The sequence below is a fragment of the Streptomyces sp. x-19 genome, from assembly GCF_046549115.1.
Classification (GTDB): Bacteria; Actinomycetota; Actinomycetes; order Streptomycetales; family Streptomycetaceae; genus Streptomyces; species Streptomyces albulus_C.
In genome coordinates, this window is the sequence record NZ_JAJPWK010000007.1 from 223,657 (window position 1) to 280,193 (window position 56,537).

Here is a 56,537-nt window from a genome sequence, read left to right on the forward strand (position 1 = left end):
TTGCAGGAGCGCGCCGGGGAAGTGCTGGACGACGGTCCGCGCCCGGTCCTGCTGGCCGGGGCCGTAGGCGACGAGGGTGGTGGCGTGCTGCTGGGAGCCGGCGGTGCCGGTGGCGAGGACGGTGAACCCGGCGGCCCGTAGTTCGGCGGCGGCGTGCGCGGCCAGCCCGGGCACGGTGGTGCCGTTGTGGACCGTGACGGCGATGCCGGTGCCGGGTGGGGCGGGGGGCGGCGGGGTGGCGGCCTTGCCGTCGTCCGGCGTGCCGGACCGTCCGGTGCCGCCGGTGCCCAGGTCGTCCACGGTGCGGTCGGCGCGCAGGGCGGCCCAGAGTTCGTCGGCGGCGGGGTGGACGACCGCGACCCGGGCGCCCTGGTACCGCCAGGGCAGGGTGCGGAACTTGGTGTCGTGCAGGTCGACGTCCTTCATCGACAGGGCGAAGGCCAGCAGCCGGTCCGCCGTGCCCAGCCCGGGGTCTACGGTCAGGGCCGCGGTGGCCGCCCGGGCCAGCGGGAGCAGCGCGGAGGGGTTCATGCCGCGGGCCCTGACCTTCTTGACGAGTGCGGCGGTGAACGCCTGCTGGCGTTTGATCCGGCCGATGTCGGAGCCGTCCCCCAGTCCGTGCCGGAGCCGGACGTAGTCCAGTGCCCGCTGGCCGGAGACGGTCTGCGGGCCGCGGGGGAAGACCAGCTTGCCGGGCGCTCCCAAGTGCGGGTTGAGGTCGCCCTCGTGGACGTCCTGGGGCAGGCAGACCGGCACCCCGCCGACCGCGGTGGTCAGCGCGGCGAAGCCGGCGAAGTCGACGACGACGGTGTGGTCCACCCGCAGCCCGGTGAGGGCTTCGACGGTGTTCTGGGTGCAGGCGGGGTTCCCCTTGGCGGTGCCGCCCACGGTGAACGCGGAGTTGAACATCGCGGCGGAGCGTGGTGGCGTCCACCGCCCGTCGGGCAGCCGGCACGGCGGGATCTCCACGAGGGTGTCGCGGGGGAAGGAGACCGCGAGCGCGTGCCGGCCGTCGCCGTGGACGTGCAGCAGGAACGCGGTGTCGGAGCGCCCCACGTCGCCCTCCCCGCCGCCGAGGCGGCGGTTCCCGCCGGCCCGCGAGTCGGAGCCGATGACCAGGACGTTGCTGCCGGCGCCGGCGGCGGGGCGGTCCCGGCTGAGGCCGTCCGCGCCGAAGGTGGTGATGTCCCCGTTGAGCTGGAGGTAGAGCCAGCCGGCGCCGGCGACCAGCAGGACCAGGAGCGCCAAGGTCGTCGCGGCGGTCATGCGCACCCCGCGCCGCGGCCCCCGGACGAGTCCCTCCCCGCCCCCCTTGCCGCCTCCGTGTGCGGCCCCTGCCGCGTGGCTGCGTGTCACGTGTACACCCTCGTCCGTGCTTTTTCCTGCCGGCAGACGGATCCCCCCTGCCCAGGGTTATACAGTTGCGCAATGTAGCAAGTGAAATTCCGGCCGGGTCCGCGCGACGACGGCCGCGAAGACCGACCGTGGTGACAACGAGAGAAGGGTGGCAGCGATGCTGCGCAATGGACTGGAACCCTGGCACCTGCTGATCGTGGCGCTCGTGGTGATTCTCCTCTTCGGCTCCAAGAAGTTGCCGGACACCGCCCGGGCACTGGGTAAGTCGCTGCGCATCCTCAAGAGCGAGACCAAGGCGATGAAGGAGGACGACGGCACGCCGCCGACCACCGCCTACGCCCCCGGCCCGGCGGAGCCCACGGAGTCCGCGCGCACCATCCACCCGGCGCCCGGCGCAGCCGCCACCGGCGGCGCGGCACCCGGCGGCATGGGCACCGAGCGACCGGCCGCCGCCCACGCGGAGCGGGAAGCCGGCCCGAACCCCGCACACTGACGTCGGCCGACCGGCGCAACGCACCGCACCCCGTCCACCGAGGACCGCCGCCCACCGTGGGACCGCTCCTCGCGGGCGACCCGTCGAGGACCGCCCACCGAGGGCCTACCCCGCTTCCGGGGCCCGACCCGCCGCGTACCTCACGGACTCACGCCGTCGAAGCCGTACCGCAGCGGCTCGCTCTTGACCTTCAGGTCGCGGCGGTAGATGTGCAGTGCCGCGACCTGGAGGCCGTCCGGGGCGCTCTCCACCCGGCAGGGACGGCTCACTTGGAGCACGCCCGGCCGGCCGGTCACCCGCAGTCGCACCCCGTCGGCGGGGCCACCGGTCAGCACCGCGACCTCCCACCGTTCCACCTCGACACCCACGCCCGTCACCGCGACCGATACCGCGTCCTTTTCGTCCATGAGCAACACTTTAGGGATTGCGCAATCAGGGAACCATCAAGGGGTGCGCCGCGTTGTCCGGACAGTGGCCGCAACACGCCACCGTCCGCGGGGCGCCGCCCGGCACCGGGCCGGACCGTCGGGCAATCTCGGCCCTCTATCCATCGGGGAATACACGTGCACCAGAACGACCGCTTACAGGCACCGGACACCACCGCATTCGAGCGCACCGTGGACCAGGCCCTGAACTCCCCGGAGGTCAGGTCGGCACTGTCGCGCACGGTCGGTGCCCTCAACGCCGAGCAGTTGCGCAGCGCGGCGTTCGACGCACGCGACGCACTGGCCGCCGCGGCGGCCGCCGAACATCGCGAACTCGTCCGCCTGCGCGGCGCCGCGGCCGACGGCACCCGGACGGTACCGCCCCCGCCGGCCGTCGGGACGACATCCCGCAGCGGTGGGGTGCTCCCCGCGCTGGGCGTGCTGGTGCCCGGACTGGCCGCCACCGCCGCGGCCGTCTTCCTGCTGTTCGGCTTCGGCCTGCACACCGTGGCGGCACCGTCCCGGCTCGCCGACGAACTGATCGCGGCCGGCTGGACGTCCGCCGGGGTCGCCGTCGTGGCGACGCTGACCGGGCTGGTCTGGATGCTGGTGGCGGCCTCCCGCAACCGGGCGGCGGCCGAGGCCCGGACGCCGGACGAGACCGATCCGGCGGTCGTGCGGGCGCACGAAGCCTGGCAACTGGCGCTGCTGGAGCGGGCGATCACGCCCTTCCTGCTCGGTCGGATCGACCGGGCGACGGGCGACGGGAGACCCGGTGGCCGGCCGGCGCTCCCCCGCCCGGCCACGGCCGGGGTGTCCGGCGGCGGCGAGCCCCGTCCGGCGCCGTCCGACGGCCCCGGCTACAGCTCACCGGACTTCGCCGGCCCCGACTTCAGCAGCCCGGACTTCGGCCGTCCGGGCTTCTCCGGGCCGACCGCACCCGGGTCGCCCTGACCCGTGCCGCCGGGCCTACCGGCGGCACCCGCGGCGACCGGCGGTGCACCCGCGCGCCCCGGCCCGCCGGCAGGCCGGGAACGGAACCGGGGACGCGCGGGCCGGGAGTCACAGATGCGCGGCGATGGCGGGCATCAGGTCCTCGAACGTGCGGCCCTGGGCGGGCGTGCCGATCGCGGCCATCTCCCAACCGCCGCCCGACCGGAAGACCTTGGCCATGATCTGGGCGGTGTGCGAACCGCCGCCGGAGAGGGAGTAACGGGCCAGCTCCTGGCCGGTGGCGTCGTCGAGCAGCCGGCAGAAGGCGTTCTCCACCTCCTCGAAGGTCTGCCCGGTGAAGGAGTTGACGGTGAAGACGATCTGGTCGATGTGGACCGGCACCCGTGCCAGGTCGACCTGGATCGACTCGTCGTCACCGCCCTGGCCGGCGCCGCCGACGAGGTTGTCGCCGGTGTGCCGCACCGAGCCGTCGTCGCTGACCAGGTGGTTGAAGAAGACGACGTCCACGGGCTGCTGGCCGGCGAAGAGCACGGCCGACGCGTCGAGGTCGATCTCGCGGGCGGTCAGCCGGGCCAGGAAGCCCTTGCGGCGCGCCGCCTGCCAGCCCAGCCCCATCCGGACCACGCTGAGCGCGCCGCCGTCCGACTTGCTCAGGCTGACCTTCTGGCCCTTGCTCAAATTCACACTCATCTGATTCCCCATGTGTCGGTCTCAACTGGAAACGGACGCGCCGGCACGGCAGTTCCGGCTTCCACCGACGAATCCACGATCCACCTCACAGTAGAAGCCGACATTCCGGGACGGAAATCGATATGGCCGCCGGTGCGGGCCCGCTTCAGTTCCGGGAATTGCCGAACAGCAACCGGTAGACCACGAGCAGGACCAGGGCGCCGGCGATGGCCGCGATCCAGGTCGCGAGGTCGAAGAAGTTGTGCGCGATCGGCCGGTGCAGGAGCTTCGCCGACAGCCAGCCGCCGATGAACGAACCGGCGATGCCGATGAGCGTGGTGCCCACCAGCCCGCCCGGATCGCGCCCGGGAAGAAGGAACTTGGCTATCGCCCCGGCCAGGAGCCCGAGCACGATCCAGCTGATGATGCCCACGGGACATCCTCTCCTTGGTCGTTGGGTAGGTGCGGTCCGAAAATCTACATCACTGTAGAAGTTGTCCGCGCCGGAACCGGCCGGGGCGGCCGGCGCAGCGTTTGCCGGGACGGCGGGCCGGCGGGACGCTGGGGACATGGCGTGCGCCGCACCCCCCGAGACGCTGACCGGGTGGGCCGTCGAGCGACCGGGGCCGATCGCCTCCGGGCCGCTGACACAGGTGCGCCGCCCCGTCCCCGAGCCCGGCCCCGGGGAACTCCTGGTGACGGTGGAGGCTTGCGGTGTCTGTCGTACGGATCTGCATCTCGCTGAGGGTGATCTTCCAGCGCACCGGCCGGCGACCGTACCGGGACACGAGATCGTGGGCCGGGTGGCTGCCGCGGGTGCGGCGGTGACGCGCTTCCGCACCGGCGACCGGGTCGGCGGGGCCTGGCTGCGGGCCACCTGCGGGGAGTGCCGGTACTGCCGGGCCGGCGCCGAGAACCTCTGCCCCGCCTCCCGGTACACCGGCTGGGACGCCGACGGCGGCTTCGCCGACCTCACCCTGCTCCCCGCCGACTACGCCTACCCGCTGCCGGAGTCCACGCCCGCGACGACGCTGGCACCCCTGCTGTGCGCCGGGATCATCGGCTACCGGGCGCTGCGGCGCTGCGCCCTGCCGCCGGGCGGACGGCTGGGCCTCTACGGCTTCGGCGGCTCGGCGCACCTCGCGGCACAGGTCGCGGTGGCCGAGGGGGCCCGGCTGCACGTGCTGACCCGGTCCGCGCGCGCCCGCGAGCTGGCGCGCTCGCTGGGCGCGGTGTCCACCGGCGGCGCCTACGACCGGCCGCCCGAACCGCTGGACTCGGCGATCCTGTTCGCGCCGGTCGGCGATCTGGTGCCGGTGGCGCTGGCGGCGCTGGACCGGTCGGGCACGCTCGCCGTCGCCGGCATCCACCTCACCGACATTCCGCCGCTCACCTACCAGGAACACCTCTTCTACGAGCGGAACCTGTGCAGCGTGACGGCCAACACCCGGGACGACGGGCAGGAGTTCCTCAGGACCGCGGCACGGATCGGGATCCGGGTCACCACCAGCCCGTACCCGCTCGGCCGGGCGCCCGAGGCCCTCGCCGACCTGGCCGGCGACCGCGTCCAGGGGGCGGCGGTGCTGGTGCCCGACCGGGAGTTCAGCGGGTCGTGAGGTAGGCCGCGACGAGTTCGGCCGGGGCCGCCTGCCGCCACGAGTCGAGCAGGATGTCGCGGAGTTCGTCCAGGTCGTCGAGGGCGGCGAGGCGCACCCGGACCCAGTTCGAGCCGGCCTCGTGCGGCGGCACCCAGAACTTCTCCGGCTCCGCCGCGATCAGCTCGCCGCGCTCGTGCATCGGGCACCGCACGGCGAACGAGGACTCGTCGTCGGGCACGGTGACGAACATCTTCCCGGCGACCCGGAAGGTGGGCATGCCCCACGCCTGCTTCTCCGCGGTCTGCGGGAGGGCGAGCGCGAGGCGGCGGACGTCGTCGGAGTCCGGCGCGGCAGCGGATCCGGAGGTGGTCGTGGTCACGTCACCAGGGTACGGCGCGGGGCCCGCCGCCATCGGCTCACCAGGGGGACGGGGCGTAGTCCTTGAGGAAGCAGCCGTGCAGGTCCTCGCCCTGTTCGCCGCGGACGATCGGGTCGTAGACCCGGGCCGCGCCGTCCACCAGGTCCAGCGGGGCGTGGAAGCCCTCGTCGGCCAGCCGCATCTTGTCCGGATGCGGACGCTCGTCCGTGATCCAGCCGGTGTCGACGGCGGTCATCAGGATGCCGTCGGTCTCCAGCATCTCGCGGGCGCTGGTGCGGGTGAGCATGTTGAGCGCGGCCTTGGCCATGTTGGTGTGCGGGTGTCCCGCGCCCTTGTACCCGCGGCTGAACTGGCCTTCCATCGCCGAGACGTTCACCACGTACTTGCGGCGGGCCGGGGACCCGGCGAGCGCCGGACGCAACTTGCTGACCAGCAGGAACGGTGCGGTCATGTTGCAGAGCTGGACCTCCAGGAGCTCCACCGGGTCGACCTCGTCCACCGTGTGGATCCAGCTGTTGGACGCGTGCAGGTCGGGCACCAGACCGCCGGCGTCGATCGCGGTGCCGGCCTCGATCCGGGCCGGCGAGGCGGAGCCGCTGGTCAGGGCGAGGGCGGTGAGGTCCGTTGCGGACAGCCCGGACGTGCCGTCGGGCGCCGCGGGCAGGGCGGGCGCACCGCTGCCGAAGTGGCCGAGGACGACGGCCGCGGGCAGCTCGCCGGCGGGCAGCGGCGCGGACTCGGCCTCGACCAGCTTGCGGTACGCCTCGGGCGAGCGGCGCACGGTCTGCGCGGCGTTGTTGATCAGGATGTCGAGCGGGCCCTCGGCGCGCACCGTCTCGGCGAGCGAGAGGACCTGGGACGGGTCGCGCAGGTCGATCCCGACGATCTTCAGTCGGTGCAGCCACTCCGCGCTGTCCGGCATCGCCGTGAAGCGCCGGATCGCGTCGTTCGGGAAGCGGGTGGTGATCGTGGTGTGGGCGCCGTCCCGCAGCAGCCGGAGCGCGATGTACATGCCGATCTTGGCGCGGCCACCGGTGAGCAGCGCGCGCCGCCCCGTGAGGTCCGTGCGGGCGTCCCGGCGGGCCCGGTTCTCCTGGGCGCAGGAGGGGCACAGCTGGTGGTAGAAGGCGTCGACCTCGACGTAGCGGGACTTGCAGACGTAGCAGGAGCGGGGCCGCTGCAGGATGCCGGCGACGTCCGTGCTCACCGAGCTGGCCAGGGCACGGCCCATGGTCTCGTCGTCGATCCGGTCGGCGGCCCCGGTGGCGGTGGCCTCGGTGACCGCCTTGTCGTGGGCGGTCTTGGCGAAGCGGCGTTCCTGCCGGCGGCGGCGCTTGACCTCGCGGAAGATCCCGGCAGTGGCCCGCCGTATGGTGATCGCGTCGGGGTGGTCCACCGGCAGGGCGTCCAGCTCCTCCAGGACGCTCAAGCAGATCGCCATCCGCTCCGCGTCGATTCCGGTGCGCTCGGCCCGGCCTTCTTCGGTCACCGTCATCGCCGCTGCCGCTTTCCTGGGATCGTTCGGTCTCTCCAGGCCGGCCGTGGGACCTCGGGATTGCCTGTTCGAGCTTCGGCGGAACTTTACGCCAGCGGCCAGCGACCACGCCAAACCGGCGGCGACGGCACCGGTCCCGCGGGCGGCAGCCGAGCGCGCCGGCCGTCGCCGATCCGGCCGTTCCGCTGTCGCCGCCGCCGGTGATCGGCACAATGAGGGACGTGCCGCACGACGCTGAACTCGCCCTCGCCGACGGGACGTCCATCCGCCTGGAACTCGCGCCGGCGCCGGACCCGACCCGGCCGGACGACCTGCCCGGCGCGGCCGCGGCGGAGGGCTTCCTGGGCGGAACGGCACCGGAGGCGGGCGCGGCCCACGGCGGCGGACGGGCCGCGGCGGAGGCGGTGGCGGCGCTGCGCACCGTCCTGCGCCCCCTGGGCCCGCTGCTCCAGGAGGTGCACGACGCGGTCACCGCCGCCGAGCGGCCCCCCGACGAGGTGTCGGTGCAGTTCGGCGTGCAGGTGGGCCAGGACCTCAAGCTCGGCGTCGTCGCCGGGAGCGGGCGGGCGTCGCTGACGATCACCGCGACCTGGCGGCCGCAGCCCACCGGCTGAGGGGCCGGCGCCGGCGGGCGGCGGCCCGACCGGGTCCGGCCCCGGTGTCCGGCGTCAGGGCCGTCCCAGCAGCTGGGCGCCGGCCGCGGAGTCGCCGCGGGCGGTGAAGTAGGCGGTGAACGCCGCGAGGAACTCCTCCTCGGTGATCTCCCCGTCGCCGTCGGCGTCGAGTTGGCGGAAACCGTGGTTGAGCTCGGCCGGATGGATGCGGGAGCTGCCGAACAGCACCCGGTACTCGTCGGCGCCCAGGCGGCCGCTGCCGTCGGTGTCCGCGGCGCGGAAGAGGGCCCGCAGTGCGGGGTGCAGGCCCTTGTCGAGGTACGCGGGGTCCTGGTCGACGCCGGCGAGCACGGCCGTGCTGAACTCCGCCAGCGACACCCGGTCGTCGCCGTCGGTGTCCATGGAGGTGCGGATCTGCTGCCACCAGGCGTCGAAGCCCGCGTACACCTCGGCCTCCCGGTCCTCGGACGGTTCCAGCTGCCAGCAGACGTTGTGCGCCATCGCCTGGAGGTCGGCGGCGGTCAGGTACCCGTCGCCGGTCTGGTCGAGCACCTGCCGGAAGAAGGTCTCGACGCGGGCCCGGCGCGTGGTGCCGCGGCCGGAGCGGCGGGGCCGCGGCGGCCGCCCGACCGGCACGGCGCCCCCGGCACCGGGCTCCTCGGCGGTGGCCCGCTCCGCCGTGCCGCCACCGCCCACCCCCGAGCGGTAGCGCAGGCGGTCGGGCAGCCGCGTCACGATGTGCCGCGCGCCGTGGTGCAGCGTCCAGGACAGGGCGGCGGCGCCACGGCTGCGGCGCAGGCCGAAGCGCTCGCGGAAGGCCGGCGGCAGGTCCGCGAGGGTCAGGGCGGTCAGCAGGCGGGCGATCACCGGGCGCAGCAGCGGCCAGGCGGGGCGCAGCCGCCCCAGGCGGCGCGGGGCCGGGGCCTGGCGCAGCATGTCGAAGAGCAGGTCGTGCGCGGCCCCGGTGTACTCCAGGCGTTCGCGGATGGTGCGTTCCACGTAGGCGGGCACGTCCGCGGCGGTCGCCGGGAAGAGTTCCGCGGGCAGCGCGAACGCGTCGCAGACGGAGCGGAACTCGGCGTACAGCTCTTCGCGTTGGGCCGGGTCCAGCGGTGCTCCGGACAGTTCCCCCATCGCGGTCATCGACTCGTACAGGGTGACCAGCACCCACACCCGGACCGCGGGCTCCAGTGCGGTGAAGCTGCGGCCGTCGGCGTCGGTGCCCTGGATGCGGCGGTGGGTCCGCTCCAGGCGGCCGATCTCCCGGTGCAGTCCCTCCCGGTCGGCGAAGAACAGCCGCTTGCCGCTGTCCATGGTGTGCTCCACCCGCCGCCAGGGATGCGCGCGGTAGGTGGAGAACTCCGCGAGGCCGGCGGCGACCGTCGGATCGGCGTTCTGGAGCACGAGCAGGCGCCAGGCGACCAGGGCGATCCGACGCTCGCCGAGGGTGCGGCGCAGCGGGCGGTCGGATCCGGGCAGGACGGTGGTCACGGGCTTCTCCCAACGGGCGGGGGCACGGCGGCAGTTCGACGGGCAGGTAAGGTGCCCGCTCAGCCGTAGGAGTAGCCTCCGTCGCCCGTTCCCCGACGGGGTTTCCGGCGCGGGACCACCCGTCCGGGCGATCTGTGGGCCCGGCAGGTTTGCCGCAGGCGGCCCGCGTCGGCGCGGTCGAGGCGTCCCGGCGCGCCGGCGGTCCCCGTCCGCCGGCCGGGTTCACCGGGGGTCGGGGCGGCGACGGTGTCGAAGAGCAGCTTCTTGAAGCCGGCCTCGTCGACGCGGCGCACCAGGGTGAGGTTGGCGGGCGGGGCGACCAGCCGTCGGTCGATGACCATCTGCCCGCGGGTCTCGTCGGCGAGCGAGACCTCGACGTGGGCCCGTTCCTGCTCGGTGACCAGGCCGGGGTCGAGGGCGACGGCCATGGCGACGGGGTCGGGCAGGTCGTAGCCGGCGAGTCCGGTCACGGTGCGGGCGAACTCCGCGACGGTGCGGTTGATGCGGTGGGCGAACGTCGCCATGGGGGTGCCGAGTTCGGCCAGCCGCTGCTGGTCGGCGGGGCTCATGACGGCGTCCTTGCGGGAGACGTCCCAGCCGATCCAGGTGACCTTGTCGGCGGTGGCGGCGCGGGTGACGATCCGGGCGGCTTCGGGGTCGGCCCAGACGTTGAACTCGGCGGTCGGCGAGACGTTGCCCGCCAGGTCGGGGGCGCCGGCCATGCAGTACACGTGCCGGTAGCGGGTGAACAGCTCCGGGTCGATCAGCAGGGCGGCGGCGATGTTGGTCAGCGGGGCGAGGGTGACCAGCGTCAACTCCCCGGGATGCCGGCGGGGATGGGAGAGCAGCGCCTCGACCGCGTGCCCGTCGCGGGGGGTGGCGCTGGGGTCGGGCAGGTCGTTGTCCCCCATCCCGTCCTCGCCGTGCACCTCCGTCGCGCCGGACGCCGCGCGCAGCATCGGCCCGCCGCAGCCCAGGTGGACGGGGACGTCGGTGCGGCCGGCGGTCTCCAGGGAGATCAGGGCGTTGCGGGCGGCGACGGTGACCGGCACGTTGCCGGCGACGGTCGTCACCGCCCGGACGTCCCCGAGTCCGCTGGCGGCGGCCAGCAGGAGGGCGACGGCGTCGTCGGAACCGGTGTCGGTGTCGATGATCAGCGGGAGTGCGGGCATGGCCGGGCCCTTTCGGCAGGTGGCGGTGCAGGGTCGGGCGGGCACCGCCAGGGTACGGCGGGCCGTGGCGTCGCGGGGTTCCTTCCGGGGGCGGCGGGGCGCCCCCGGCGGTCGCCGCGCGGCGCGTCGTGGGAGGGGGTCACGGGGTGGGGGCGAGGGCCGCGCCGAGCGCCGTCCGGTCGAGCTTGCCGTTGCGGTTGAGCGGCAGCGCATCGAGGGCGGTGAGGGAGGCGGGGACCATGTAGGCGGGGAGGCGGGCGCGCAGGGCGGTGCGCAGGCCGTCGGGGGTGGTGGTCGGGTCGTCGGTGGTGTAGGCGGCGGTGAGTTCGGTGCCGCCGGGTGTGGTGAGGGGCAGCACGGCCGCGTCGCGGATGCCGGGCAGGGCCCGCAGCGCGGCTTCCACTTCGCCGAGTTCGACGCGGTAGCCGTGCACCTGGACCTGCTGGTCGCCGCGGCCGAGGTGGACCAGGGGCGGCTGCGCGCCGGCCGGGCCGGGCAGGGGCTCGACGCGGTCGCCGGTGCGGTACCAGTGCGCGTCGGTGAGGGCGGTGGCCGGGTCGTGGGGCGAGCCGTCGGGGGCCAGGAAGCGGCCGGCGTTCTCGGTCGGGTCGAGGTAGCCGGGGAAGCGCTGCGGGCCGCGCATGCACAGTTCGCCGTCGTCGAGGCGGAGTTCGAGGCCGGGGTGGGGGGTGCCGATCGGGACGGTGGCGTTGCGGGTGGCGGGCCAGTCGGCGGGGTCGGCGGGGAGGCGGTAGGTGACGCAGGTGACGGTGAGCTCGGTGGGGCCGTAGGCGTTCTCCAGCGTGCTGGCGGGGGCGGCCCGGTGCCAGGCGGCGGCCTGCTGGAGGGTGAGCGGTTCGCCGCAGAACATGCTCTGCCGCAGGGTCGGCATGCTGTCGGGCTTCAGGGCGCGCAGGCGTTGGGCGAGGGAGACGAGCGAGGGGACGGAGTTCCAGTGGGTGAGGGCCCGCCGGTTGACGAACCGGACCGGTGCGAGGAGTTCGCCGCGGGTCGGCACGACGAGGGTGGCGCCGCTCCCCCAGGCGGTGAACATGTCGTGGACCGAGGGGTCGAAGGTCAGGTCGAAGGTCTGCGAGAAGCGGTCGCCGGGGCCGGCGGCGGTGCGCGCGACGACGTGCGCGAGGTAGGCGCAGACGTTCCGGTGGCGGACCGGGACGCCTTTGGGGACGCCGGTCGAGCCGGAGGTGAACAGGAGGTAGGCCAGGTCGTCGGGGTGGGCGGTGCGGGCGTCCGGGACGGTGGTCGCGGGCAGGGCCGCCAGGTCGTCGTCGGTGAGGGCGAGGGTCGGCACGCCGAGGGGCTCGGGGTGGTCGGCGGTGGTGTCGGCGAGCACCGCGTCCAGGTCGGCGGCCCGGGCGATGGCCGCGTTGCGTCCGGCGGGGAAGGTCGGGCCGAGCGGGACGACGGTGGCGCCCAGCCGCTGGACGGCGAGGTAGCCCGCGTAGGCCACGGCGGTGCGGGCGGCCAGCAGACCGATGCGGCGGGGCGGGCGCGCGCCGACGTGTTGCCGGAGGCGGGCGGCCAACGCGTCGACGCGGGCGGCGAGTTGGGCGTAGTCGAGGGTGGTGCCGGCGACTTCCAGGGCGGGGCGTTCGCCGTGCCGGTCGACGGCGGCGGCGAACCAGTCGTACAGGGTGCGGTGGCTGGCGGCGGGCGTGGTCATGCGGGCGGTCCGGCTTTCTCGACGGGGGCGTCGCGGTCGGTGTAGGCGCAGCTCAGCGGGTATGTGGAGCGGTCGCGGAGGGTGGTCCAGCGGTATCCGCCCCAGTGCCCTCGGCGGGCGCCCGGCGGGACCGGGATGGTCCAGGGGCGACCGGCCAGGCCCGCGCCGCTGGCCTTGACGCAGGCTTCCTGGGCGGTCCAGATCCAGGCGACCTCCTCCGCGGCGCGTTCCGGGGGGAGCGCGGCGAGCTGCCGGGCGTGGTCGGGCAGCAGCCGACGGGTCAGGGCGGGGCTGACGTGCGTGGCGGGGCGTTGCAGGTCCACGCCGAGGGCCCGGCCGACGGCGACTCCGGCGGCCATCCCGCCCTCGGTGTGCGAGACGCTGATGCCGATGCCGGGGTGGCCGTGCAGGGCGGGTTTGCCCCGTGGATCGGCGGTGATCTCGGCGTCGGCGAGGTCCGGGCGGACCGCGGTGAGCAGCTGCCGCAACAGGCCGCGCCCGGCGAGGAATTCACGGGCCCGCCATTCGGGCAGGGCGGCGGCCCGGCGCAGGTCGTCCGGGTGGCGACTGGCCGGGGCCGGGCCGGGGCGTCCCCGCGGGTCGCTGGTGGTGCTCAACCAGACCCGGTCGGCGATGCGGAGGGGGCGGGTCACGGCAGGGTGCCCGGCCGGACCAGGCCGTCGAGGGCGACCTCGGCGGTGTCCGCGACGGCGCCGAGGACGACCTCACCGGCGCCACCACCGATGTCGAACAGCGCCGCCTGGGCCCGGACCTCCTGGATGCCGCCGGTGGTGAAGCCCTCCGCGCCCCACAGTTGGCCGCAGGCGGCGAGGACGTGGTTGACGGTCGAGCCCGCGGCGGCCTTGAGGGCGGCGGCGGCCGTTGCGTCGTGGCGGAGGGCCACCGCGTCCGCGCAGTCCGCGGCCAGGGCGTGCAGTTCCCGCACCCGGACCAGGCAGGCCGCGAAGCGCTGCCGCACCGGGTCCAGGTCCCACAGTGTGCCGTCGCCGTGCGGGCGCCGGGTCAGGTGGCGGTGGGTGTCGGCCAGGACACGCCGGCACAGGGCGACGCCCCACTGCGCGCCGGCCAGGCGCTCGGTGGTGATGTGGCGGGCGAAGAGGGGCAGTCCGAAGCCGGTGCGGCCGACCAGGTGGTCGCGGTCGAGCCGGACGTCGTCGAGGGTGAGGTGCCCGGTGCCGGAGGGGGCGAACAGGGCCGAGTCGGCGGCCCGGGCGGTGACGCCGGGTGCGTCGGCGGGGACCAGGACCCAGGTGAAGTGGGTGAAGTGGCGGCCGGGCCGGTGCCGGGCCAGGACGAGGTGCCAGGCCGCGGTGGTGGTGTTGGCGATCCACCGTTTGGTGCCGGTGAGGGTCAGGCCGTCGTCGGCGATCCGGACCTCGGTGCGCAGGGCTGCGAGGTCGGTGCCGGTGGTGGCGTCGGTGGCCGCGAGGGTGACGGTGGCCCGACCGGACAGCACCTCGTCCAGGGCCTGCCGGGCGAGTGGCGTCCGGCCGGCCGCCAGGACCGGTAGGGCGGTGGCGAGTTGGACGCTGGCGGAGAGGGTGGCGGGGATGCTGAAGCGGGCGTCGACGGCGGTGAGCAGGTCGGCCAGGCCGTCGGGGTCGGTGCCCGCGGTGACGGTGCCGTCGCGGTAGGCGCGGGTGAGCAGGCCGGCGCGGCCGAGCGCGGCCCACACCTCGGCGCCGGTCGCGGTCGCCGGCAGCGCGTCGAGGGCGGCGTAGCGGGCGGCCGGTGGTGCCGGTGGGGTCACCTGGTCGGGTGTCGGCGGGCTCGCCGGCAAGGGCGGGCTGTCAGGCAAAGGTGACTCCCTGGTCGCGCAGGGCCAGGCGGCCGTCGGCGAGGTGCAGCCGGTCGTTGCTGTAGTTGAGGGCGGCCGAGCGCAGATCCCGCAGGGCCCGTTCCAGGCCGGTGGGCGAGTCCTGGAGGTAGCCGTGGCGCAGGCCGAGGGCGGTGACCAGGTCGTCGACCGCGGAGTGGCACTCCTCCGCTGCGGTGATCTTGAGCGCGTTGAGCTGGAGCTGCCGGGCCGGGACGGCGAGGTCGGCGCCGGACTCCAGGGTGCGCAGGCTCTGTTGGAGCAGGGCGTGGACGGTGTCCAGGCGCTGCCGGGCGCGGGAGATCCGGGTGAGCAGCAGTTCCGAGCCGAGGTCGAAGCGCTCGCGGCCGGCCGGGCTGCGCAGCAGCCGCAGGACGCGGGAGAGCGCGCCGGCGGCCGTGCCGAGCCAGGCCGCCGACCAGCCGAGGTGCGCCAGCGGGCCGAAGACCTGGGCGGCGATGTGGTGGAACCCGCCCTGTTCGCCGATGACGTGGTGGTCGGGGACCCGGCCGGTCAGCCGCAGGGCGACGCTGTGACTGGCCCGCATCCCCATCGGCTGCCAGTCGCCCGACGGGGTGCGGGTGAGCTGGTCGCGGTGGGCGTAGACCAGTGACACCTCGCTCGCGGTGGCGTCCGCGCCGGGGCTGCGCATGGTGATCAGGTAGCCGTCGGCGTGGCTGCCGCCGGTGACGATGGGCGCGAACCGGTCGATCGTCAACTGACCGTCGGCGTCGCTGAGTTGCGCCTCGGCGGTGAGCAGGTGGCCGCCCTTGCCGGCCTCGGTGGTGACGGAGGCCAGGTAGCACTCGCCGGCCGCGATCCGCGGGAGGAGTTCCTTGCGCAGCCGTTCGCCGGCGAACCGGACGACCGCCTGGACCTGCTGGCAGTGCATCGCGAAGATCATGCCGACGGACATGTCGACGCGCCCCAGCGCCTCCGCGGCCGTCACCAACTCCCGTGCGGTGCCGCCGAGTCCGCCGTGCTCGGACGGGACCAGGAGGCCGAGCAGGCCGGTGCTGCGGAGCGCGTCCAGGGCCTCGGTGGGGAACTCCGCGGCCCGGTCGGTGCGGGTCGCGTGCCGGGCGGCGACCTCCGCCGCCTCGGCCAGCCGGGCCGCGAGGTCGTTGCCGGTCATGCGGTGACCTCGCCGGACAACTGTGCGGCGATCGCCTGCCAGAGGCTGCCGGCGGTGGCGAAGGTGGTGTCGTTGAGGTCCTCGTCCGGCAGGGAGATCCCGAAGGTGTCCTCGATGGTGAAGAGCAGTTCGATGGCCTGCATGGAGTCGACGCCGAGCCGGCGCAGGTCGGTGTCCGGGGCGAGGTCGAGCGGTTCGGCGCCGGAGTGCTTGAGGAACGGGCGGAGCATGTCGGTGAAGCGGGCGTCCATGGGGCCTCTTCCAGGAAGGTGGGTGGTCAGCGGGCGATGCGACAGAGGTCGTCGACCCGGCGGAGGTTTTCGGGGATGAGTTCGTCCGCGTCGAGTTCGCGGTCCAGGGCGCTCTCCAGCCGTTCGATGATCTCGACCAGGCGGAACGAGCTGAACGCCGGGAAGGAGTCGAACGGGGCCCCGCCGAGCAGGTCGGCGACCGGAACGCCCAGCACGTCGGCGGCCACCGCGGCCACCCGGCGGCGCAGTTCGCCGTCGGCCGCGGGCGGCGCCGCGGGGTCGGGGACCGTCCCGAAGACCGTGCGGTCGGCGGTGAGGACGGCGCGCAGACGGTCGACGACACCCGGCGGTTCGGCGCGACCGCGGGCGACCCGGCGGTGGGCGAGGTAGGTCTGTTCCACGACCTTGTCCCAGGCGCGCAGGTGGTCGGCCTCGGGACCGGGCTGCGGCCCGTCGACGCGGCCGGCGAACAGCGCGCGGTAGGTGGCGTGCAGTTTGCGGGTGCGTGCCAACAACCAGGTTTCGACGGTGAGTTGTTCGATCGCCCGGGCCCGGTCCGGCCACTTCTCGTAGGTGTCCAGGTAGGCGTCGGCGGCGGTCGCGTCGCAGTCCGGGGCGGGCCGCAGGGCGGGCAGCGGCGGGAGGTCCGTCGGCGCCAGTTCGACGACGTCGGCCGTGGTGAGTCCGGCGAGGTCGGCCGCGGGCAGCACCCAGCGGCCGGGCGTGGCCGGTCCCCACTCGGTCTCGTTGCGGTATGCGTCGGTGACGTGCCAGCCGTCCGGGCCCGCGGCCAGCAGGAAGCTGTGCGGCATGTGGGCCCGCCCGTGGTAGGGCAGCCAGGGCAGTTCGTGGGCGTCCGCGACGACGTAGCGGACGCCGTCGTCGGGGGTCAGCGCGGCCAGCAGCCCCGCACCGGTCGACCGGGCGTGGTCGACGACCCGCAGGCCGACCAGGGCCGGGAGGGTGGCCAGTTGCTCGGCCAGCGGCGGGTCGACGGTGGGCAGACCGTCCTCGGCGCGCTCCCAGGAACGCAGGCCGAGGGGGGCGCCGAGCCGAAGGTGGGCGCCGGGACCGTGGTGGTGGTCGGCGAGCACCGCGAAGTTGACTTGGATGCAGTCCAGCAGGCCGGTGTGGACCGGGCCGAAGTCCAGGTGTGCCATGTCCGTTCCCCTTCCTTCGGTCACAGCCACCGCGGCAGTACGGGCAGCGTGGCGGTGGTGGTGTGCAGCCCGGTGCCGGTGGACCGGCCGGACAGCCAGGCGAGGGCGTCGGCGGGGCTGCCGGAGACGACCGGGCCGCCGGTGCCGTAGCGGGCCAGCTCCGCTCCCCCGTCGTCGCGCAGGGTGAACGGCGGGACGTCCGCCGCCTGGGCGTAGTAGCCGAGGACGTCGGCGAGGATAATGTCGCGGGCGCCGGTGGGGATGTCGGCGACGCGGTAGCCGAGGTCCAGGTCCACGTGGTGGAGTTCGAGTTCCCGCAGGCGGATCACCAACACCCGCTGCGGGGTGCAGAGTTCGCCGGTGAACGGCCGGACGGTGGCCTGCCAGGCGGGTTCCGGAAGTTCTTCGACGCTGCGCTGGAAGTGCGCCGCGGTCTCCCGCACGTCCGCGACCAGCGCGGCGGCGGAGCGGTGGGCGCCGGCCTCGATCTCCGCGTCGCGGGTGGCGCGGTCGGGGTACTGGAGGGTCTCCACTCCGGTGCGGGCCCAGGACAAGAGGCGCTCCAGGGCCGGTGCCTGGCGGGCCAGGTGGCTCAGGACGTGGCCGCGGGTCCAGCCGGTGAGCGTGGACGGGGCCGGGACGTCCGCGTCGGTGAGGTCGGCCAGGCCGGTCAGCAGCCGGTCGGCGGCGGCCGCGAGTTCCCGGAAGGACTCCGGGGTGGGGGGTATTTCCTTCATGGTGCGGTTCCCTTTCGGTGGTGCGCCCGGCCCGGCGGTCCGGCCGGTGCCGGGTCCGGTCGGCCGGGTCTGCGACGGGGCGGGGCGGGGCTAGTTGACGAGTCGGGCGAACCCCTTCGCGATCCGGTCGAGTTCGCCGGCGATGTGCGGCAGTCGGGTGGGGTCGTCGGCCGCCAGCGCCGCCGCCTGCTGCTCCTCGTCGCCGTAGAGGAGGCTGGTGGCGGCCTTGAAGCGGAGCGCCTGCGGGTCGTCGCCGAGCAGGTGGCCACCGAGGACGACGAGGCCGGACCCGTCGAGGAGGGCGCCGGCCAGGGACGCCGAGTCGGTGATGCCGCGGGCCGCCAGGCGGGCGCGCAGCGGCTCGAAGTCCGGGTAGACGTAGAAGCCGGCGGTGGGCGGGCGGCACACGGCGCCGGCGTCGACCGCGATCCGGTGCACGGCCCGGGCCACCGCACCGTGCAGCCGGGCCGCGGCCCGCACCCGGTCGGTGATCTCCGGCGGCTCGGCGTAGGCGTACGCGGCGACGTGCTGCATCGGGCCGGCGAGCGTGGACCACAGTTCGCTGGCGACGGTGATCACGCCGTCGCGCAGCCGCTCCCCGGTGTCGCCGGCCGGGAACCGCGCCACGCCGATCCGCCAGCCGCCCAGGCCGAGGGTCTTGGACAGGCCGCTGGTGACCACGGTGCGTTCGGGGGCCACCTCGGCCGGGCTGAGGAAGGGGGTGCGGTCGGGGTCGTGGACGATGTCGCGGTAGATCTCGTCGGCGACGACCACCAGGTCCTCCTCCCGTGCCAGTGCCCCGAGTTCGCGGACCAGCGCGGGCGGGGCGAGGGTGCCGGTGGGGTTGTCGGGGAGGGTGAGGATCAGCAGGCGCGGATCACCGCCGGCGGCGCGGGCCTCGCGCAGGACGGTGCGCAGCGCGTCGGGCGCCGGGACTCCGCCGCACTCCGCGGGGACCGGCACGCCGTAGACCCGTTTGCCGGCGTAGCGGGCTTGGGGCGCGTAGGTGTTCCAGGCCGGACTGGGCAGCAACACGTCCCCGGGCACGGTCAGTTGCAGGGCCATCAGCAGCGGCTTGCTGCCGGGGGCGACCACCACCTGGTCGGCGGTGGTGGGCTGCCGGCGGCGGGTGAAGTAGCCGGCCACCTCGGTGCGGACGTCCTCGGCGCCGGCCACCGGCCCGTAGGCGGCGCGGCTCGCACCGGCCGCCAACCGTGCCGCGAGCTGCGGCAGGACCGGCAGGCGGGCCTCGCCGAACGCCAGGTGGACCAGGGACTCGCCGCGGGCCCGGCGCCGGTCGACCAGTTGGTTCAGCGCGAGGTTCGGCGAGGGCGCGGGGGCGCTGGGGTGGGCGGGGGTCATGCCGGGCTCCCTTCGGTGCGGGACGTGGTCCCGCCGCGGACGGCCGCCGCGAGGTCGGCGGGGGTGGCGGGGTCCAGCTCCAGTTCGTCGAGCCAGGCGGCGGTGGCCGAGTAGCGGGCCCGGAACGGCCGGCCGACCAGGGACGGTTGCCGCGCCTGGAGCATCCGCAGTCGGAAGAACGCCCCCTCGGGGGTCTCCTCCACGCCGTCCACCACGACCTTGCCCGGGGTGGCCGACATGACCGGACCGCGGACCGTGCGGGCGAGGCCGGGCAGAGTGCGGTAGGCGTCGGCGAAGATCTCCGCGGCGCGGGCCAACGGCACCTTGAAGTACTCGTGCGGACCGGTGTCCCGCTCGACGAACTGGTAGTAGGGGACGGCGCCGGCCGCGAGTTCGGCGCGCCACAGCCGGCTCCACGTGTCGGCGTCGTCGTTGACGTGGGCGATCAGCGGGGCCTGGCAGTACACGACGGCGCCGGTGGCGCGGATGCGGCGGATGGCCTGTTGGGACAGGTCCGTCGCCAGTTCCCGCGGGTGGCTGAAGTGGGCCATCACCGCGAGCTGTCGACCGGAGTCCACCACCTGCTCGAAGAGGCGGAGCGCGTCGTCGGCGTCGGCGTCGGTGACGAAGCGCTGGGGCCAGTAGGCGACGGACTTGGTGCCGATCCGGACGGTGCGGACCGTCTCCACGTCCAGCAGCGGCTCCAGGTGGGTGCGCAGCCGGTCGGTGGACATCACCATCGGGTCGCCGCCGGTGACCAGCACGTCGTGGACCTCGGGGTGCGTGCGGAGGTGGTCGAGCAGACCGCTCGGGTCGGGCGCGGCGAACCGCAGGTCGGCGTCGCCGATGAACTGCGCCCAGCGGAAGCAGTAGGTGCAGTACGCGTGGCAGGTCTGTCCCTGGCCGGGGAAGTACAGCACGGTCTCGCGGTACTTGTGCTGGAGGCCGGGGATCGGGTCGCCGTCCTGGACGGGGACGTTGAGTTGCTGTTGGCCCGAGGGGTGCGGGTTGAGCCGGCCGCGGATCTCCTGGACGGCCTCGCGCAGCAGCAGTCGGTCGGCCGGGTCGGCGGAGAGCTTGCCGAGCCGGTCCTCGTCGTCGCCGGTGAGCATGCCGCGCTGCGGGAAGGTGAGCTGGAACATCGGGTCGCCGGGCACGTCGTCCCAGTCGATCAGCTGCTCCAGGACGTAGGAGTTGACGCGGAACGGCAGGACCAGGGAGATCCGGCGGACGGTCTCCCGCACCTCGTCGGGCAGCCCGTGGCGGTCGGCGATGGTGTCGATGTGGCGGGGCCCGTACGCGCGAAAGCGGGTGGTTTCCGGGGCACCGGCCGTCATCGGCGGGCACCCCCGGTCCGGCCCTGCTTGCGGTAGAGGTCGTCGCCGAGCACCAGGAAGTCGAGGTCCATGGCGCGGAAGGCGGTCAGCGCGTCGGCGGCGGTGTTGACGATGGGTTCGCCCTTGTCGTTGAAGGAGGTGTTGAGCAGCACCGGCGGGGCGCCGTGTCGGTCGAGGGCGTCGAGGACGGCGCCGACGGCCGGCGCTTCGTCGCCGTGCAGCACCTGCGGGCGGGTCGTGCCGTCGACGTGGACGACGCCGGGGGCGACCTGCCGGCCGAGTTCGGTGGCCTTGGCGGCGCCGAGCATGTACCGGCTCAGGTGCTCCTGCTGTTCCCAGAGCCGCTCGCCGTAGTCGCGTCGGGTGACGCCGGCGAAGGGGCGCCACTGTTCGCGGTTCTTGACGGTGTTGACCCGGGTGTTGACGTCGGCGGTGTTCGGCACCGCGATGATCGAGCGGCGGCACAGGGCGCGCGGCCCGACCTCGGCGCGGCCCTGTGCGACCGCGCCGATCTGCCCGTCGAGGAGCAGGGCGGTGAGGGCGTCGGTGTCGAGGTCGGTGCGGAGGAGGTCGGAGGTGTCCAGCGCCGCCTCGCGGCCGGCGTAGTCGGGGCCGTGCACGTCGGTGCCCTGGTAGGGGCTGAGCGCGGTGGTGTGCCGGCGGGGCGGGCGGACGGTCCAGGCGGCGCCGAGCGCCACGCCGGCGTCGTGCGGTACCGGCGGGACGTAGAGCGGGCCGGGCAGGGTGCCGTTGGTACTGCAGTTGAGGGCGACGCCGCCGCTGAGGCAGAGCTCGTCGACGCCGGCGGCCTTGCGGGTGAGCGCGGCGAGGTGACGGACGGACTCCTCGATGATGCGCTGGGCGGTGTACGCGACGAGGACGGCCTTGGGGTCGTCGGCGAGGCGGTCCTCGGGGGCGTCGGGGCCGTCGGTGCCGGCGATGCGGGCGTAGTGCTCCCGCCACCGGCCGACGACGGTGTCGTACTGCTCCTTGATCTCGTCGGCGGTGGCGGTGCCGTGGTTCTCGTGGAGCGGGGCGACGGCCAGGCGGAAGTCGTCGGCGGCGATCTCGACGAGGGGTTCGGTCTCCAGGCCGGCGGCGCGGCCGTAGGCGGCCAGGCCCATGGTCTTGCCGGCGTTGAGGAAGGAGAAGCCGAGCCAGGTGGAGGCGGCGTCGTAGGCGTAGCCGAGGGAGGCGGTGCGCTGCCAGGTGCGCTCCAGGCGGGGTGCGGCGCCGTCCTCGTAGGTCCAGATGGTGGAGGACTCGTTCTCGCCGTGGCCGTCGACGACCAGGACGCCGGCCTTGCGGAACGGCGAGGCGTAGAACGAGGAGGCGGCGTGCGCCTGGTGGTGCGGGACGCGGACCACCTCGGGGGTGTGGGGGCCGAAGTCGAGGCCGACGGCGTAGGCGAGGAAGTCGGCGTCGGTGGCGAACCGCCGCGGGTAGAGCTGTTCGCTGTCCCAGCCGAGGGCGACCACGTCGATGTCGGCGGGGGTCAGGCCGGCCTGGTGGAGGACGAAGCGGGCGGCGCTGAAGGGCTTGCGGTAGAGGGAGTGGCGGTGGCGGTTGAGGCGCTCCTCCTCGGAGAAGGCGACGATCTGGCCGTGTTCGTCGATGAGGCAGGCGGCGCTGTCGTGCCAGCCGGTCGGCGGGGCGTTGACGCCAAGGATCCACATGTCGGGTGTCTCTCTTCGTCGGTCGGTGTCCGGGTGGGCCCGGGTCACCGGAGGGGGGTGAGGGAGTGCCGCACGGCGCGCTGGGCGCGGTCGAGGGCGGCCGCGCACTCGTCGGGCGTCTCACCGGTGGCCAGCAGGGCGGCCAGGCGGGGGACGATGCCGCGCGGCGGCAGCAGGAGGCGGGTGCCGGGCGCGGCGAGCGGGACGGCGCGTTCGATGCCGGGCTCGGCAGCGGCGGCGGTGACGTCCAACGAGGCGACGGTGCCGTCCCGTTCGGGGTAGAGGAAGCGGACTTCGGCGCAGCGGTCGTGGGTGGGGTGGAGGTCGGGGGTCCGGCCGAGGGCGAGGTCGGCGGCGGTGACGACCGGGTCCAGGCCGGTGGCGAGGGTGCCGAGCAGCGGGATGAAGTCGCCGCCGAGGCGGCCGTTGACCTCCACGATGCGGGGGCCGGTGGGGGTGAGGCGGAGTTCGGTGTGGGTGAGGCCGGTGCGGATGCCGAGGACGGTGTGGGCGTCGGTGACCACCGCGCGGACCTCGTCGGCCCAGGGTTCGTGGCGCCAGGGGGCGACCAGGTGGCCGGTCTCCTCGAAGTGCGGGGCGAAGCCGAGCCGTTTGCGGGCGACGTTGACCACGTGGACGGTGTCGCCGGCGACCGCGCAGTCCACGCTGATCTCCGGTCCGGACAGGTACTCCTCCACGATCGCCCCGTCCAGTGCGCCCAGTCCGGGGAAGGCGGCGCCGACCGCCCGGGCGTAGGCGCGGGCGGCCTCGGTGGGGCCGTCCGCGAGGCTGACGCCGATGCTGCCGGCCAGGTCGCGGGGTTTGACCACGACCTGCGGGCCCAGTTCGTCGGCGGCGGCGCGTGCCTGGTCCGCGGTGTGGACGTGCCGGAAGCGGGCGGAGGGCACGCCGGCGCGCTCCAGCAGCCGCCGGGTGGTCAGCTTGTCGCGGCAGCGGCGGACGGCCTCGGGGCTCATGTGCGGCAGGTGGAGTCGGCGGGCGACTTCGGCGGTGGTTTCCAGCAGCGCCTCGTCCCAGGTGAGGACGGCACCGGGGCCGGGGTGGTCGGCGAGCAGCGCGGCGGCGGCACGGGTGGTGGCGGTGGGGTCGGTGGTGTCGGTGGTGTCGGCGGCCACGAAGCGGTCGGCGACGTGGCGCCGTTGCCAGTCGATCTCGGCGGGTTGGACCAGTGCGGTGCTCAGGTGCCCGGCGAGGGTGTGCAGGGCGTATTCGCGGTAGGGCGGGTTGCCGCAGCCGATGACGACGAGCCGGGGCGGGGCGGCGGGGTCCAGGGGGGTGCAGTCCAGGACGGCGTCGCGCATGGTGCGGCGGACCGCGGCGGCCACCTCCGCGCTGCTGGCGCCGCGGTAGCGGAACCGGGCCCCGGCGTGCTCGTACCCGCCGCCGGTGAGCAGCGCCCCGGCCGCCGGGGCGACCTGTGCGTACGGCCCGTCCTGCTGGGCGGCCGGCGGGGTGCGGACCCGGCAGGGCAGCGGTGCCGACGGCGGGACGAGCAGCCAGCCCGCGACCTCGGTCGGGTGAGCGGTCGGCAGCGGCGGCGGCTCGGTGCCGACCTGGTGGGCGCAGGCCACCGCCATCAGGTCGATGCCGTGCACCTCCCGCCAGACGAAGGGGACTTCGGCGCCGCCGGGCCGGGAGCCGATCTCCAGGACGGTCAGTGCGCCGTGGTCGCCGCGGAAGAGCTCCAGGTGGAAGACGGCGGGCCCGGAGAAGAGGGCGCGGGTGGTGGCGGTGGTGATCTCGGCGATGCGGTCGAGGAGGTCGGGGTCGTCGATCTCGACGGAGGCCAGGGCGGTGCCGGTGGTGAATTCCAGGCAGGTCGTCAGGTACCGGGCGGCCCGCCAGGGGCCGAGGCCGTCGCCGGTGAACACGCCGTCCACGTGCAGGACTTCGTCGGGGAGCCAGGGTTGGACCAGCATCGCACCGTCCCGGGGGAAGGCGTAGTCGGCCAGGTCGGCCGGGGAGTCCAGGCGGGTGATGCCGGCGCTGGCGGTGCCGCGGCGCGGTTTGACCAGTACCGGCCAGCCGTGGCGGGCGGCGAAGTCGGTGACCGCGGCGTGGTCGGGGGCGTCGGCGGTCGGCGGTACGGGGACGTCGGCGGCGGCCAGTCGCTCGGCCATCAGGAGTTTGTCGCGGAGCGGTTCGAGGTCGGCACCGCGTTGGCCGGGCAGGTCGAGGGCGTCGCGGAGGTCGGCGGCCAGGTCGAGGTCGGTCTCCTGGAGCGCGACGATCCGGGTCACCGGGCCGGCGTTCTCGACCAGGGCGTCGATCGCCTCGCGGACCGCCTTGACGTCCTCGGTGCTGTCCACCAGCCGTACGCCGGCGGCGTGTTCGACGGGGAGGTGTCGGGCGGCCCGCTCGGTGGTGACGTAGCTGACGCGGTGCGTGGCGTGGTCGAGGTAGGCGGCGTAGTCGGCGTAGCGGTCGGTCCAGCGGTGGATGACGAGCACGTGGTGCACCGGGGGCTCCTGGGGCGAGGGGGGCGCGGTTCGGGGCGGCGGCGGGCAGGCCGGACACCGGTGGCGGCAGGGGAGACGGCTCCCTCTGCGCACGGGTGAGGTGTCGGGGCCGGCGTCGGGCCGGGTGCCCCGTCGGTGTGGGCGGGCGGCCGGTCAGGCCGCGGCGGCGGCCAGCAGGGTGGTGTGCATGCCGGTGAGCAGGGCGGCGCAGCGGTCTCGGCCGAGGTCCTTGACGGTGAGCCGGACGGTCAGGTCGCGATCGCTCTCCAGGGCGCGGGCGTAACATCGCGGGCCGATGGTGGTGAAGGGCTCTTCCCAGGTCAGCACCGGTTCCTCGACGGAGGCCGGAATCGGGAGCGGGTCGAGCGGCGAACTGTCGGGCAGCGCGACGTAGTTGAAGGCGCAGGCCGGTTCGGCGGCGTGCGGCGTCCGCTCGCGCAGTGCGGCGACGGCGGTGACGTCGTGCATGCCGTGCCGGAAGGCGGCGAGGGAGCTCCAGTGGACGGCGTCGGCAAGGGCGACCAGGTCGGCGGTGCGGGCCCGTTCGACCAGTGCCGGCACCCACTGGTTCATGGAGGTGACCAGGTCCTTCCAGCGGCCGCCGAAGCGGTTGGCGCTCATCAGCTGCACCAACAGCGTGTCGGCGTCGCACAGGGTGGCCACGGTGTGGACGTAGGCGGCCAGGACGACGCTGGCGACGGAGACCCGGGCGCGTTCGGCGACCGCGTGTGCGGCCGGGCGGGCGGCGGCGGAGCGCAGGGTGGCCTGGACGGTGTCGCCCTCGGCGCCCGGCGTGCGGGGCAGGGCCACCGACGGTGCGCCGTGCAGGAGTTGGGCCCAGTGGTCGAGCGCCGCGGCCTGTCGGCGGAGTCCGGCGGGGTCGTGCTGGGCGGCGGCCAGGTCGGCGGGTCCGGGCGGGGTGGGGCCGAGCCCGTCGGGGTCGGCGAGGGCCTGGCGGAACTCGCGGCGCAGGAGCTCCTGGGCCCAGGCGTCGGCGGCGATGTGGTGCTTGACGAACAGCAGGTGGGACGGGTCCCCGCGGTGCGTCAACAGGCGGGCGCGCCAACCGTGATGACGCCTCAGGTCGAAGGGTTCGCCGGCCAGGCGGGCGGCGAGTTCGTCGGGTCCTGCCGCCTCTCGGTGGTCGGCCGGTGCGGCGTCGAGCGTCGGCAGCGCGTCGTCGAAGTCCGCATCGGGCGTCAACTGCCGTGGCGCTGCCGGGTCGTGGACGTCGTAGCGGGTACGCAGGGACGGGTGCCTGGCGACGACGGTGCGCAGCGCGGTGCGGGCCCGCGCGGCGGTGGTGCCGGGTGGCAGGGGCCAGGCGGCGGCGCTGTTCGGTTCGTGCCACCGGGCCGCCGGGAGGTCTCGGATGTCGTGCCACACCGAGAGCTGACCCAGCGACAGTGGCCCTGCCTCGGACATACAGATCCCCCATGTCGCATTTCCGTGATGCGGAAGATGAGTTCCATGCAGAGCACGACGCTGCCACAATCCGCCGAACGTGGCAAGAAGTGATCCAACTCGCGGAGTGATCCACCTCACACGCCGGCGCCCGGAAAGCCATGAGAGCCTGAATGCCACTTCCCGGAATCATCTTTCCAAATGTCGGAACACGGTGGCAGTTTTTCGACCCATATCCCGTGATCTGCCCCGCCTTTGCTCCGAACCATCGTGTGTGAACGCCACAGGGGGATTCAGTAACGTGAGTCAGCAGCCGCACCCGACCGCCGCCGACCTCCGCCCGGACTTCCTGCACTCCTTCCTGCTCGACCCGGCGCGGCACTCCCCCGACGCCCCCGCCGTCGTCGAATCGCCCGAAGCCGGCCGGACCACCGTCACCAGCTACGCCGAACTCCGCGCCCACACCGACGCGTTGGCAGCGGCCCTGGGAGCGCTGGAGCTCGAACCCGGCGCCCGGGTCATCCTGGAGGCGGACACCAGCGCCCCGGCCCTCGCGATGCTCCTCGCCTGCTCGCAAGCGGGCCTCACCTTCGTCCCGGTGAGCCCGCAGACCCCGCAGCAGCGCCTGGAGAGCCTCATCGACACCGTGCGCCCCGCCCTGCACCTCCAGGCGGCGAACGGCAGCCGGACGGACGTGCCGCAGCCGGTCGGGACCGCACGCTTCGACCGCGACGGCCTCACCGTCGAACGGGCCCCCGCGCACCGCCCGCCCCGCCGCCACACGCCCTGCCCAACCGACCCCGCGTACATCATCTTCACCTCCGGCACCACAGGACGCCCCAAGGGCGTGGTGATGAGCCACCGCGCGGTGGTCGCGTTCTACCGCGGCATGCTGGCGCACCGGATCGCCGGCCCCGACGACCGCATCGCCAGCACCTCACCGCTCCAGTTCGACTTCTCGCTGCTCAACATCGGACTGGCCCTGGGCAGCGGCGCCGCCGTCGTCCCCGTCCCACCCCAACTGGTGCGCTGGCCACGGCACTTGCTGCGCATCCTGCGGGAGACCGGCGCCACCCAGGTCAACGGCGTCCCCTCCATCTGGCGCCAGGTGCTGCGCCACGAACCCAAGCGGCTGGCCGCGCTGACCGGACTGCGCGGGGTCCTCTTCTGCGGCGAGGAGTTCCCGCTGCCCGAACTCCGGCGCCTCCAGGAACTGTTGCCGACCGCCCGGATCGTCAACTGCTACGGCGCCACCGAGTCCATGGCCTGCTCCTTCGAGGACGTCCCCAACCCGCTCCCGGAGCAGGTCGAACGGCTCTCCATCGGCACCGCCCACCCCGGCGCCGAAATCCTGCTGGTCGACCCCGACGGCCGGGTCGTGGACGAACCCGACGTGGTCGGCGAGATCCACCTGCGCAGCCCCGCCCTCTTCTCCGGCTACTGGGGCGACCCGGAGGCCACCCGCGCCACGCTGGTCCCCGACCCGCTGTGCCCGGAATCCGGCCAGTACGTGCTGCGCTCCGGGGACCTGGCGCTGCGCGGCCCGGACGGCGGCTACCGCTTCGCCGGCCGGATCGACTCCCAGGTGCAGATCAACGGCAACCGCGTCGAACTCGGCGAGGTGGAGCGGCGGTTGACCGAACACCCCGGCGTCACCGCGGCCACCGCCCTGCCGTTGCCACTGCCCGGTGGCGGCACCCAACTGGCCGCCTTCGTCACCCTCGCCGCCGGCCACTCCCCCGCCGACACCGGCGACCTGTGGACCTTCTGCGCCGAGACGCTGCCCCCGTACATGGTCCCCCAGGAGATCCGGGTGCTGGACCGGCTGCCCACGACCGCCCACGGCAAGGTCGATCGCGCCGCGCTGGTCGCGCAGGCCACGGCGACCACCGAGGACTCCGGCGCCGCGCCCGTCGGGAGCGCCCGGTGACCGGACTCGGCGAACCCGCGCCCACCACCGCCGGCATCGCCACCGAGGGCCGGCTGCGAAGCTTCGTGCGGGTGCGGGCCGGTGGACTGCCCGGCGCGTTCTGGGTCCTGTGGGGCGGCTCGCTGGTCAACCGGCTGGGCGCGATGGTCAATCCGTTCCTGAGCCTCTACCTCACCGGCGCCCGGAACGTCCCGGTCGCCACCGTCGGCTGGGTGCTGGCCGTCGGGGGCGCCGGCGCGGTGATCTCCCAGCCGCTCGGCGGCTACCTCGCCGACCGGTTCGGACGGCGGGCGGCGCTCACCGGCGGGATGCTGGCGAACGGCGCGACCCTGCTCGTCCTCGGCAGCGCGCGCAGCCTCCCGGTGCTGATCGCGGCCTGCTTCGTGCTGGGCATCACCCTCGACCTGTTCCGGCCGGCCGCCCAGGCACTGGTCGCCGACGCGGTGCCGGCCGCCGACCGGACCCGCGCCTACGGCCTGCTGCTGTGGGCCGTCAACCTGGGCTTCTCGATCGCCATGGTCCTCGGCGGCTACCTCGCCGCGCACGGCTTCGGCCTGCTGTTCTGGCTCGACGCCGGAGCCTGCGCGGTGTTCGGAGTGCTGGTGTGGCTGGCCGTCCCCGAGACCCGACCGGCCACCCGCGAAGGGTCCGCCGGCGGCTTCGGCACCGTGCTGCGGGACCGGGTGATGGTGGCCTTCGCCGGCATCATCGTGCTCTACGCCGTGGTCTTCCAACAGGCTTTCGCCACACTGCCGTTGGCGATGACGGCCACCGGCATGTCGAGCGGCGCCTACGGCACGGTGATGGCGGTCAACGGCATCGTCGTCCTCGCCGCCCAACCACTGATCGGCCACCGGCTGGACGGCCGGGACAAGAGCCGGTTGCTGGCCCTGGGCTTCGCCGTCGCCGCGGCCGGCAACGCGGTCACCGCCACCGCCACCTCCGCCGTCCACTACGGGCTCGCGGTCGCGATCGCGACGCTCGGCGAGATCCTGGTCTTCGCGGTCACCGCGGCCGTCGTCGCCGACCTCGCGCCGCCCGCGCTGCGCGGCCGCTACAACGGCCTGATCGGCATGGCCTGGGGCACCGGCTTCCTGATCGCCCCGGTCGTCGGCACCCGCCTGCTCGTCGTCGGCCCCACCGTCCTGTGGCTCAGCTGCGCCGCGCTCAGCCTGCTCGCCGCCTTCGGCCAACTGGCCCTGGCGCCCGCACTGCGCCGCCGCGCACGCCGGTGAGCCACTCGCCACCCACCCCACAAGGAAGGAAGGACGTGCCCACGAAGCCCCGCAGGAAAGTGCTGCTCCTCGAAGCCGACGTCGCCGCCGGCGGGGATCTGCTCGCGGCCGCCGCCGGCCTCGGCCTGGACACCTACGTGGCCACCCACAAGGAGCTCTACGCGCACTACCGGCCGGAGTTGACGGACCGGATCACCGGCACCGCCTTCACCGACTTCGCCGACCCGGCCCGTGCCCTCGACGACCTGACCGGCTTCTGCCGCGCCACCGGCATCGACGGGATCGTGCCCTGCTGGGAGTTCCTCACCCCGCTCGCCGCCCAGCTGGCCGCCGCGCTCGACCTGCCCGGCCACCGCCCCGGGCCGGCGCCGGCCGGCCGCAACAAGCGGCTGATGGCCGAGGCGTTCACCGCCCACGGCGTCCCGGCCCCGCAGACCGTGACCGCCCCCGATCCGGACGCCCTCGCCCGACGGATCGCGGCCGCCGGCCTGACCTACCCACTGGTCGTCAAACCGGCCGAGAACGCCGCGTCGATCGGCGTCTCGGTGGTCCACTCGGCCGCCGAACTGCCCGCCGCGGCCCGACGGGCACAGTCCCAGAGCCACAAACTGCCGCACGGCATCGCCCTGGACACCACCCTGCTCGCCCAGGAGCACGTCGAAGGACCGGAGTTCAGCGTGGAGACGGTCCTCGCCGACGGCACCGCCCACCACCTCGCGGTCACCGAGAAGTTCACCACCGTCGGCACCCACCGCGCCGAACTCGGCCACACCGTGCCCGCGGCGCTGCCCCCGCAGGTCAGGGCCGCGGTGTGCGCCGCGGCCACCGGTGCGGTGACCGCCCTCGGCCTGCGGCACGGCCTGGCGCACACCGAGGTGAAGGTGGCACCGACCGGCCGGCCGAAGGTCATCGAGGTGGGGGCGCGCCCGCCCGGCGACCTCATCATGCGGCTGGTGCACGAAGCCCTCGGCATCGACATGGCCCGCGCCCACCTCCAGGCCGTCCTGGGCGAACGCCCCGACGTCACCCCGCGCCGGCACGCCGCCGCCGCGATCCGCTTCCTGACCGCCCCCGAGGCCGGGACGCTGCGCTGGGTCGGGCGGCTCCCGCACGGCGACCACGTCGTGGCCACCGCACTGACCAAGATGCCCGGCGACGCCGTCGGCGGCCCGGACGACAACCTGTCCCGGATCGGCCACCTCATCGTGCGCGCCACCACACCCGCCGAGGCCAACGCGGCGGCCGACGCGGCGCTGGCCGCCGTCCCCGTGGAGCTGGCCACCCGCTGGTAGCGCGCCGCCGGTAGCACTGCCACCGATCGCCCGGCGGCGTAACGTCAACACTGTGCCGCGGCCGTGGGTAGGTGGACCATGACGACCGGTGGGGCCGCGGACGCCCCACTGGGTCGGGAGCTGCTGCGGACGATGACCGAGACCGGGGCCTCGTCGGCCATGGTCTACGAGCTGGCGCCGGACGCCCCGGTGCTGCGGCTGACCGCACTGAGCGGCATCCCGCCGCCGGTGCTGGACCCCTGGCGGCGGATCGCGCTGGCCGCGCCCCTGCCGGTCGCGGTCGCGGCGCGCGGGCAGCGCCTGGTGTGGGCGGCCGGCCACCAGCAGCTGGCCCGGGACTTCCCCCGGACCGCGGTGACGCTGCCGTACGACTTCGCGCTGGGCGCGGCCCCGCTGAACGACGGCGCCGACTGCCGGGGCGCGGTGGTGCTGCTGTGGCCGGCCGGCCACGCACCGGAGCTGTCGGACGCCGAACGGATCGCGTTCGCCGCCGCCTGCCCGCGGCTGGCCGAGCTGCTGCCCGCGGGCCCCGGCCCCGACGGGCCGCTGGTGGTCCCGGTGCCCCCGGCCCGCACCGTCGAGCCCGAGCAGGCGCTGGCCGCGGTCGACTACGTGGAACGGCTGCCCGGCGGCGGCTGCGCGCTGGACATGGAGGGGCGGGTCACCATGCTGAGCGGGAGCGCCGCCCGGCTGCTGGGCGCCGGCGCGGCCCGGCTGCTCGGGTCCCGGCCCTGGGAGGCGCTGCCCTGGTTGGCCGGGCCGGTTTTCGAGGACCGGTGCCGGGCCGCGGTGATCAGCCGTCGCCCGGCGTCGTTCACCGCCCGCCGTCCCCCGGCGCAGTGGCTGACGTTCCGGCTGTTCCCCGACGGCCGCGGGGTGAGCGTGTGGATCAGCGCCGCGGACGACCAACCCGATCCGGAGGCCCGCTGGCCCGCCGAGGTCATGCCGCTGCGGGCCGGGCAGATGTACCACGTGCTGCACCTCGCGGCGGCGCTCACCGAGGCGGTGGGCGTCCAGGACGTCACCGAACTGTTCGCCGAGCAGATCGTGCCGGCCTTCGGCGCCCAGGGGATGATGATGTACGTCGCGGACTCGGGCCGGCTGCGCACCGTCGGCCATCGCGGCTATCCGCAGGCCGCCGTGGAGGCGTTCGAGGGGATCCCGCTCAGCACCGCGAACAGCCCCACCGTGCGCGCCCTGGCCACCGGCGAGCCCAGCTTCTTCAGCACCGTCGAGGAGACCGAGCGGTTCTTCCCCGGGCTGCCGGAACTGACCGGGATGGCGGCCCGGGCGGTGCTGCCGCTGATCGTCTCCGGCCGTCCGGTCGGCTGCTGCGTCCTGGCGTACCGCCGCCCGCGGACCTTCACCCCGTCCGAGCGGCAGGTGCTGACCTCACTGGCCGGCCTGATGGCCCAGGCGCTGGACCGGGCGTTCCTCTACGACACCAAGCAGCAGCTCGCGCACGACCTCCAGGCCGGGCTGCTGCCGCACCGCCTGCCACCGGTCCCCGGACTGGCGGTCGCCGCCCGCTACCTGCCGTCGACCCGCGGCATGGACATCGGCGGCGACTTCTACGACCTGATCAGGCTCGACGAGCACCAGGTGGCCGCCGTGATCGGCGACGTGCAGGGCCACAACGCGGCGGCCGCCGCGCTGATGGGCCAGGCCCGCACCGCGGTGCACGCCCACGCCTCGGCCGGCGCGGCACCGGACGAGGTGCTGGACCGCACCAACCGGCTGCTCTGCGACCTGGACCCGGACCTGTTCACCAGCTGCCTCTACGTCCACCTCGACCTGCGCACGCACCAGGCGTGCCTGGCCAGCGCCGGCCATCCGCCGCCGGTGCTGCGCCACCCCGACGGGCGCACCGAGGTACTGCGGGTGCCGCCCGGGATGCTGCTGGGCGTGGCGCCCGGCACCCGGTACTCCGCCACCACCGTCGCCGTGCCGCCCGGGGCGGTGCTCGCGCTCTACACCGACGGGCTGGTCGAGCGGCCCGGCCGGGACCTGGACGAGGGGGTGGCGGACCTGGCCACCGAGCTTTCCGAGGCGGACGTGGAGGTGGACCCCGGCACCCTCGCCGACGCCGTCCTGGCCCGGCGCGGGGCCCGGCGCGAGCGGCTGGACGACGTGGCGCTGCTGCTGCTCGCCCCGACCGGCGGCGGTCCGGGCGACGGCGCGTGAACGGGCCGTACCCGCAGCGGCGGCGCGCGACGGGACGCGGAGAGGAGGGCCGTCGATGAACGGGGAGCCGAGCGGGGAGCCGCCCGGCCCGGAGGAGCGCGGCTACCCGGCCGAGCAGGCGGCGCGGTGCGCGGGTCTGTCGGCGCTGGACGCCGCGGTGGTCGGGTGCCGGGCCTGTCCGCGGCTGGTGGCCTGGCGGGAGCGGGTGGCCGTGGAGCGCCGGGCGGCGTTCCACGACTGGGAGTACTGGGCGCGGCCGGTGCCGGGGTTCGGCCCGCCGGACGCGGCGCTGGCCGTGGTGGGCCTGGCCCCGGCCGCGCACGGCGGCAACCGCACCGGCCGGATGTTCACCGGCGACGCCTCCGGCGACTTCCTGTTCGCGGCGTTGCACGCGGTGGGCCTGGCCTCGCAGCCGACCGCCACGCACCGGGACGACGGGCTGGCGCTCCACGGGGTGCGGATCACCGCGCCGGTGCGCTGCGCGCCGCCGCAGAACCGGCCGACCGGGGCCGAGCGGGCGACCTGCCGTCCCTGGTTGGTGCGGGAGCTCTGCCTGCTGGCGCCCGGGCTGCGGGTGGTGGTGGCGCTGGGCGGGTTCGGCTGGGACGCGCTGTGGCCGGCGCTCGGCGCGGCGGGCTGGCCGGTGCCGCGGCCCCGGCCGGCGTTCGGCCACGGCGCGGAGGTGGCCCTGGCGGCGGGCGCGCGGCGCGGCGAGCTGCGGGTGCTCGGCTGCTACCACCCCAGCCAGCGGAACACCTTAACCCGCCGGCTCACCCCGGACATGCTGGTCACCCTGCTCGCCCGGGCCCGTGAACTCGCCGGGCTGTGAGACGGACCGAACGTCCCGGGGCCAGTACCCTCAGATGGGGTAAATACCCCATATAACGCATTCGCCCGGTCATCCGGCAGAGACGGAACGGCTCTGATGGTGGACTTCGAGGAGCACGGCCACGACGGGCGGCAGGCGCCGCTGGACATCGCCGACGCCGCCCTGGTGCTGTGCGACGCCCGCGGACGCGTGGAGAGCTGGCCGGACGGCGCCGAGCGACTCTTCGGCCACGCGGCCGCGGACGTGGTGGGACGGGCCGCGGCGTCCCTGCTCGCCCCGGACGACGCCGCCCGGCTGTCCGAGCTCGCCACCGAGTGCCGGGCGCACGGCGGCTGGAGCGGCACGCTCACCGCCCGGCGCAAGGACGGCTCCCTGGTCGACGTCACGGTGCAGCTGGCCCGGGTGACCGACGGCGACGGCACCCCGCACTGGCTGGTGGTGTCCGCCGAGGCGTCGTCGTTCCCCGGCTGGGAGATCAGCCGGGCGGTACTGGAGAAGCTCCTGATGCAGACGCCCGTCGGGATGGCCGTGGTCGACACCGACCTGCGGTTCGTGTGGTCGAACCTCGCCCTGGAACGGTTCGGCGGCGGCTCCGCGCACGAACGGATCGGGCGGCGGCTGGCCGAGGTCCAGCCGGGCCTCGACGCGGAGGCGCTGGAGGCCCAGATGCAGCGCGTCCTGGAGAGCGGCGAGCCGGTCCTCGGCTACGAACACATCGGGCGCCCGCAGTCCGAACCGCGCTACGAACGCGCCCACGCGATGTCGTTCGTCCGCCTCGACGGCGTCAACGGCCGCCCCATCGGCGTGTGTTACACCGTCCTCGACATCACCGAGCGGTACCGCAACCGGCAGCGGCTGACCCTGCTGGACCGGGCCGGCACCGCCATCGGCCAGTCCCTCGACGTGCTGCGCACCGCCCAGGAACTCGCCGACGTCGCGGTGCCCGACCTCGCCGACTTCGTCACCGTGGACCTGCTCGACTCAGTGATCCGGGGCGGCGACCCGCTCACCGGACCGCCCGGCGACACCGACCGAGTCGCCCTGCGCCGCGGCGGCCAGCAGTCGGCCCGACCGGGCGTCCCCGAAGCGGTCGTCGAGGTCGGGGACCTGGCGTCGTACCACTCCTGGTCCCCGCCCATCCGGGCCCTGGTCGACGGCAAGTCGTGGCGGGTGGAGTGGCTGGACCCGCAGGGCCCGGAGTGGGCCGCCGACATCCCCGGCGGCCGACGCCGGCTGCTGCGGGAACAGGGACTGCACACCGCGATGGTGGTGCCGATCCGGGCGCGCGGCACGACGATGGGCGTCACCAGCTTCTTCCGGCGGGCCCGCAGCGAACCGTTCAGCCCCGACGACCTGCGGCTGGCCGAGGAGTTCGTGGCCCGGGCCGCGGTCTGCCTGGACAACGCCCGCCGCTACACCCGGGAGCGCGCCGCGGCCCTCACCCTCCAGCGCAGTCTGCTGCCGCAGGGCGTCCTGGAGCACAGCGCGCTGACCCTGGCCACGTCCTACCGGCCCGCGGACGAGCTGGCCGGGGTGGGCGGCGACTGGTACGACGTGATCCCGCTGTCCGGGGCGCGGCTGGCGCTGGTGGTGGGCGAGGTCCGCGGGCACGGCATCGGCGCGATCGCCACGATGGGGCGGCTGCGCACCGCGGTGCAGACCCTCGCCGCCCTCGACCTGCGGCCGGAGGAACTCCTCGCCCGCCTCGACGACCTCGTCAGCCGGGTGTCGGAGGAGGGCGGCCAGGGCGCGGACGCCGGCGCGGTGGGCACCAGTTGCCTCTACGCGGTCTACGACCCGGTCGGCCGCTGCTTCACCATGGCCAGCGCCGGCCACCCGCCGCCGGTCATCGTCGCCCCCGACGGCACCGCCGCGTTCGCCGAACTGCCGGTCGGCCCCCAACTGGGCGTCAGCGGACTGCCGTTCGAGGCCGTCGAGGTGACCGTCAAGGAGGACAGCGTGCTGGCCCTCTACACCGACGGGCTGCTGGCCGGCGCGGGCCCCGCGACCGGCGAACCGGCCAAGGACCGGCTGCTGCACGCCCTCGCCGCCCCGGACGACTCCCTCGACGCGCTCGGCGAAGCGGTCCTCGGCGCCCTGGTGCCGCGCCGGCAGCACGACGACGTCACGCTGCTGCTGGCCCGGACCCGCGGCCTCGCCCCGGACCGGTTCGCCTCCTGGGAGCTGACCGCCGACCCGGCCCTGGTGGGCCGGGCCCGGGAGATGGCCGCGCAGCAGCTGACCGAATGGGACCTGCCCGCGCTGACGTTCACCACCGAGCTGGTGGTCAGCGAACTGGTCACCAACGCGATCCGGTACGGGTCGGGGCCGATCCGGCTGCGGCTGATCCTGGAGCACACGCTGATCTGCGAGGTGTGCGACGGCTCCAGCACCTCCCCGTACCTGCGGCATCCGCGGACCACCGACGAGGGCGGGCGCGGGCTGTTCCTCATCTCCCAGTTCACCCACCGGTGGGGCACCCGCTACACCACCGACGGCAAGGTGATCTGGGCGGAGCAGCTGCTGACCTGACCTGACCGGCCCGGCTCACCCGGCCGGCACGCCGCCCGCCGCCTGCGCCGCCGCCCGTTCCCGCGCCGCGGCCGCCCGCTCCGGTGCCCCCAACTGCTCCGCCAGACGGGCCTTGGCCGACCAGTTGTACGGGCAGACCGGCCGCAGCCGGCTGCGTTCGCTCAGCAGGGTGCCGGCCAGGTCGTGGCGACCGGCCCGGAGCGCGGCCTCGACCAGGGTGCGCTGGACCGCGTCGCGCTGGGCGTGGCTGCCGCCGAAGACGTGCAGCCGGTGGCGGACCGGCAGCAGCAGGTCGGTGGCGCCGGCGAAGTCCCCGCGGCCGTAGGCGAGCAGCGCCCGGCAGACGGGCAGGCCGACGTCGGCGGTCATCGCGCGGTTGGTGGGCGACGGGCCGGCGGGGACCCCGGCCAGCCAGCGCTCGCGGTCCCGGACCAGCCGCTCGGCCCGGTCCGGACGTCCCGCGCCGACGTACGCCATCACCGCGTGGGCGTCGTTGAAGGCGTAGTGCGGGCCGTCGTCGCGGCGCTCCCAGGCGTCGGCGACCGCGGCCCAGCGGGCGCCCTGGTCGTCCCCGTCGAGGTACAGGCGCCACAGCAGGGCGGCGGCGTCGATGAGTTCCATCGCCACGTCCGCGGAGTCGGCGTGGTGCACCGCGGCGTCGTAGATGTCCAGGACCCGTCGGGTGTCGCCGGCTTCCAGGACGAACAGGGCGTGGTGCCACCAGTTGTGGACGGTGAGCAGGGTGCCGTCCGACCAGGCGTCGGTGCGGGCGTCCAGGAAGCGCGCGCCGTCGGTGAACCGGCCGCGCATCTCGTAGGTGTGCGCCACCGCGTGGATGCCCCAGACGTCCAGCGGACTCCGCGCCAGGGCGGCCAGGCCGGTCTGTTCGGCGTGCTCGTAGTGGCCGTTCTCCTCCAGGCCGAAGGCGTACATGCCGAGTAGCGGGCCATAGTGCGGATCGTCCTCGTCCCAGGCGTCCAGCGCCCCGCCGACCCGGTCGCGCAGCCGCAGCGCGTCGCCGGTGAGGAAGTCGTGGTGATGGCCGGCGAAGAGGGCCAGCAGGTCGCGGGGGTGGGCGACGGCGATCTCGCCGAGGATCCGGCCGGCGGTGCCGTAGTCGCCGTCCAACCAGGCGCCCGCCGCGGCCAGGTGCATCCGCTCGCGCGCGGTGGTGCGGTCGACGTCGAGGGTGGCACGGAAGGCGGTGAAGGCGTCGCGGGCGGCCGCCGCGCCCTTCTCCTCGGTGCCCAGCACGCCCAGGTAGCCGGCGAGGGCGTGCGCCATCGGCGCGCGGGGCGCGGCGGACAGCAGCGCCCGTGCCCTCTCCTCGATGCGGGGACGGAAGAACAGCAGGTCGTCCAGGGCCCGTTCGTAGAGGTCGAGGGCTTCGGGACCGGTGTCGGTCAGGGCGTGCCCGTGCCGGTCGACTGTCATGGTGGCTCCTGCGGGGTGAGTGGGGGTGCCGCCGGATCCCGTCGGATCCGTGGATCCTTCGGTCCGGATCCACGGGCAGATAGGTACCCCCCTCGCCCGGCTCCGCCCCGTCTCCGCAGGAAAGGTCCCCTCATGCTCCCTCTGGACGGCATCACGATCATCGCGCTCGAACAGGCGGTCGCCGCGCCCTTCGCCACCCGCCAACTCGCCGACCTCGGCGCCCGGGTCATCAAGGTGGAACGCCCCGGGACGGGCGACTTCGCCCGCGGGTACGACGAGACGGTGCGCGGAATGTCCAGCCACTTCGTCTGGCTCAACCGCAACAAGGAGTCGATCGCGCTCGACGTGAAGCGCCCCGAGGACGCCGCGGTGCTGCGGCGACTGCTCGCCCGCGCCGACGTCTTCGTGCAGAACCTCGCACCGGGCGCCGCCGAACGGCTGGGCCTGGACGCGGCGGCGCTGCTGGCGGCGCACCCGCGGCTGGTCGTCTGCGGCATCTCCGGCTACGGCACCGGCGGCCCGTACGCGCACGCCAAGGCGTACGACCTGCTGGTGCAGTGCGAGACCGGGGCGATGTCGCTGACCGGCACGGAGCACGAACCGGCCAAGATCGGGCTGCCGGTGGCCGACATCGCCGCCGGGATGTACGCCTACAGCGGGATCCTGACCGCCCTCTACGAACGCGAGCGCACCGGCCGGGGCGGCGCCTTCGAGGTGTCGATGCTGGAGGCGCTCGGCGAATGGATGGGCTACCCCGCCTACTTCACCCGCTACGGCGGCACCACCCCGCCCCGCTCCGGCGCCGAACACGCCGCGATCGCCCCGTACGGGCCGTACCGCGCGGCGGACGGCGCACAGGTCTTCCTCGGCGTGCAGAACGAACGGGAGTGGGCGGCGTTCTGCGCACAGGTGCTGCAACTCCCGGAGCTGGCGACCGATCCACGGTTCGACAAGAACTCCGGCCGGGTCGCCCACCGGGCGGCACTGCGGGAACGGATCGAGGAACGGTTCGGGCGGCTGTCGGCGCGCGAGATCGAGGGGCGGTTGGCCGACGCCCGGATCGCCCACGCCCGGCTGCGGGACGTCACGGGGTTCACCGAGCACCCCCAGCTCGCCGCCCGGGACCGCTGGCGCACCGTGGACTCCCCGGTCGGCCCGCTGCACGCGCTGCTGCCGCCGGTCACCGTCCCCGGCCGGGAGCCCCGGATGGACCGGATCCCGGCCCTGGACGAGGACCGCGAGCGCATTCTGGCGGAACTCGACGGCACGTCAGGGCAAACGCCCGGCAACCGGTGACGCCCCTCTGGCCAGCGGCCCGGTGGCGTACGACGATGTCGACGCGGACCCGGCCGGCGGCGGGAGTCGGACGGCCGGGCCGCCCTCCTTCGAAAGGAATCCGTCCATGGGCAGACCCCTCGCCGCCCGCGACCGCTCCGTTCCCGCGCCGCTCGCCGCCCTGCTGGTGCTCGTCCTGGCCCTGCTCGCGCTGCCCGCACCGCCCGCGCACGCCGCCGCCCCCGGCGATCCGGCCTCCTCCGTCGACGCGTACTGGACCGCGGGGCGCATGGAGGCCGCCGAACCCGTGGCGGCGAAGGGAACCGTACCGGCCCGGCCGACCGCCGCGCCGGTACCGCCCAGCCACCCCTTCGCGGGACTGCCGCAGGTGGGCACCTTCTTCTGGACCGACGGCAGCAACACCGGCCGGTTCTGCGGCGGGACGGTGGTCCGCAGCCCGCACCGCGACCTCGTGGTCACCGCCGGACACTGCCTGCGCTCCGCCGACCCGAAGAAGTACCTGTCGTTCGTACCGCAGTACCACGACGGCCAGAAGCCGCACGGCATCTACCCCGTCGAGCGGGTCTACCTCGACCAGCGCTACTACGACCTGGGCACGGACGGCGGCGCCCGCTGGGACTACGCGGTGGTCCGGGTCGGGCCGCGCGCGGACGGCGCCCGGGTCCAACAGGTCACCGGCGGCTTCGACCTGCTCCCCTACCCCGGATACGACCACCGCGACGTCCGGCTCATCGGCTACCCCGGCAACAGCGACGCCCGCTACCCGCAGCCGCTGGACTGCTCCTCGGCCACCCACCGCTACACCAGCACCGACCCCGCCGCCCCGGGCGACTTCCTGGAGATCCCCTGCGCCGGCTACGTCGGCGGCACCTCCGGCGGGCCCTTCCTGGTACGGGACTTCGCGGGCTACGCCCTGATCGGCGTGATCGGCGGCTACCACACCGGCGGGGACACCCCGGACATCTCCTACAGCTCGTACTTCACCGTCGACATCGCGCTGCTGTACCTGCACGCCGTACGGGGCGACACCCCGGCGGCACCCCGCACCCCGGCCTGACGCACGGTCGGGCGTAGGGCATTCGTTCGTTTGTTCTTCACCCGGTGGACGGCCGGGTCCGGCCGGGTGCTTCTAGGGTTGCCGCGCTCCCCCACCCCCTACGCCCGTCACTCCTGTCCGGAGGACAGTCATGACCGCAGTCACGGCGCGCAAGCGCACCCGGCGTTCCCTCACCGCAGTGGCCGGCGCGGCGGCCCTCGCCGCCGCCTCGCTCGGGCTGTGGGCCGCGTCCGGCGCCACCGCCAGCGCGCAGGCCGCCGCACTCCCCGCCCCCGACCACGTGGTCGTGGTGATGCTGGAGAACCACGCCTACAGCCAGGTCGTCGGCAGCTCCAGCGCGCCCTACCTGAACTCCCTCAAGGCCGGCGGCGCCGACCTCACCCAGTCGTTCGGCCTCACCCACCCCAGCGAGCCGAACTACTACATGCTGTTCTCCGGCTCCAACCAGGGCCGCACGGACGACAGTTGCGTCCCGGTCGGGTCGATGTCCGCCCCCAACCTCGCCTCCGAGCTGCTCGCCGCCGGCCAGACCTGGGCGAGCTACAACGAGGGACTGCCGAGCCAGGGCTCCACGACCTGCAGCAGCGGGAAGTACGCGCAGAAGCACAACCCGTGGTTCGGCTTCTCCAACGTGCCGACGAACACCGCCAAGACCATGGCCCAGTTCCCGTCCGACTACAGCACCCTGCCGAAGGTCTCGTTCGTCATCCCGGACCTCTGCAACGACATGCACGACTGCTCGGTGGGCACCGGCGACACCTGGGTCAAGGACAAGCTCAGCGGCTACGCCGAGTGGGCCAAGACCCACAACAGCATGCTGGTCGTCACCTTCGACGAGGACAACCGCCTCTCCGGCAACCGCATCCCGACGCTGTTCTACGGCGCGCACGTCGCGCCCGGCAGCTCCAGCGGCACCACCTACAACCACTACAACGTGCTCCGCACCCTGGAGGACCTGGCCGGTCTGAGCACCCACGCCGGCAACGCCGCCGCCGCGTCCGACGTCACCGGCATCTGGAACTGAGGCCCGTGTACCTCGCGGACTCCCGCAACAGCACCGCCGGCACCCCCGGTCCCGCCGCCGCCCCCGGCACCACCCGCCCGGGGCGGCGGCCCGCGGTCCCCGGCACGGTGCTCGCCCTCGGCGCGGTCAGCCTGATCACCGACGTCTCCGCCGAGATGATCACCGCGGTGCTGCCGCTGTACGTGGTCACCGCCCTCGGACTGTCGCCGCTCGGCTTCGGCCTGCTGGACGGCATCAACAACGGGGTGGGGGCACTGGTCCGGCTCGCCGGCGGCCACCTCGCCGACGGCGGCGGACGCCGGCACAAGGTGGTGGCCGGCCTCGGCTACGGCCTGTCCGCGCTCTGCAAACCCCTGCTGCTGATCGCCCAAGGACTGCCGGCGATCAGCGCCGTCCTGGCCGTGGACCGCGCCGGCAAGGGACTGCGCACCGCGCCCCGGGACGCGATGATCTCGCTGTCCACCCGCCCCGAACACCGCGGCCGGGCGTTCGGCGTGCACCGCGCGATGGACACCGCCGGCGCGCTGCTGGGCCCGCTGGCGGCGTTCGCGGTACTGCGGATCGCGGTCGACGGCTACGACGCGGTGTTCACGGTGAGCGCCTGCGTGGCGGCGCTGGGCGTACTGGTGCTGGTGCTCTTCGTCCCCGCCCGGCCCGGCGGCGAACCCCGCACGCCCCGGCCCGCCGCCACCGCCCCGACACCCGCCCGCCCCGCACTGCGTGACTCGCTGGCGCTGCTCCGCCGCCCCGCACTGCGCCGACTGACGCTGTGCGCCGCACTGCTGGGGCTCACCACCGTCAGCGACGCGTTCCTCTACCTCCTCCTCCAACGCGAACTGGGCGTGCCCACCGAACTGTTCCCGCTGCTGCCGCTGGGCACCGCCGCGGTCTTCCTGCTGCTCGCCGTGCCGCTGGGCGCACTCGCCGACCGGGCCGGCCGCCGCCGGCTCTTCCTCGCCGGCCACGCCGCGCTCCTCCTGGCGTACGCACTGGTCCTCGCACCGCTGCACGGACCGGCCACGGTGGTCGCGGTGCTGGTCCTGCACGGCGCGTTCTACGCGGCCACCGACGGGGTGCTGGCCGCCGCCACCGCGAGCGCCGTCCCGGCCGCACACCTGGGCGCCGGACAAGCCCTGGTGGGAACCGGCCAGGCGCTGGCCCGGTTCGTCTGCTCACTGGCGTTCGGCGCGGCCTGGAGCCTGTGGGACGGACGGTCCGCGCTGGCGGTCACCGCCGTCGCCCTCGCCGCCGCCACGGTCGGCGCCGCCCGACTGCTGCGGACCCCCGACGCACCGGACCGAAGCCCCGGCGGCACCGCCGACGGCGACCGCCCCACCCCCGAGGGAGCACCCCGATGAACCGCAAGACCCGCCTGGCCGTGCTGCTGTTCGCGGTGGTGCTGCTGGGCACGGTCGGCACCGCCGCGGTGCTGCGGGCCGCCGACCGGTCCGCCGTCCGCGACCGGCAGCAGGCCGACGGCCCGGAGGTCCGCACCGGCGACGTCCGGCTCGCCCCCGACGGACAGCGGCAGTTGCTGGTGCGCAACCTGGCCTGGGGCCCGCACCGCGACGAGATCGCCACGGTGCCGGCCGACCACCCGCAGGGGCCCCGCACCGCCTCCGGCGTGAAATGCCTGCGCTTCCACGCCGCCGCCGGCACCGGCATCTGCCTCCAAGCCGAACGCGGCACCCTCCAGGACAGCTACCGGGCGGTGGTCCTCGACTCCCACCTGCGGGTGCGGCACAGCTTCGCCGCCCCCGGCATCCCCACCCGCGCCCGGGTCTCCCCCTCCGGCCGGACCGTCGCCTGGACGGTCTTCGTCAGCGGCGACTCGTACGCGGGCACCGCCTTCTCCACCCGCACCGCGATCGCCGACACCCGCACCTGGGCGCTGGACGACAACCTGGAGGAGTACGCCGTCCGCAAGGACGACCGGCCCTACCACGCCTCCGACATCAACGTCTGGGGCGTCACCTTCGCCGACGACACCCGCTTCTACGCGACCCTCGCCACCGGCGGCCGCACCTACCTCGTCCGCGGCGACCGCACCGCCCGCACCCTCACCACGCTGCACGACAACGTCGAGTGCCCCTCGCTCTCCCCCGACGGCACCCGGATCGCGTACAAGAAGCGCGTGCCCGGCGCCTCCCCCGACGCCCCCTGGCGGCTCTACGTCCTGGACCTCGCCACCATGAAGGAGACCGCCACCGCCGAACACCGCAACATCGACGACCAGGCGCTCTGGTCCGGCAACGCCACCCTGGTCTACGCGCTCCCCGGCGACTACGGCTCGGACCTGTGGACGGTCCCGGCCGACGGCTCGGGCACCGCCCGGCGGATGATGACGTCCGCGGTCGCCCCCGCCTACCTCGGATGAGGCGGCGCTCCACGTGCGGTGTGCACCGGATGAGACGGGCCGCCGGGCAGGCGTGGGCCGCGCGGGACCGGCAGCCGATGCCGAACCGGGTCAACCCCAGAACTCCCGCAGGGCCGCGTTGACGGCGGCGGGCTCCTGGGTGTGCGGGTAGTAACCGGGCACCCGCAGGAGACGACCCCCGAGGGAGCCCGTGAGGGACTCGGCCACGGCCACGAGGGGAAGCCCCACGTGCTCGCGGTAGGCGGCCGGCGCGCGCTCCCAGGTTCCGCAGATCACCAGAACCGGCAGGGCCGCGCCCCGGACCACCTCCAGCGGGATCTCCGCCTCCCAGACCGGCCGCTCCCTCATGGAGGTGGCAACGGCACGGAGCCGGCGCGACGTGGGCTCGGGCATGGCCATCCCCAACCCCTCGGTGGACGCACGGAGATACTGCTCCGGCGTGACACCGTCCGGGACGCCCGGGGCACCGTCGCGCACCCGGTCGAGGAGATCGGCGACGACTGGATGGTGCGCGGCGGCGGTGAAGGCGGACGGCTGGATCAGGGCAAGGGAGCGGACGAGGTCGGGTCGGCGCGCGGCGGCGATGAGCGCGGCCACGGCGCCGTTCCCGTGCCCCACGAGGTGGGCGCCGCCGAGCCCCACGGCGGAGGCCCCGTCGCCGAGAACCTCCACGACGTCCTCGGCATCGACGTCGAAGTCGCTGCGCGCGGTGTCCGGGCTGTCGCCATAGCCCCGACGATCTAACAGGAGGAGCCGCCTACTGTCCGCGAGGGGCCGCTGCCCCGCAAACCCGTACATGGAGTCGCTGCCCCAGGTGAAGATGTTGTGGACGAAGAGGGCCGGGGCAGCCGCCGCCGGGGCCCCCGAAGCTGTCGGGGCCCGGCTTCCCGCGACCCGATCGCGGTCATCCCACACGGTCACGTGCACGGCTGCCATAGGTCATCCTCCCGAAGCCGAGGAACATCAACTCCCGTGAGACTAAACCTCGATCACCACCGCTATGCACCCCTCCGCCAAACGAGCCGTCCTCAGCATCCCGGACCAGGCACGGCAGCAGAACACGTACCCGCCCGCGGTGCCCACCCGGGAAACCGGAGAACTCGTCTCGGACGCCGAAAATCGCCGAGACACCCGCCTCCTCAAAAGATCACTTCAGGGACAGACCGGTGAATCGAGGCTCACCCACACCCCCGCTTCCGCCCGTGACCTGGCGACCGGTCCAACCGCTCCCCCGTCTGACCGGTCGCCAGGTCACGGGCGAGCGACACCTGGGACAACAACACCGCCCCCCACAGGATCAGGCCGACGCCCAGCGCCTCCGGCACCAGCCACCAGCCGATGCGGACCCGCTCGTCGAACAGCGTCACCCCCAGCGACAGGCTGATCAGCGCGTCCCCCAGGGTGAGCACCGGCTGGGAGGCGGTCAACGGACCGGACTGCATCGCGTTCTCCATCATGAACAACGCCAGCACACCCGTCAGCGCGAAACCGTAGGTCTGCCACGACACGAAGAACTCCGCCGGACCGCCGCGCTCCCACGCATGCGTGGCGTCCTTGAGCAGCGCGGCGGTGAGCGCGTACCCCACCGCGGTCGCCGCACCGAAGCAGGCCGCGCGCACACTGCCGGCCCCGCGGCGCAACCCCGCCCCGACCGTCACGGCGATCACCGACACACACACGACCAGGGCCGGCACCCAGCGGCTCAACGGGGCGTGGTCCCGGCCCACGGTCGGCGCAGCAGCCGCCAACGCGGTGCCCAACCCCACGACCAGCAGGCCCACCCCGGCCCAACCACGCCCCGAGATCCGCACCGGCACCGGCCCCCCGAGCAACACCCGGCCGATGAGCAGGGCCAACGGCAGCTCCAGCACGAAGAGCGGCTGCACCACCGACAGCGCGCCCAACGACAGCGCCAACGCCTGGAAACAGGCGGCCGGCAACACCATCAACATCCCGCCCAGCCACGCCGCCCGATGCAACAGGTCGGCGAAGAGGCCGAGCCGGAGCCGGGCGGAGACCGGCACGGTGCGTGCCGCACGGCGCTGAAGCACCGTGGACAGCGCGTTGCACGCCGCCGCGAGCACCGCGAAGACGACGGGCACCCACACCGTCACGCGCCCACCTCTCCCTCGGCCGACCCCGCCCCCGACGCTAACCGCAGCCCGGCCGGGCCGCCCGGCACGGACGTGCAGGAGGGTCCGCCACTGTCGTTCGTCCGCGTGACGTCCCGGCGCGTCGCTTGGCCACCGGGCGCGCCTCCCGCACCGTGAGACCGTGCGCCGCATCTCTCCTCTCCTCGCCACCGCGCTGGCCGCCGCGTCCCTCGCCGCGGCCGGCTGCACCTCCGCACCCGCCGCCGGCCCCGGCCCCGGCGGCTCGACCCGGCGCACCATCGCCCCGGGGCGGCTCTCGCCGCTGCTCATGCCGTGGCCGGTGGTGGCGGAGGGCCAGGCGGGACCGGAATCGCGGTCGGTACTGCGATGGGAGCATGTGGCGATCGGTTGACGCCCGGCCGGCCCACGGGCCCCAGCCCCCACACACGACCCGGCACCCCTCCGGGACCGGCTGCACCACATCCGCGCCGACGCGCTCTACGGCGAGCCTGCGGCGGGCTTCGTCCCACGTTGTCGGCGTTCCCGCCGTGGGGGTTGCCGTTTTTGCGCCTGCGGCGCGGGGCGTTGTCGGCCGTCCCGCCGTGGGGGTTTTGCCGTTGCGCCTGCGGCGCGGGCGGTGTCCGCTGCGCGGGGCTGTTGGGGCCGGTGGCGGGCCGGAGGGGGTGGTGTGCAGGACTGCTGCGCTTTACGTCCGCGACCCCCCCCCCCCCCCCCCCCCCCCCCCCCCGGGGGGGGGGGGGGGGGGGGGGGTGGGGGGGGGGGGGGGGGGGGGGGGGTTGTCGCCCCCCCCCCCCCCCCCCCCCCCCCCCCCCCCCCCCCCCGGCCCACCCCCGACACCCACCACGGAGAGAAGGCGACGCACCCGCCCAGCACACCCCACCGCTCCCGCCGAAGGCGGGCAAAGACCACCGGCACCCCCACGGCGGGACAGCCGGCAACGTGGGCCGCCCACCCACCGGCAAGGGCTCAGCTGTGACCGAGCTCCTCCGCCGGCCCACCGTCCTCGACGGACCCGCCGTCGACCGCCGGCCGGATGGCCACCGGCTCGACCACGGTCTCGTCCAGCACCGGCTCCGCCGGCCGCGGCGGCTTCGGCATGACGGCGGCTTCCGAGTGCGCCCCGCACCCGTAGGACAGCGAGACGACGCGGCCGTCGGCCGGCGAGAACTCGTTGGCGCAGACACCGAACGCCTGCCGCAGGGAGCCGGCGATCGGGGTCAGGAAGCCGCAGCTCATGCAGGTGGCGGGGGCCGCCTGGGCCATCGGGGTCTTGGGGCCGAAGGCTTCTTCCCAGCGGTCGGCGGCGGCGTGCAGGCCGTAGCGCGACAGGACCCGGGCGCGGGCCATGCCCAGTTCCTCGGCGACCGCGCCGACGCTGCCGCGGCCGGGCACCGGCTGGATCGCGGGCGAGCCGGGGACGACGACCGCTTCCTCGGTGTCGGCGACGTCGGCGGCCATGCCCTCGGCTACCGGGGAGTTCGGCGGCGGCGCGTCCTCGCCGCTGAAGCCGGGCTCCAGGCGCAGGTCGTCGGACTCGGTGGGCAGCAGGTCGCCGGGGCCCATGTCGCCGGGCCGCAGCCGCTCGCTCCAGGGCACCCACTCGGGGGCCAGCAGCGCGTCGGGGCCGGGCAGGAGGACCGACTCGTCGAGGGTGACGGCCTTCGCGCGGGAGGCGCGGGTGACGGTGACGGCCCAGCGCCAGCCGCGGTAGCCGGGCTGCTTGCAGTCGAAGAGATGGGTGACGACGCGGTCCGCCTCGGCGACGGCGTCGACGTGCTCGCCGACCGTGCCGGGCGTGGCGGTCTCCTCGGCCGCCTTGCGGGCAAGGTCGACCGCCTCGGCGCACAGCCGGTCAGGGGTACGGCTTCGCATCGCAGCACTCACAAGAATCGATTCTCTCTTCCACGCCGTCTCACGAGCGCGCCAGCCGGGGCTGTCCTGGTCCTGTCCGGACGACCGGCGGTACCGGGGCGGGCGGAGCGGACCGGGGGACCGCGTCGACGTCCGCGCCCGGTTGGATCGTTCGGTCGAGCGCACCTCTTACGTCCTATTCTGCGGGATCGCAGGGAAATGAGGTACGCGGCCGGAACGGACCGCCGGTGGCGCTCTGGACACGCTACCCCTTCAACGCTGCACGACCCCTCGGCGGGAGCAGCAAATATCTCCGACCGTAACCGGCCAGTCGGGCCACGGGTGCGGCCGGTCGGCCGGTGCGCCCCGCCGGAGCGGGGGGGATAAATCGCCCCCTCTGGGGCGAGTTGGGGCAGTATGACCGGGTGGCTGGCGTCGGGGCGACGAGGGGGTCGAAGGCCCGCCGGGCGGGCCGCGCGATCGGACGCGCACTGCACCGGCCGCTGCGCGGCGCGGCCCGGCAACTACGGCGCGCCACCCATGCGCAGGGCGCCGGGGAATCGGGCCTGGCACAGCTGATCGAGCTGCACGCGGTGAACGCGGCCGGCGACATGATGATCACGATCGCGCTGGCCTCGACCGTGTTCTTCTCGGTGCCCACCCACGAGGCACGGGGCCGGGTGGCGCTGTACCTGCTGGTCACCATGGCGCCGTTCGCGCTGCTGGCGCCGGTGGTGGGCCCCCTGCTGGACCGGGTGCCGCACGGCCGGCGGGCCGCGATGGCCGGCGCGATGCTGGCCCGGGCGCTGCTGGCGCTGTCGATGTCCCGGGCGGTGGCCGACGGCGGGCTGGCCCTGTATCCGGCGGCGCTGGGGGTGCTGGTGGCGTCGAAGGCGTACGGGGTGGTGCGCAGCGCGGTGGTGCCGCGGCTCCTGCCGCCGCGGATCTCCCTGGTGAAGGCCAATTCCCGGGTGACGCTGGCGGGGCTGCTGGCGACCGGGGCCGCGGCGCCGGTCGGCGCCGGACTGCACCTGATCGGGCCGGCCTGGCCGCTGTACGGCGCATGCGTGGTGTTCCTGGCCGGGACGTTCCTGTCGTTCTCGCTGCCGCACGCGGTCGATTCGGGCAAGGGCGAGGCCCGGGCCCGGCTGGCGGCCGGCGACGGCGCGGCACCCGCGGGGGCGCAGGGCCGGCGGCCGGGGCTGCGGACCGTCGGCCCGGCCGTGCTGCACGGCCTGCGCGCGAACGCGTCGCTGCGGGCGCTCTCCGGATTCCTCACCTTCTTCCTCGCCTTCCTGCTGCGCGAGCACCCCCTGGGCGGGTTGGGCGCGGCGGCGTCGCTGGGCCTGGTCGCGGTGGCGGCCGGGGCGGGGAACGCGCTGGGCACGGCGGTCGGCGCCTGGCTCAGGGCACGCGGCCCGGAGCCGATCATCGCGGCGGTGCTGGGGCTCGCACTGTCCGCCACGGTGCTGGCGGCGCTCTGCTACGAGGTGCTGGCGGTCGTGGTGGTGCCCGTGGCGGCGGCCGCGGCGGGGCTGTCCCAGGCACTGGCGAAGCTGTCCCTGGACGCGATGATCCAGCGCGACGTGCCGGAGGCGGTGCGGACCTCGGCGTTCGCCCGGTCCGAGACGGTGCTCCAGCTGGCGTGGGTGGTGGGCGGCGCCCTCGGGATCGCGCTGCCGCTCATCGGCCCGCTGGGTCTGGCCGTGGCCGCGGCCCTGGTGGCGGCGGGCGCCGCGGTGGCCGTGCGGGGGCTGCTGGGCGCGGCGCGCCACAGCGGCCGGCCGGCCGCCCGGGTGGGGTGACGCGGGGTCCGGGGCGCCCCGTGCGGCGGCCCGTGGTGCGGCGCGCCGCACCCGCGCGTGGCGAGCGCCGGGACGCCCGATAGCCTGCCCCGTATGACCGCTGCGTTGATCTCCCGGGGCAAGGGCCGCCGCGCCGCCGCTGCCCTCGGTGCCGTGACCCTGGGCCTGCTCACTCTCTCCGCCTGCCAGCAGCCGACCTCGTTGGCGACGGTGACCGTCGGCACGCAGACGGTGACGGCGGAGGTGACCCCCGGCTGCGACGGCGACGGCAAGTCCCTCGACAAGCAGGCCGTGCAGAGCTGCATCGCCAAGAAGGGCGAGGGGACCATCACCGTGCGCCCGGGCGAGCGGGTCCGCGTGGGCGTCGACCCGAAGGTCGCCAAGGTCGGCTGGTTCGTCGTCGGCGGCGGACCGGTGATGGCGGCGCCCAGCACCGACACGTACCGCACCTTCAGCACCGACGAGCTGTTCAAGGCCATGAACCCGGCGACCGGTCAGTCCGAGTCGCTGCGCGAGGTGACCCTGATGGTCGCCGAGGCCGGCAAGGCCCAGGGCTCGGGCCCGATGGCGCTGTGGCACTTCAACCTGAAGCTGAAGGACTGAGCGCACTGAGCGCGGGGGCCGGGGACCGGCGGCACGCGGCGGGCGGCGTCTGATGCGGGCGCTGGTCGTCACCGCGGTGGCCGCGGAGCGCGACGCGGTGTGCGCCGCGCTGGACGCCGAGGACGCTGAGGATGCCGAGGACGCCACCGGCGGCCACCGGCCCGCGGCGCTGCCCGGCGGCTACGCGCTGCACCGCGCGCCCTCCGGACCGGACGGGGTGCCCGTTGCCCCGGACGTGCTGGCCGCCGGTGTCGGCCCGGCCGCGGCGGCCGCCGGCACCGCCACCGCGCTGACCGCGGCCGCCCTGGCCGGGACCCCCTACGACCTGGTGGTCTCGGCCGGCATCGGCGGCGGTTTCGCCCCCGCCGCGCCGCTGGGCGCGGTGGTCGTCGCGGACGCGATCGTCGCCGCCGACCTGGGCGCCGAGACGCCCGACGGCTTCGTCCCGGTCACCGAACTCGGCTTCGGGACCGCGGTGCACCGGCCCGACCCGGCGCTGGTCGCGGCCGTCGCGGCGGCGACCGGCGGGACGGCCGGCCCGGTGGTCACGGTCTCCACCGTCACCGGCAGCGCCGCCCGCGCCGCCGAGCTGGCGGCCCGTCACCCGGGTGTGCTGGTCGAGGCGATGGAGGGGTTCGGCGTCGCCGAGGCGGCCGCCGCGCACGGCCTGCCGGTGCTGGAAGTGCGCACGGTCTCCAACGCGGTCGGTCCCCGGGACCGCGCCGCCTGGCGGATCGGCCCCGCCCTCGCCGCGCTGACGGGCGCCTTCCGCACGTTCCCCGGAGCCCTGGCGGGCGTTCCCGCGGCGGCTCCGGCGCCCCCGCCCCCCACCCCCCGGAGGACCTCGTGACCCGGCCGCTGTCCATCGCCTACTCCCCGTGCCCGAACGACACCTTCGTCTTCGACGCCCTGGCGCACGGCCGGGTCCCGGGCGGACCGGAACTGGCGGTCACCTTCGCCGACATCGACGTCACCAACGGCCTGGCCGAGCGTGGCGAACTGGACGTGCTGAAGGTGTCGTACGCGGTGCTGCCGTGGGTGTTGGAGGAGTACGCGCTGCTGCCCTGCGGCGGGGCGCTGGGGCGCGGCTGCGGCCCGCTGGTGCTGACCCGGGAGCCGGGCGGCGCGGCGGACCTGGCGGGCAAGACGGTGGCGGTGCCCAGCGAGCGGTCGACCGCGTACCTGCTGTTCCGGCTGTGGGTGGCGGCCGAGGTGCCGGGCGGTGTCGGCGAGGTCGTGGTGCTGCCGTTCCACGAGATCATGCCGGCTGTGCGGGACGGCAAGGTCGACGCCGGCCTGGTGATCCACGAGGCCCGCTTCACGTACCAGGACTACGGGCTGCACTGCCTGGCGGACATGGGCGAGCACTGGGAGCTGACCACCGGTCTGCCGATCCCGCTGGGGGCGATCATCGCCAAGCGGTCGCTGGGCGAGCCGGTGCTTCGCCAGTTGGCGGAGGCGATCCGCACGTCGGTCCGGATGGCCTGGGACGACCCGGAGGCGTCCCGGCCGTACGTCCTGGAGCACGCGCAGGAGATGGATCCGAAGGTGACGGACCAGCACATCGGGCTGTACGTCAACGAATTCACCGCCGACCTCGGCGAGGACGGCTACGCCGCGGTGCGCGGGCTGCTCACCCGCGCCGCGGCCGAGGGGCTCGTGCCGCCCCTCGGCCCCGCCGCGCTGACGTTCGTCTGAGCGGTGCGGCTCAGACGTCGAGCTGGTCGGCGACCGCGCGCAACATCCCGGCGATCTTGGCGCCGTGCACCTTGTCGGGGTAGCGCCCGCGCTCCAGTTGCTGGGTGACGTTCTCCAGCAGGGTGGTGAGGTCCTGGACGATCGAGGCGAGTTCGTCGGGCTTGCGGCGCTGGGCCGCGGCGACCGAAGGGGTCGGGTCGAGGAGCACGACGCTCAGTGCCTGGTCACCGCGCTGGCCCGCGACGACACCGAATTCGACGCGCTGGCCGGGCTTGAGCATGTCCACGCCGTCGGGCAGCACCGACGAATGCACGAAGACGTCACCGCCGTCGTCGCGGGAGAGAAAGCCGAAGCCCTTCTCGCTGTTGAACCACTTGACCTTGCCGGTAGGCACGTCTGTCCTCGTCCTCGTACTCGTCGGAAAATGCGGACTCTTCGCCGCGGGCACGTGGAGTGCCGCGGCGTGGGAAAAATGGTCTGGATAACAGTGCAGCGGGCCACCGAAGCCCGCCTCCCCCAAGGCTAATGGTCCGGGGCCCGGTGACAAGACGTCGCCAGGGGGATCCTCGGCGCCCCCGGCCCGGACTTACCCTGGTCAGGTGTCTGATGAAACGCCCCAGGCCGGGGATCTACTGGTCCGAATCGGCGCGATCGTGTTCCTAGTTGGCGCACTGGCCACTCTCGCCACGGTGCTCCCACTGTTCCTCGGAACGCACCCGCTGCCGTGGGAGTTCTACTGGATGTCCATGCTGATGGGCGCCGGTTTCCTGATCGCGGGCAGCGGAGTGGTGCGCTCCGTGCTCGCCCAGCGCCGTCAGTCGGAGGCGGTGGCCGCCCCGTCGCCGTCGGCGCCGCCCGCCGGGTAGCGCGCGGGATCCGCCGCGTAACGATCCAGCCACGCCGGGAAGGCCGTCAGGTCGTCGAGCACCACGTGGGCGCCGGCCGCGCGCAGTTCGTCGGCGGCGCACGGCCCGGTGGCGACCGCGACCGACAGGGCACCGGCGGTCCGTGCGCCGCGCACGTCGCCGGTGTGGTCGCCGACGTAGAGCCGCGCGCCGTGCTCGCGCAGCGCCGTCGCCTTGGCCTCGGCCCACAGTGAGCCGATGACCGCGTCCGCGGCGATGCCCAGGTGGGTTAGGTGCAGCTTGGCGTTGGGCTCGTACTTGGCGGTGACGACGACGGCCCGGCCGCCGGCCGCGCGCACCGCGTCGACCGCCTCCCGGGCGCCCGGCATCGCCAGGGTGCCGGTGATCGCGTGCGTCGGGTACAGCTCGCGGTAGAGGTCGCAGATCTCCGCCACCCGCTCCGCCGGGAACCAGCGGCGGATCTCCTGCTCCAGCGGCGGCCCGAGCCGGGTGACCGCGGCGGCGGCGTCGATGTGCGTCCCGGTGCGCTCGGCCAGCGCCTCGTAGGCGGCCTTGATGCCGGGGCGGGAGTCGATCAGCGTCATGTCGAGGTCGAACCCGACGGTCAGGGGATGCGCAGCCATGCCTGCCATTGTGCCTGTGCCCCTGCGGAGCAAACCGGCCAGGACGTACCGTTAGCCTTGCCTTACCTAACCCGCGGCTGCCGTTCGGTGACCGCGGGTCCGCACCGACAGCTCCAGACCGCGCGAATGGACCCGACGCCCGTGATGCCATGCCCGTGACGCACCGGAAGCGGAGCCGCCGGCTCGGCCTGACCGCGCTGGCCGTGCTGGCGCTGTTGCTGGCCGTGGTGTTCTCGCTCGCCGTCGGCAGCCGCGCGTTCGCCCCGTCGGCGGTCCTCGACGCCCTCGTCCACGGCGGCTCCGACGACGCCGCGCAGGTCGTGCGGTACCTGCGGCTGCCGCGCACCCTGATCGGCCTGATGGTCGGCGCCGCGCTGGCGATGGCCGGCACGGTCATGCAGGGCATCACCCGCAACCCGATCGCCGACCCCGGCATCCTCGGCATCAGCCAGGGCGCCGCGGCCGCCGTGGTGGCCGCCATCGCCTTCGCCGGGGTGCACACCCTGACCGGCTACGTGTGGTTCGCGTTCGCCGGAGCGGGGATCGCCGCCGTGGTCGTCTACGGCATCGCCGCCCGCGGCCGGGGCGGCGCCACCCCTGTCAAACTGGCGCTCTCCGGCGCCGCGATCAACGCGCTGCTGGTGTCGGCGTCGATGGCGATCTTGACCACCAAGGCCGCGGCACTGGACGAGTTCCGCTTCTGGCAGGTGGGTTCACTCACCGGCCGGGACGCCGCGGTGGCCGCCCAGATCTGGCCGTTCCTGCTGGTCGGCACGGTACTGGTGCTGTCGGTGGCGCGCGGACTGGACGCCCTGGCGCTCGGCGAGGACGTCGCCCGGGGGCTGGGCCAGAAGGTCGCCACGGTGCGGATCGTGGGCGGGCTCGGCGCGACCGTGCTGACCGGCGCGGGCGTGGCGGCCGCCGGCCCGATCGCCTTCGTCGGCCTCGCCGTGCCGCACCTGGCCCGCGCCCTGGTGGGCGGCGAACACCGCTGGACGCTGCCGATGGCCGCGCTGCTCGGCCCGGTCGTGGTGCTGGTCTCGGACACCGTCGGGCGGGTGCTGTTCCCGCCGTCGGAGGTCCCGGCCGGCGTGATGACCGCCCTCATCGGCGTGCCGTTCCTGGTCACCCTGGTCCGGCGACGGGCGGTGGCGGCATGACGGCCACCGACACCTCCCCCGCCGCCCGCCCCAGCGCGGTCCGCCCCGCCGGGTACGCGCTGGTCCGGGCCGGCCGCGGCTCCTTCCTGCTGCACCGCCGCGCCGCCGTGGTCGCCGCCGCACTGGCCGCCGCGCTGGCCGTGGTGTGCGTGGCGTACCTGTGCGCCGGCGAGAGCTGGGTGGCGCCCACCGACGTGCTCAAGGTCCTGGCCGGCGAACCGTCCCCGCAGGAACTGGTCGTCGGCACACTGCGGCTGCCGCGGATGGTGGTCGGGCTGCTGGTCGGCGCGGCCTTCGGAGTGGCCGGCGGGCTGATCCAGACGGTGGCCCGCAATCCGCTCGCCAGCCCCGACATCATCGGCGTGACCCAGGGCGCCGGGGCGGTGACCGTCGGGGCGATGACCTTCGGCGTCACCTCGTTCGCGGTGCTGCCCTACGTCTCGGTGGCCGGCGGGCTGCTGGCGGCGCTGCTGGTGTACGTCTTCGCGTGGCGCGGCGGACTGCACGCCACCCGCTTCGTGCTGATCGGCATCGGCTTCGCGGTCGCGCTGCGCTCGGTCACCCAACTGTTCCTCACCAAGGGCGACTACCTCGTCGCCCAGCAGGCCCAGGTGTGGATGACCGGCTCGCTCAACGGACGCGGCTGGGCGGAGGCCGCCCCGCTGGGCTGGGCGCTGCTGGTGGCGCTGCCCGCCGTCCTGTGGGCGGCGCGCGCCCAGCGGACCGTCTCCCTCGACGACGACACCGCCACCGCGCTGGGCATCCGGCTCAACCGCACCCGGCTGGGCCTGGTGACGGTCGGCGTGGTGCTGGCGTCGATGGCGACCGGAGCGGCCGGGCCGGTCGACTTCGTGGCGCTGCTCGCCCCGCAGATCGCCCGCCGGCTGACCCGGACCGCGCAGATCCCACTGCTCTGCTCGGCGCTGCTGGGCTCCGTCATCGTCGTCCTCGGCGACCTGCTCGCCCGCAAGCTGCTCGCCCCCACCGAGCTGCCGGTGGGCGTGCTGACCGCCGCGGTCGGCGCCCCGTATCTGATCTGGCTGATCGTCAGGGGCCACCGGGCCCGTGGCCGGGCCTCAGGAGGACAAGCGTGACCGGTACCGGCACCCCGCGGCCGGCGGCCGGGGCGGACACCGCGGCCCAGGAGCCCGCCGCCCACGAACCCGCCGCCCGTCTGACGGCCCGCGGCCTGACCCTCTCCTACGAGGAACGCACCGTCGTCGAGGGCCTCGACCTGGACGTGCCGGACGGCGCCGTCACCGTCGTCGTCGGCCCCAACGCGTGCGGCAAGTCGACGCTGCTGCGCGCCCTGGGACGGCTGCTGCGACCGCGCCGCGGCGCGGTCCTGCTGGACGGGACGGACCTCGCCAAGATCCCCACCCGGAACATCGCCCAGTCCCTCGGACTGCTGCCGCAGACCCCCGTCGCCCCGGAGGCGATCACCGTCGGCGACCTCGTCGCCCGCGGCCGGCAGCCGCACCAGCGCTGGTGGCAGCAGTGGTCGGCCGAGGACGAACGGGCGGTCATGGAGGCCATGGCCCGCACCGACGTGGCCACGCTGGCGGACCGCCCCGTCGACGAGCTCTCCGGCGGCCAGCGCCAACGGGTCTGGATCGCCATGGCACTGGCCCAGGAAACCGACCTGCTGCTCCTGGACGAACCCACCACCTACCTGGACATCGCCCACCAGGTGGAGGTCCTCGACCTGGTGCGCCAGCTCAACCACGAGCGCGACCGGACCGTCGTCGCCGTCCTGCACGACCTCAACCAGGCCGCCCGCTACGCCGACCACCTGGTGGCCATGAAGGCGGGCCGGATCGTCGCCCAGGGCCGGCCCGGGGACGTGGTCACCGCCGACCTCGTCCGCGAGGTGTTCGGCCTGGACTCGGTGGTCGTCCCGGACCCGGTGACCGGCTCGCCGTTGGTGGTGCCGGGCCGTCCCTGGGAAGGGGACACCCGGCAGTGACGTCTCCTCGCCGGGGCACCCGCCCCGGCGACCTCCCCGCCGCCGAGCCGAAAGGGCTGCGATGACCCACCCAACCCACCCGGCCGCCCCCGCCCCGCCCCCGCCCCCGCACCGCCGTCCCGCCACCGCCCGGGTCGCCGCGACCGCCGTCGCCGCCGGCGCACTGCTGCTCACCGGCTGCGGCAGCGGCCAGGACTCCGGCGCCTCCGCCGCCGGCCCCAACGGCACCTTCAAGGCCGCGGAATGCCCCGCGCAGCCCACCACCAACTGGCCCGCGCCGGCCCCCGCGGGCGGCGGCAGCCACCCGGTCCGCACCGCGACGGGCGAGGTGACCGTCCCCGATACCCCGCACCGCGTCGTGGTGCTGGACACCGCCGAACTCGACTCCGCGCTCACCCTCGGCGTCACCCCGGTCGGCGCCACCCGCTCCGACGTCGCCTCCGGCTTCCTCGACTACCTGCCCCAGGACAAGCTCGCCGGCATCAAGGACGTCGGCAAGATCGGCGCCCCCAACCTGGAGGCGATCGCCGCCCTCAAGCCCGACCTGATCCTCACCAACAAGGTCCGCGACGGCCAGCGCTACGCCGACCTCAGCAAGATCGCACCGACCGTCATGACCGACTCCACCGGCTACCCGTGGAAGCAGAACTTCGCCGTCCACGCCGCCGCGCTCAACAAGATCCCCGAAGCCAAACGCACCGTCGCCGCCTACCGCGCGCACGCCGAACGCGTCACCACGGCCCTCGGCGGCCCGGCCAAGGCCCGCGCCCTGCGCACCAACGTCGTCCGCTTCGTCGAGGGCGCCGACACCCGCATCTACGGCTGCCAGAGCTACATCGGCACCGTCCTCGACGACCTCGGCACCGGCCCCACCGCGGTCGTCGACGGCGCCCGGAACGGCCTGATGGTCGAGGTCAGCCCCGAGCAGATCACCCAGGCCGACGCCGACGCG

The 56,537-nt window shown here is 74.8% G+C and carries 51 protein-coding genes (2 of these 51 only partly in view); 25 read left to right on the top strand and 26 right to left on the bottom strand.

Going from position 1 to position 56,537, the window contains the following annotated elements:
• Nucleotides 1-1,266, bottom strand: partial view of an LCP family protein gene (locus ACLJT4_RS19870; protein WP_411123597.1) — the 5' portion only. It extends 153 nt beyond the left edge of the window; the window shows 1,266 of its 1,419 coding nt (coding positions 1-1,266); it begins with the start codon at nt 1,264-1,266; the stop codon falls past the left edge of the window.
• A 247-nt stretch (nt 1,267-1,513) separates the two neighbouring features.
• On the opposite strand from ACLJT4_RS19870, the gene tatA reads away from it, so the two are divergent.
• Nucleotides 1,514-1,849 carry a Sec-independent protein translocase subunit TatA gene (tatA, locus tag ACLJT4_RS19875; protein WP_411123598.1) on the top strand — a complete coding sequence of 112 codons (336 nt, stop codon included), beginning with the start codon at nt 1,514-1,516 and terminating at the stop codon, nt 1,847-1,849.
• 140 nt (nt 1,850-1,989) lie between these two features.
• On the opposite strand, the gene ACLJT4_RS19880 is transcribed toward tatA, so the two are convergent.
• Entirely contained in the window at nt 1,990-2,256 is a 267-nt protein-coding gene (locus ACLJT4_RS19880; RefSeq protein ID WP_016578255.1) for a hypothetical protein, read from the bottom strand.
• 156 nt (nt 2,257-2,412) lie between these two features.
• Here ACLJT4_RS19880 and ACLJT4_RS19885 point away from each other — a divergent pair, with 156 nt between their 5' ends.
• Nucleotides 2,413-3,228: a hypothetical protein gene (locus ACLJT4_RS19885; RefSeq protein WP_411123599.1), complete on the top strand. Its 816-nt coding sequence runs from the start codon at nt 2,413-2,415 to the stop codon at nt 3,226-3,228.
• 108 nt (nt 3,229-3,336) lie between these two features.
• Here ACLJT4_RS19885 and ACLJT4_RS19890 read toward each other — a convergent pair whose 3' ends face one another.
• Entirely contained in the window at nt 3,337-3,918 is a 582-nt protein-coding gene (locus ACLJT4_RS19890; protein WP_016574121.1) for a TerD family protein, read from the bottom strand.
• A 145-nt stretch (nt 3,919-4,063) separates the two neighbouring features.
• The gene (locus tag ACLJT4_RS19895) at nt 4,064-4,330 is read right to left on the bottom strand and encodes a GlsB/YeaQ/YmgE family stress response membrane protein (protein ID WP_411123600.1); all 267 of its coding nucleotides are present in this window, start codon (nt 4,328-4,330) and stop codon (nt 4,064-4,066) included.
• 136 nt (nt 4,331-4,466) lie between these two features.
• Between ACLJT4_RS19895 and ACLJT4_RS19900 the strand changes: the two genes are divergently transcribed.
• Nucleotides 4,467-5,513 (top strand): zinc-binding alcohol dehydrogenase family protein, encoded by a 1,047-nt coding sequence (locus ACLJT4_RS19900; protein ID WP_411123601.1) that lies wholly within the window; start codon nt 4,467-4,469, stop codon nt 5,511-5,513.
• Here ACLJT4_RS19900 and ACLJT4_RS19905 read toward each other — a convergent pair.
• Nucleotides 5,500-5,874 carry an MmcQ/YjbR family DNA-binding protein gene (locus tag ACLJT4_RS19905; RefSeq protein ID WP_411123602.1) on the bottom strand — a complete coding sequence of 125 codons (375 nt, stop codon included), beginning with the start codon at nt 5,872-5,874 and terminating at the stop codon, nt 5,500-5,502. The two genes, ACLJT4_RS19900 and ACLJT4_RS19905, sit on opposite strands and share 14 nt — an antisense overlap.
• A gap of 37 nt (nt 5,875-5,911) precedes the next feature.
• Nucleotides 5,912-7,369 carry an SDR family NAD(P)-dependent oxidoreductase gene (locus ACLJT4_RS19910; RefSeq protein WP_411123603.1) on the bottom strand — a complete coding sequence of 486 codons (1,458 nt, stop codon included), beginning with the start codon at nt 7,367-7,369 and terminating at the stop codon, nt 5,912-5,914.
• 212 nt (nt 7,370-7,581) lie between these two features.
• Here ACLJT4_RS19910 and ACLJT4_RS19915 point away from each other — a divergent pair, with 212 nt between their 5' ends.
• Complete coding sequence (locus tag ACLJT4_RS19915; protein ID WP_411123604.1) at nt 7,582-7,983, top strand: CU044_2847 family protein; 402 nt, start codon at nt 7,582-7,584, stop codon at nt 7,981-7,983.
• 54 nt (nt 7,984-8,037) lie between these two features.
• On the opposite strand, the gene ACLJT4_RS19920 is transcribed toward ACLJT4_RS19915, so the two are convergent.
• The 14 genes from ACLJT4_RS19920 to ACLJT4_RS19985 all read right to left on the bottom strand — a co-directional run bounded on the left by ACLJT4_RS19920 (nt 8,038) and on the right by ACLJT4_RS19985 (nt 25,730).
• Nucleotides 8,038-9,474 (bottom strand): oxygenase MpaB family protein, encoded by a 1,437-nt coding sequence (locus tag ACLJT4_RS19920; RefSeq protein WP_411123605.1) that lies wholly within the window; start codon nt 9,472-9,474, stop codon nt 8,038-8,040.
• A 59-nt stretch (nt 9,475-9,533) separates the two neighbouring features.
• Nucleotides 9,534-10,646 (bottom strand): nucleoside hydrolase, encoded by a 1,113-nt coding sequence (locus ACLJT4_RS19925; RefSeq protein ID WP_411123606.1) that lies wholly within the window; start codon nt 10,644-10,646, stop codon nt 9,534-9,536.
• Nucleotides 10,647-10,785: 139 nt separating this feature from the next.
• Entirely contained in the window at nt 10,786-12,330 is a 1,545-nt protein-coding gene (locus tag ACLJT4_RS19930) for an AMP-binding protein (RefSeq protein ID WP_411123607.1), read from the bottom strand.
• Nucleotides 12,327-12,983, bottom strand: a complete 657-nt coding sequence (locus tag ACLJT4_RS19935) for a 4'-phosphopantetheinyl transferase family protein (RefSeq protein ID WP_411123608.1) — start codon at nt 12,981-12,983, stop codon at nt 12,327-12,329. Before ACLJT4_RS19935 ends, ACLJT4_RS19930 begins: the two co-directional genes overlap by 4 nt.
• Entirely contained in the window at nt 12,980-14,101 is a 1,122-nt protein-coding gene (locus ACLJT4_RS19940) for an acyl-CoA dehydrogenase family protein (protein ID WP_411123609.1), read from the bottom strand. The genes ACLJT4_RS19935 and ACLJT4_RS19940 overlap by 4 nt, the downstream gene beginning before the upstream one ends.
• A gap of 40 nt (nt 14,102-14,141) precedes the next feature.
• Nucleotides 14,142-15,302: an acyl-CoA dehydrogenase family protein gene (locus tag ACLJT4_RS19945; RefSeq protein WP_411123611.1), complete on the bottom strand. Its 1,161-nt coding sequence runs from the start codon at nt 15,300-15,302 to the stop codon at nt 14,142-14,144.
• Complete coding sequence (locus ACLJT4_RS19950; protein ID WP_411123613.1) at nt 15,299-15,553, bottom strand: acyl carrier protein; 255 nt, start codon at nt 15,551-15,553, stop codon at nt 15,299-15,301. Before ACLJT4_RS19950 ends, ACLJT4_RS19945 begins: the two co-directional genes overlap by 4 nt.
• A 26-nt stretch (nt 15,554-15,579) precedes the next feature.
• Nucleotides 15,580-16,713 (bottom strand): acyl carrier protein, encoded by a 1,134-nt coding sequence (locus tag ACLJT4_RS19955; RefSeq protein WP_411123615.1) that lies wholly within the window; start codon nt 16,711-16,713, stop codon nt 15,580-15,582.
• Between the two features lie 20 nt (nt 16,714-16,733).
• A complete protein-coding gene (locus ACLJT4_RS19960; protein ID WP_411123617.1) occupies nt 16,734-17,450 on the bottom strand; it encodes a maleylpyruvate isomerase family mycothiol-dependent enzyme in 717 nt (238 codons plus the stop codon).
• Nucleotides 17,451-17,540: 90 nt separating this feature from the next.
• Nucleotides 17,541-18,812, bottom strand: coding sequence for a pyridoxal phosphate-dependent aminotransferase (locus tag ACLJT4_RS19965; protein ID WP_411123619.1), 1,272 nt, complete (start codon nt 18,810-18,812; stop codon nt 17,541-17,543).
• On the bottom strand, nt 18,809-20,149 hold the full coding sequence (locus ACLJT4_RS19970; protein ID WP_411123621.1) for a KamA family radical SAM protein: 1,341 nt from the start codon (nt 20,147-20,149) through the stop codon (nt 18,809-18,811). Before ACLJT4_RS19970 ends, ACLJT4_RS19965 begins: the two co-directional genes overlap by 4 nt.
• A complete protein-coding gene (locus ACLJT4_RS19975) occupies nt 20,146-21,825 on the bottom strand; it encodes a carbamoyltransferase C-terminal domain-containing protein (protein WP_411123623.1) in 1,680 nt (559 codons plus the stop codon). The genes ACLJT4_RS19970 and ACLJT4_RS19975 overlap by 4 nt, the downstream gene beginning before the upstream one ends.
• A gap of 44 nt (nt 21,826-21,869) precedes the next feature.
• Entirely contained in the window at nt 21,870-24,305 is a 2,436-nt protein-coding gene (locus tag ACLJT4_RS19980) for an ATP-grasp domain-containing protein (RefSeq protein ID WP_411123625.1), read from the bottom strand.
• Nucleotides 24,306-24,458: 153 nt separating this feature from the next.
• On the bottom strand, nt 24,459-25,730 hold the full coding sequence (locus ACLJT4_RS19985; protein ID WP_411123627.1) for a condensation domain-containing protein: 1,272 nt from the start codon (nt 25,728-25,730) through the stop codon (nt 24,459-24,461).
• A gap of 280 nt (nt 25,731-26,010) precedes the next feature.
• Here ACLJT4_RS19985 and ACLJT4_RS19990 point away from each other — a divergent pair, with 280 nt between their 5' ends.
• The 6 genes from ACLJT4_RS19990 (at nt 26,011) to ACLJT4_RS20015 (ending at nt 35,711) form a co-directional block, all read left to right on the top strand.
• The gene (locus tag ACLJT4_RS19990; RefSeq protein WP_411123629.1) at nt 26,011-27,639 is read left to right on the top strand and encodes an AMP-binding protein; all 1,629 of its coding nucleotides are present in this window, start codon (nt 26,011-26,013) and stop codon (nt 27,637-27,639) included.
• Nucleotides 27,636-28,874, top strand: coding sequence for an MDR family MFS transporter (locus tag ACLJT4_RS19995; protein WP_411123631.1), 1,239 nt, complete (start codon nt 27,636-27,638; stop codon nt 28,872-28,874). Before ACLJT4_RS19990 ends, ACLJT4_RS19995 begins: the two co-directional genes overlap by 4 nt.
• A gap of 35 nt (nt 28,875-28,909) precedes the next feature.
• Nucleotides 28,910-30,166, top strand: coding sequence for an ATP-grasp domain-containing protein (locus tag ACLJT4_RS20000; RefSeq protein ID WP_411123633.1), 1,257 nt, complete (start codon nt 28,910-28,912; stop codon nt 30,164-30,166).
• A 78-nt stretch (nt 30,167-30,244) separates the two neighbouring features.
• On the top strand, nt 30,245-32,350 hold the full coding sequence (locus ACLJT4_RS20005; RefSeq protein WP_411123635.1) for a PP2C family protein-serine/threonine phosphatase: 2,106 nt from the start codon (nt 30,245-30,247) through the stop codon (nt 32,348-32,350).
• Between the two features lie 55 nt (nt 32,351-32,405).
• The gene (locus ACLJT4_RS20010) at nt 32,406-33,179 is read left to right on the top strand and encodes a uracil-DNA glycosylase (RefSeq protein ID WP_411123637.1); all 774 of its coding nucleotides are present in this window, start codon (nt 32,406-32,408) and stop codon (nt 33,177-33,179) included.
• Nucleotides 33,180-33,275: 96 nt separating this feature from the next.
• The gene (locus ACLJT4_RS20015; protein ID WP_411123639.1) at nt 33,276-35,711 is read left to right on the top strand and encodes a SpoIIE family protein phosphatase; all 2,436 of its coding nucleotides are present in this window, start codon (nt 33,276-33,278) and stop codon (nt 35,709-35,711) included.
• Nucleotides 35,712-35,726: 15 nt separating this feature from the next.
• On the opposite strand, the gene ACLJT4_RS20020 is transcribed toward ACLJT4_RS20015, so the two are convergent.
• A complete protein-coding gene (locus ACLJT4_RS20020; RefSeq protein WP_411123641.1) occupies nt 35,727-37,145 on the bottom strand; it encodes a tetratricopeptide repeat protein in 1,419 nt (472 codons plus the stop codon).
• A 132-nt stretch (nt 37,146-37,277) separates the two neighbouring features.
• On the opposite strand from ACLJT4_RS20020, the gene ACLJT4_RS20025 reads away from it, so the two are divergent.
• From ACLJT4_RS20025 to ACLJT4_RS20045, 5 genes are all read left to right on the top strand, one after another.
• A complete protein-coding gene (locus tag ACLJT4_RS20025; RefSeq protein ID WP_411123643.1) occupies nt 37,278-38,441 on the top strand; it encodes a CaiB/BaiF CoA transferase family protein in 1,164 nt (387 codons plus the stop codon).
• Between the two features lie 106 nt (nt 38,442-38,547).
• The gene (locus ACLJT4_RS20030) at nt 38,548-39,498 is read left to right on the top strand and encodes a trypsin-like serine peptidase (RefSeq protein ID WP_411123645.1); all 951 of its coding nucleotides are present in this window, start codon (nt 38,548-38,550) and stop codon (nt 39,496-39,498) included.
• A 130-nt stretch (nt 39,499-39,628) separates the two neighbouring features.
• Nucleotides 39,629-40,522, top strand: a complete 894-nt coding sequence (locus ACLJT4_RS20035; RefSeq protein WP_411123647.1) for an alkaline phosphatase family protein — start codon at nt 39,629-39,631, stop codon at nt 40,520-40,522.
• Between the two features lie 5 nt (nt 40,523-40,527).
• Nucleotides 40,528-41,880: an MFS transporter gene (locus ACLJT4_RS20040; protein WP_411123649.1), complete on the top strand. Its 1,353-nt coding sequence runs from the start codon at nt 40,528-40,530 to the stop codon at nt 41,878-41,880.
• Nucleotides 41,877-42,899, top strand: a complete 1,023-nt coding sequence (locus ACLJT4_RS20045) for a TolB family protein (RefSeq protein ID WP_411123651.1) — start codon at nt 41,877-41,879, stop codon at nt 42,897-42,899. Before ACLJT4_RS20040 ends, ACLJT4_RS20045 begins: the two co-directional genes overlap by 4 nt.
• A gap of 90 nt (nt 42,900-42,989) precedes the next feature.
• Here ACLJT4_RS20045 and ACLJT4_RS20050 read toward each other — a convergent pair whose 3' ends face one another.
• Together ACLJT4_RS20050 and ACLJT4_RS20055 are read right to left on the bottom strand one after the other, a co-directional pair.
• On the bottom strand, nt 42,990-43,835 hold the full coding sequence (locus ACLJT4_RS20050; RefSeq protein ID WP_411123653.1) for an alpha/beta fold hydrolase: 846 nt from the start codon (nt 43,833-43,835) through the stop codon (nt 42,990-42,992).
• Nucleotides 43,836-44,077: 242 nt separating this feature from the next.
• Nucleotides 44,078-45,013 carry a DMT family transporter gene (locus ACLJT4_RS20055; RefSeq protein WP_411123655.1) on the bottom strand — a complete coding sequence of 312 codons (936 nt, stop codon included), beginning with the start codon at nt 45,011-45,013 and terminating at the stop codon, nt 44,078-44,080.
• 160 nt (nt 45,014-45,173) lie between these two features.
• On the opposite strand from ACLJT4_RS20055, the gene ACLJT4_RS20060 reads away from it, so the two are divergent.
• Complete coding sequence (locus ACLJT4_RS20060; protein WP_411123657.1) at nt 45,174-45,404, top strand: hypothetical protein; 231 nt, start codon at nt 45,174-45,176, stop codon at nt 45,402-45,404.
• A 575-nt stretch (nt 45,405-45,979) separates the two neighbouring features.
• On the opposite strand, the gene ACLJT4_RS20065 is transcribed toward ACLJT4_RS20060, so the two are convergent.
• The gene (locus ACLJT4_RS20065) at nt 45,980-46,885 is read right to left on the bottom strand and encodes a DUF3027 domain-containing protein (protein WP_411123659.1); all 906 of its coding nucleotides are present in this window, start codon (nt 46,883-46,885) and stop codon (nt 45,980-45,982) included.
• Between the two features lie 404 nt (nt 46,886-47,289).
• Between ACLJT4_RS20065 and ACLJT4_RS20070 the strand changes: the two genes are divergently transcribed.
• From ACLJT4_RS20070 to ACLJT4_RS20085, 4 genes are all read left to right on the top strand, one after another.
• Nucleotides 47,290-48,669, top strand: coding sequence for an MFS transporter (locus tag ACLJT4_RS20070; RefSeq protein WP_233658580.1), 1,380 nt, complete (start codon nt 47,290-47,292; stop codon nt 48,667-48,669).
• A 93-nt stretch (nt 48,670-48,762) separates the two neighbouring features.
• Complete coding sequence (locus ACLJT4_RS20075) at nt 48,763-49,272, top strand: hypothetical protein (RefSeq protein WP_016572561.1); 510 nt, start codon at nt 48,763-48,765, stop codon at nt 49,270-49,272.
• A 52-nt stretch (nt 49,273-49,324) separates the two neighbouring features.
• Entirely contained in the window at nt 49,325-50,122 is a 798-nt protein-coding gene (locus ACLJT4_RS20080; protein ID WP_411123661.1) for a futalosine hydrolase, read from the top strand.
• On the top strand, nt 50,119-50,970 hold the full coding sequence (locus ACLJT4_RS20085) for a 1,4-dihydroxy-6-naphthoate synthase (protein ID WP_411123663.1): 852 nt from the start codon (nt 50,119-50,121) through the stop codon (nt 50,968-50,970). The genes ACLJT4_RS20080 and ACLJT4_RS20085 overlap by 4 nt, the downstream gene beginning before the upstream one ends.
• Nucleotides 50,971-50,980: 10 nt before the next feature.
• Here the strand turns inward: ACLJT4_RS20085 and ACLJT4_RS20090 are convergent, their stop codons facing one another.
• Nucleotides 50,981-51,364 (bottom strand): cold-shock protein, encoded by a 384-nt coding sequence (locus ACLJT4_RS20090; protein WP_016575638.1) that lies wholly within the window; start codon nt 51,362-51,364, stop codon nt 50,981-50,983.
• 205 nt (nt 51,365-51,569) lie between these two features.
• On the opposite strand from ACLJT4_RS20090, the gene ACLJT4_RS20095 reads away from it, so the two are divergent.
• Nucleotides 51,570-51,836: a hypothetical protein gene (locus ACLJT4_RS20095; protein WP_331249237.1), complete on the top strand. Its 267-nt coding sequence runs from the start codon at nt 51,570-51,572 to the stop codon at nt 51,834-51,836.
• Here the strand turns inward: ACLJT4_RS20095 and ACLJT4_RS20100 are convergent.
• Nucleotides 51,785-52,459, bottom strand: coding sequence for an HAD family hydrolase (locus ACLJT4_RS20100; RefSeq protein WP_411123666.1), 675 nt, complete (start codon nt 52,457-52,459; stop codon nt 51,785-51,787). The two genes, ACLJT4_RS20095 and ACLJT4_RS20100, sit on opposite strands and share 52 nt — an antisense overlap.
• A 149-nt stretch (nt 52,460-52,608) precedes the next feature.
• Between ACLJT4_RS20100 and ACLJT4_RS20105 the strand changes: the two genes are divergently transcribed.
• From ACLJT4_RS20105 to ACLJT4_RS20120, 4 genes are all read left to right on the top strand, one after another.
• Nucleotides 52,609-53,619, top strand: a complete 1,011-nt coding sequence (locus ACLJT4_RS20105) for a FecCD family ABC transporter permease (RefSeq protein WP_411123668.1) — start codon at nt 52,609-52,611, stop codon at nt 53,617-53,619.
• Nucleotides 53,616-54,713, top strand: a complete 1,098-nt coding sequence (locus ACLJT4_RS20110; protein ID WP_411123670.1) for a FecCD family ABC transporter permease — start codon at nt 53,616-53,618, stop codon at nt 54,711-54,713. Before ACLJT4_RS20105 ends, ACLJT4_RS20110 begins: the two co-directional genes overlap by 4 nt.
• Before the next feature lie 80 nt (nt 54,714-54,793).
• Nucleotides 54,794-55,585, top strand: a complete 792-nt coding sequence (locus ACLJT4_RS20115; RefSeq protein ID WP_411123795.1) for an ABC transporter ATP-binding protein — start codon at nt 54,794-54,796, stop codon at nt 55,583-55,585.
• A gap of 61 nt (nt 55,586-55,646) precedes the next feature.
• On the top strand, nt 55,647-56,537 hold the 5' portion of the coding sequence (locus tag ACLJT4_RS20120; RefSeq protein ID WP_411123672.1) for an ABC transporter substrate-binding protein. The gene runs 198 nt beyond the window's last position; the window shows 891 of its 1,089 coding nt (coding positions 1-891); its start codon is at nt 55,647-55,649; the stop codon falls past the right edge of the window.

Coding starts and splice junctions, on each gene's coding strand:
- tatA (WP_411123598.1), top strand. CDS start 1,514: ATGCTGCGCAATGGACTGGAACCCTGGCACCTGCTGATCGTGGCGCTC.
- ACLJT4_RS19880 (WP_016578255.1), bottom strand. CDS start 2,256: ATGGACGAAAAGGACGCGGTATCGGTCGCGGTGACGGGCGTGGGTGTC.
- ACLJT4_RS19890 (WP_016574121.1), bottom strand. CDS start 3,918: ATGAGTGTGAATTTGAGCAAGGGCCAGAAGGTCAGCCTGAGCAAGTCG.
- ACLJT4_RS19900 (WP_411123601.1), top strand. CDS start 4,467: ATGGCGTGCGCCGCACCCCCCGAGACGCTGACCGGGTGGGCCGTCGAG.
- ACLJT4_RS19910 (WP_411123603.1), bottom strand. CDS start 7,369: ATGACGGTGACCGAAGAAGGCCGGGCCGAGCGCACCGGAATCGACGCG.
- ACLJT4_RS19915 (WP_411123604.1), top strand. CDS start 7,582: ATGAGGGACGTGCCGCACGACGCTGAACTCGCCCTCGCCGACGGGACG.
- ACLJT4_RS19925 (WP_411123606.1), bottom strand. CDS start 10,646: ATGCCCGCACTCCCGCTGATCATCGACACCGACACCGGTTCCGACGAC.
- ACLJT4_RS19930 (WP_411123607.1), bottom strand. CDS start 12,330: ATGACCACGCCCGCCGCCAGCCACCGCACCCTGTACGACTGGTTCGCC.
- ACLJT4_RS19945 (WP_411123611.1), bottom strand. CDS start 15,302: ATGACCGGCAACGACCTCGCGGCCCGGCTGGCCGAGGCGGCGGAGGTC.
- ACLJT4_RS19950 (WP_411123613.1), bottom strand. CDS start 15,553: ATGGACGCCCGCTTCACCGACATGCTCCGCCCGTTCCTCAAGCACTCC.
- ACLJT4_RS19955 (WP_411123615.1), bottom strand. CDS start 16,713: ATGGCACACCTGGACTTCGGCCCGGTCCACACCGGCCTGCTGGACTGC.
- ACLJT4_RS19960 (WP_411123617.1), bottom strand. CDS start 17,450: ATGAAGGAAATACCCCCCACCCCGGAGTCCTTCCGGGAACTCGCGGCC.
- ACLJT4_RS19965 (WP_411123619.1), bottom strand. CDS start 18,812: ATGACCCCCGCCCACCCCAGCGCCCCCGCGCCCTCGCCGAACCTCGCG.
- ACLJT4_RS19970 (WP_411123621.1), bottom strand. CDS start 20,149: ATGACGGCCGGTGCCCCGGAAACCACCCGCTTTCGCGCGTACGGGCCC.
- ACLJT4_RS19975 (WP_411123623.1), bottom strand. CDS start 21,825: ATGTGGATCCTTGGCGTCAACGCCCCGCCGACCGGCTGGCACGACAGC.
- ACLJT4_RS19985 (WP_411123627.1), bottom strand. CDS start 25,730: ATGTCCGAGGCAGGGCCACTGTCGCTGGGTCAGCTCTCGGTGTGGCAC.
- ACLJT4_RS20005 (WP_411123635.1), top strand. CDS start 30,245: ATGACGACCGGTGGGGCCGCGGACGCCCCACTGGGTCGGGAGCTGCTG.
- ACLJT4_RS20010 (WP_411123637.1), top strand. CDS start 32,406: ATGAACGGGGAGCCGAGCGGGGAGCCGCCCGGCCCGGAGGAGCGCGGC.
- ACLJT4_RS20015 (WP_411123639.1), top strand. CDS start 33,276: ATGGTGGACTTCGAGGAGCACGGCCACGACGGGCGGCAGGCGCCGCTG.
- ACLJT4_RS20020 (WP_411123641.1), bottom strand. CDS start 37,145: ATGACAGTCGACCGGCACGGGCACGCCCTGACCGACACCGGTCCCGAA.
- ACLJT4_RS20025 (WP_411123643.1), top strand. CDS start 37,278: ATGCTCCCTCTGGACGGCATCACGATCATCGCGCTCGAACAGGCGGTC.
- ACLJT4_RS20030 (WP_411123645.1), top strand. CDS start 38,548: ATGGGCAGACCCCTCGCCGCCCGCGACCGCTCCGTTCCCGCGCCGCTC.
- ACLJT4_RS20035 (WP_411123647.1), top strand. CDS start 39,629: ATGACCGCAGTCACGGCGCGCAAGCGCACCCGGCGTTCCCTCACCGCA.
- ACLJT4_RS20045 (WP_411123651.1), top strand. CDS start 41,877: ATGAACCGCAAGACCCGCCTGGCCGTGCTGCTGTTCGCGGTGGTGCTG.
- ACLJT4_RS20050 (WP_411123653.1), bottom strand. CDS start 43,835: ATGGCAGCCGTGCACGTGACCGTGTGGGATGACCGCGATCGGGTCGCG.
- ACLJT4_RS20065 (WP_411123659.1), bottom strand. CDS start 46,885: ATGCGAAGCCGTACCCCTGACCGGCTGTGCGCCGAGGCGGTCGACCTT.
- ACLJT4_RS20075 (WP_016572561.1), top strand. CDS start 48,763: ATGACCGCTGCGTTGATCTCCCGGGGCAAGGGCCGCCGCGCCGCCGCT.
- ACLJT4_RS20080 (WP_411123661.1), top strand. CDS start 49,325: ATGCGGGCGCTGGTCGTCACCGCGGTGGCCGCGGAGCGCGACGCGGTG.
- ACLJT4_RS20100 (WP_411123666.1), bottom strand. CDS start 52,459: ATGGCTGCGCATCCCCTGACCGTCGGGTTCGACCTCGACATGACGCTG.
- ACLJT4_RS20105 (WP_411123668.1), top strand. CDS start 52,609: ATGCCCGTGACGCACCGGAAGCGGAGCCGCCGGCTCGGCCTGACCGCG.
- ACLJT4_RS20110 (WP_411123670.1), top strand. CDS start 53,616: ATGACGGCCACCGACACCTCCCCCGCCGCCCGCCCCAGCGCGGTCCGC.